The following is a 54,838-nucleotide window of genomic DNA, read 5'->3' as shown; positions in this document are numbered from 1 at the left end:
GCTACGTAAACAACATCAGCTTAACCGCATCGTCCGTCCCGTCTAGCGCCCCATCACCGCATCGCTGCGCCTCCGGTGAGGGGCGTTCTACGGTTTGTTACATATACCCGCAACCCCTTTTTTCACTTTCTAAAGGTTTTTCTAAAAACAGTGAATTTTTTCTTAAAATCAGCACGTTGCTTGCGAAAAGATGCTCAGATGGTGGCCCTCGCGCAGCATTATTACTCTTACCATGGGTCAATCACGTGGGTCTGTTTTCAGCCCCGCAGGTTATCCACAGGAGGAAATCTAAATTGTGGATTAATCCGTCGGTATTGTACCGTTCATTTGGCCTTATTCGCCAGAATCGCGTTTGCGATCGGGCGCGCCTGACGTTTTTTTGGCAATCTCAGAATCAATAGCCCCAGAATTGCCGCCATATATAGAAGGGGTTCGATCTGAAGCCCTTTGACCAGCCAGATAAAATGCACGCCCCCAAGAATCACAGCGATATAGGTCAGCTTGTGAAGCTGCCGCCACTTTGGGCCCAGTTTACGTATCGAAAAGTTATTTGAGGTAGCCGCGAGCGGTATCAAACAAACGAACCCCGCCATACCGATGGTAATATAGGGACGCTTTAGTATGTCCGCCCATATCTGGCTAAGAATCCCGACATCGAGCACCAGCCAGACCAGCAAATGCAGGCACACATAGGTAAATGCCAGCAACCCCAAAGCCCTGCGGAATTTCAGGAGGTTGATCCGAAGGTAGCGTCGCGCCGGCGTGATCGCCAAACCGATGACGAGAAGTTGCAGCGCGATCAGGCCCAATTCCTGCTCGAGAGCCTTGATAGGCTCTGCCCCCAGCCCGCCGGTCTGCCCCTCATACAAAAGCCACGGCACCGGAAACATGTAAGATATATAGAGAACCCAAGTGGGCACCCGCCGGGCAAAGGCATTAAACGCGTCGATGACAGCGGACATATCTGGTTTCAATCCAAGCAACCGTTAAGTGTCTTTGCTCAGATCCATGCCAGCATAAAGTCCTGCGACCTCTTTTTCGTACCCATTGAACATCAACGTGGGTACCCGCCGCGAGAACAGCCCCCCACCGATGGGCCGTTCGCTGGCTTGCGACCAGCGGGGGTGATCCACCTGCGGGTTCACGTTGCTATAGAAACCATATTCACGAGCGTTGGCTTTATTCCAGCTGGTCGGGGGTTTTTTATTGGTCAAAGTGATCTTCACGATGGATTTGATCGATTTGTAACCATATTTCCACGGCACCACCAAACGCAGCGGTGCACCGTTTTGCTTGGGTATATCCTTACCATAGATACCTGTCGCCATAATCGTAAGGGGGTGCATCGCCTCGTCGAGGCGCAATCCTTCGACATAAGGCCACTCAAGCACCGGAAGCGAGACACCGGGCATCTCGGCTGGTCGCAATGCCGTTTCAAAGGCAACGTATTTCGCGCCAGACTGCACCCCTGCCATGGTAAGAAGGTCTGCCAGTTCAAAGCCGTTCCAAGGGACCACCATCGACCATGCTTCGACACAGCGGAATTTGTACAAACGCTCTTCGATAGTCATGGCTTTGAGAATGTCTTCGAAGGCGTACGCGCCGGGCTTGTCGACCATCCCGTCAATCTGCACTGTCCAGGGTTTGATCGTCAAAGCCTGGGCATACCGGGCGGGATCATCCTTGCCAGTGCCGAATTCATAATAATTGTTGTAACTGGCGATGTCTTCGTAACTGTTCGGTTCCAGCCCCTTCAGTGCTGCCGAGGCCCCGGTCGCCATGCCAGCCAAGCCGATCCCGGCCAAGGCACCACCGATAATCTGGCGGCGGTTCATGAACAGGTCTTCAGGAGTGACGTCGCTGTCCTTTAATGTATTGATCCATCTGTGGGCCATTTCGCGAGATCCTTACTCGTTATCATCATTTGTAACATGCATGTACGCTACAATATCTACTGCGCATCGGCTAAGCGACCAAATGCTAAGCCGCTTCGTTACAGCCATTACACCTCAATGTTAGAGCATTATGTTTAAAAAAAGGCCGAGGTAGCTTTTACCTCGGCCTCTGTTGCACGGACCCTTCAGTTAGTGGACGGTCGCGTCATCGGGTTTGGGGCGATTGCTGGCTGCAATCCGATCACCGATGATCAGGCCTTCGGCTCCGGCGGAAACAGGTATCAGATCCCCATCCAGCACGTCACCCGCCAAGATCATTTCAGCCAACGGATCCTGCAACGCCCGCTGTATCACCCGTTTGAGAGGTCGGGCCCCAAATACCGGGTCGTAGCCTTCATCAGCGAGCCACTTTTTGGCCCCCTCATCCAGTTCCAGGCCAATCTTGCGGCCTGCAAGGCGCTTGAGCAAGCGACCAACCTGGATATCCACGATCCCGGTCATGTCCTCACGCGCAAGGCGATCGAAAATGATAGTCTCGTCCAAACGGTTCAGGAACTCGGGGCGGAAATGGCCGCGCACCGCATCCATCACATCCCGTTTGGCCTGGACCATGTTACCACCCTCCGGAAGCTGGCTCAGCGCTTGGGCCCCAAGGTTGCTGGTCAGAACGATCAGCGTCTGCTTGAAGTCGACCTTGCGACCCTGACCGTCCGTCAGCACACCATCGTCCAACACCTGAAGCAGCACGTTGAATACGTCTGGATGTGCCTTTTCAACCTCGTCGAACAACACAACCTGATAGGGCCTGCGCCGAACGGCCTCGGTCAAGACACCGCCCTCGTCATACCCGACATAACCGGGAGGTGCCCCGATCAACCGCGCCACGGCGTGTTTCTCCATGAACTCGGACATGTCGATACGTACCATCGCGTGCTCGTCGTCGAACAGGAATTCGGCCACGGCTTTGGTAAGCTCGGTTTTACCGACACCGGTTGGCCCAAGGAACAAGAAGCTGCCCAACGGGCGTGCTTCGTCGTTCAGACCAGCCCGTGCACGACGCACAGCATTGGCGACTGCAATCACTGCCTGATTCTGACCAATCACACGGTTGTGCAACTGCTCTTCCATCCGCAGCAGCTTGTCGCGTTCGCCTTCCAGCATGCGACCAGCGGGAATACCGGTCCAACGCTCAACCACGCTGGCAATCTGGTCGGGACGCACGGCCTCTTCGACCATTACGTCAGCTTCGCTGTCTTCGGCCTCGCCCAGCTTACGCTCGAGCTGTGGGATCACACCGTAAGAGAGCTCACCCGCCTTGGCCAGGTTGCCTTCGCGTTTGGCAATATCCAGCTCGGCGCGCGCACGATCCAACTGCTCCTTCAACTCTCGCGAGTTTTCAAGCCGGTCACGCTCGCCCTGCCACTGCGCCGTCATCGCGTCAGCTTTCTCAAGAAGATCGCCCAGCTCTTTCTCCAACTTCTCGAGTCGGTCCTTGCTGGCGGCGTCGTCTTCTTTTTTCAAAGCTTCGGCTTCGATCTGTAACTGCATGATCTGGCGATCCAGTGCATCCAACTCTTCCGGCTTGCTGTCCACTTGCATCCGCAGACGGCTGGCCGCTTCGTCCATCAAGTCGATCGCCTTGTCAGGCAAAAACCGATCAGTGATATAGCGGTGCGACAGCGTCGCAGCAGCGACGAGAGCCGAATCGCTGATCCTAACGCCGTGATGCAGCTCATACTTCTCCTTGATGCCGCGAAGGATACTGATGGTATCTTCGACCGTTGGTTCATTGACCATCACAGGCTGGAAACGCCGCGCGAGTGCTGCGTCCTTTTCCACGTACTTGCGATATTCGTCCAGCGTGGTCGCACCGACGCAATGCAATTCACCTCGTGCCAATGCCGGTTTGATCAGGTTGGCCGCATCCATCGCGCCATCCGCCTTGCCCGCACCAACCAGTGTATGCATTTCGTCAATGAACAAAATCACCTCACCTGCGGCTTCGGTCACTTCGGTCAACACTGCCTTCAGACGTTCTTCAAATTCGCCACGATACTTTGCGCCGGCAATCAAGGCACCCATGTCCAACGCGAGCAACCGCTTGTTGCGCAGCGACTCGGGGACATCCCCGTCAACGATGCGCAATGCCAGGCCTTCGGCGATCGCGGTCTTACCCACGCCCGGTTCCCCGATTAGAACGGGGTTATTCTTTGTCCGGCGGCTTAACACCTGCATCGCGCGGCGAATTTCTTCGTCCCGGCCAATAATCGGGTCAATCTTGCCCGCGCGTGCACGATCGGTCAGATCAAGGCTGTACTTCTTGAGCGCGTCATATCCGTCTTCGGCGCTCGCCGTATCGGCAGTACGGCCCTTGCGAACGTCGTTTATCGCCGAATTCAGGCCCTGCGCGGTGACTTTCCCAGCATCCAACGCGTCTTTCGCTGCTGATTTGACCATGCTGAGCGCCATCAAAACCCGTTCGACCGGCACAAAACTGTCACCGGCTTTTTTGGCCAGACCTTCCGCTTCGGCCAAAACCTTGGCAGTGGTATTATCCAAATAAATCTGCGCGGCATCGCCCGACACCTGAGGCAACTTTCCCAAGGACAGGTTCAGGGCTTCTGTGACGCGCGCAGCATTGCCCCCGGCGGCGGCGATCAAATTGCTCGCCAAGCCTTGGTCATCATCCATCAATGCTTTCAGCAGATGCTCCGGCGTCAGCCTTTGATGGCTCTCTCGCGCGGCTATCGTTTGCGCAGCCTGAATGAAACCGCGCGATCTTTCCGTGAACTTGCTCAAGTCCATGGCACTCTCCTTTTATCATTAAGCGATCACTTTGGCGATGCCTGCCTCGCAGCACATCCCGTTGTGAACCTCGACTGAAATTTGGGGGCGAACTGGCTAGATTCAAGGGAAGCTCAACAAAAACACGTCAACCTGAAATTACGACTTCCACCGCATTTATCACAGATTGGTGAAATCCAGCCACAGCCAGAACCCCCTGAAAACATTGGAATAAATATCTGTTTCGCAAATATTCGCTTATGGCAAGTAAAATCAGAATCTGACACAATTGACTGTTTTTAAATAACAAAAGATAATTATCCACAGACACACGGTGTTAATATGGAACTTTTTAGTCACATCTGAGTTTTAACGATAGAACAACACGACAATCAGGCCGACACGCAACGCTAGGTACAACAATTACTGAGGTACAAAAAAAATGCAGACACGCCAAATCCAGATGAACGACGTTATGTACAATGCCGCCGAACAGTGCTTCGAGGCTTTGGTGACAATTCATGATGGCGATTGCTCTCGCAAATATGCCTGTTCGATCAATGCCCCCATGACGATGCCGTTTGCACAGGCTGCGCTGGGGCTGTCAAAGCAGGCCGAACGCCGACACCTTGGCCGTGGTGGTATGTATTCCGAGTTGCGCGTTCAGCAACCGGCGCCCCGAAACGGACGCCCCCGGTTTGATCCGAAAGCTTGGCTAGAGCATGTCGTAAAGCTTCCCGGCCTTCGCGCCGCCTGAGATTCTTATTTGGTGGAACTGCCTCTGTACCTGTCCCGGTATAGATTTCTGCCAATGCCAGAGACATTTGCCTGCCTGCACGTCTCTGATGACTGCCCGGATAGCCTAGCACTATCCGGGCTTTTTTTGTTTTATGGACAGCAGCACCTGGACCCCGTAAAGCAGGTCCGTTTGACCAACCCTGCCAACGGAGCCACCCCATGTCTGATGATCGCCTGATAGTTGCCCTAGATGTCCCTCACGCCGTTGCGGGTTTAGAGCTTGCGAATAAGCTGGGCGACCAGGTTGGATTCTACAAGATCGGGCTGGGAATGCTGACCGGTGGTGGCCTGGCCCTGGCGAATGAACTGGTGCAAGAGCATGGGAAACGCATTTTTCTCGACATGAAGCTGTTCGACATTAGCGCCACGGTTGAAGCCGCGGTGCGGGGACTTGCGCAATTCGATCTGGATTTTTTGACCGTACACGGCGACCCGCACGTCGTACGCGCCGCGATGGAGGGCGCATCAGGGTCAAAAATGAAGATTCTAGCAGTGACAATCCTGACTTCGCTTGACCGATCCGATCTGGACGCGGCAATGATCCAGCCTGGCGATATTCCCGATCTGGTCGCGATCCGCGCAGCCCGCGCCCTGGATGCAGGGGCCGACGGAGTTATCGCATCCCCTCAGGAAGCGGCGCTTATCCGCGCGCTGCCAGAAGCGGTTGGCAAACTGATTGTCACCCCCGGCGTTCGCCCGATCGGGGCCGCTTCGGGCGATCAAAAACGCATTGCAACGCCAGCCCAGGCGATCATCGATGGTGCGGACCATATCGTTGTGGGGCGTCCGATCTGGCAAGCACATGACCCGCTGGCCGCAGCCAGAGATGTGCTCGCCGAGCTTCCCTAGGCCTGCCGCAACAGCAGATTTAGTGTGCTTATTGGGTAACAGCACAAGTTTTGCTGAACTTCAGCGGGAATTTCATCTATGTGATTTCGCATTACTATGGCAACCTTACTTTGGTGATACTCCCCGACGAACTGGTTCTTCCTGAAGTTCGTCACCTCCCCCCCGCTAACACGCGGGGGGCCTTTCTCTCCATCTTTTGCTTGCACAGGCGCAACGGCTTTGCTTCTTGCGTCAGGTACCGTGACAATCACGGATGGCGGCCCAACCGCAGCTTTGACAGATACCCACGCCATCCGACCGTCCTGGATCTTTGCGCGGCTAAAGGCATCCGACCGATACGATCCGTCAAATGCCCATGTTCAACGGGTACGGCGTAGGTTAAACTCGGGTTAATCCAATCCATTATACCCACGGTACTCATGCCCGCGCTTTGCCGAGACTGCTTGACCCAGATTGCGCCTTCCCGCCGATGTCCGGTTTGCGGAAGCCCGCGGGTCGTGTCGCATGCCGAACTGTACGATCTTTCCATCGCGCATATGGATTGCGACGCGTTCTATGCCTCTGTCGAGAAGCGCGACAACCCCGCCTTGAACGGCAAACCTGTTATTATCGGCGGAGGCCACCGCGGCGTGGTCTCCACGGCATGCTATATTGCAAGAATAAAGGGCGTGAGATCTGCCATGCCGATGTTTCAGGCGCTCAAGCTCTGCCCCGAGGCCATTGTGATTAAACCGCGTATGGATGCCTATGTGGAAGCCTCTCGCGCGATCAGAGCCATGATGGAAGAATTGACGCCCGCCATCCAGCCTTTGTCACTGGACGAAGCGTTTCTCGATATGACTGGCACGACCAAGCTGCACGGTGTACCTCCTGCGGTCATGCTCGCAAAATTGGTGCGGCGTATGAAAACCGAACTGGGGCTGACCGGGTCGATCGGCCTTTCGCATAACAAGTTTTTGGCAAAACTTGCTTCGGACCTGGATAAGCCACACGGGTTTTCGGTCATCGGGGCGGCCGAGACCCAGACGTTTCTAAGCAATAAACCGGTCAGTATGATCTGGGGGGTGGGTGCCGCTACCCTTGGTGCGTTGAATCAAGCGGGAATTCAGACGTTCTCTGATTTACTTCGATGGGAACGCACGGACTTGATAGCCAGATTCGGCAGCTTGGGTGACCGGCTGTGGCACCTTGCGCGCGGGCAGGACAAACGCCAGGTGTCAGCGCACGAGCCGATGAAGTCGATCAGCAATGAAACGACTTTCAACGAGGACACGTCAGACCCACAACTCCTGGATGGTCACCTGTGGCGGATGGCTCAGAAGGTCGCAGACCGTGCCAAAGCCAAAGACTTGGCAGGTCGTGTCGTGGTACTAAAGCTGAAACGGTCCGATTTTTCGCTCATTACCAGACGGGTGTCCCTCTATGATCCCACTCAACTGGCCGATCGCATCTATCGCACCGCCCGGGGGCTGCTTGACCAATTGGGTGAATCGGGCCCCTTTCGGCTATTGGGATGCGGCATTGCCGAACTTAGCGCGGCTGACGGAGCCGACAGCGCCGGAGATCTGCTTGATCCAGACGCGCAGCGACGCACCAAGGCCGAACGCGCCACCGACAAGATACGCCAGCGCTTCGGTGACAAAGCCATCGTAAAGGGGCGTGCCCTGCGTTGATTATTCAGCCGCCAGCGGTATGCGGTTCTGTCCAATACTGGCGATCTCGGCCACGACGCCCTGCAACGCTTTTTGAACAGCTTCGAAATTTCCGTTGGGCCGTATCAGGGCTTCGTTCATATAAAGCGATCGGTCCAATTCGATCTGAACCGCGTGTTGATTGCGCGTAGGCCGTCCGTAAGCCTGCGTGATATAAGCCCCTGCAAAGGGCGTGTTACGGGTTACGGTGAACCCCGCCGTTGTAAAGGCCGCTTCGATCCGATCAACGATTTCCCCGCTTGCGGCCACGCCGAACCGGTCGCCCAGAACGACATCCGGGCGTTTTACACCGAATTTCGCGACGCCATCCATCGCTTCGTGGGGCATGGAATGGCAATCCACCAAGATGGCTTGCCCATATCGCTGGTGCGCCGCATCCAATAACCCCTGAAGCATTTTGTGATAAGGATGCCAATGTGTGTCAATCCTGCGCTTCGCTTCCTCGAGCGTGAGCTTACCCCGATAGATTGACCGGCCGCTGGCGACGACCCGGGGAATCACCCCAAGCCCCGACGCCACACGTGGGTTATGCCCCTGCACACGGATCCCATCTATCACGGCCGGATCCAGTTCGTCGCAGGCGCGATTCAGGTCAAGGTATGCGCGCGGTGCCCCGGCCATAAGAAACGGTGCCCCAAACCGAGGAGCCACGTTGAATAAAAGATCAACGAACGCGTCTTCGGAAGACCTAATCGTGTGGTCATCCAATACGGTGGATCGAAGAAACGAAAAATGGTAATTGCGCCCGGAATGCGGGGACGCGAACACAACACAGGACCGATACCGGTCTGGGTGTAGTACTTCATAAGCGGTGTGTGGCATTGGTGCACCTTTCAAAAATGAACATAGCGCAAGTTTTTACAAAGCCAAAACCCCTTGATCATGTCTTCGACTCTATTTATAGACCCCGCTACCGGCGCGGAAATTTCGCGCCCCGTTTTTGTTAGGGGCCGTGGTTTTCGTGTTAATAGGGGGTGATTAGCTCAGCGGTAGAGCACTTCGTTGACATCGAAGGGGTCACTGGTTCGATCCCAGTATCGCCCACCACCTAATTCATTGGTCCAGCAGCCGCTGGACTGCCCGTAACCCGGCGCTGGCCCGCGCCACGACAAAGGAGAACGACCATGAAGGTTCGCAATTCGCTCCGCTCGCTCAAGAACCGGCACCGTGACTGCCGCGTTGTGCGTCGCAAAGGCCGCGTTTACGTGATCAACAAGACGCAACGCCGGTTCAAAGCCCGTCAGGGTTAAGTTCTGCGCAAGCTGAAAACGAAAAGCTGTCCTTTGGGACAGCTTTTTTCGTTTACGATGTTCTTATTTCTACGCTCGGCCCGGCATTCGTTGGAGTACTGCGTTTCAGCGCCTAGCATTAGCCCATAAACTCGATCTGGTTCGTACTGGCGACTTGCATCCGCTTGCGCAACGCTCCGCCCGAGACGGACACAACCAAAGGAATATTTTATGACCGATCTGCCCGAATACACCCCGCCCGCCGTTTGGGAGTGGGAACAAGGGAATGGTGGCAAGTTTGCCAACATCAACCGTCCGGTTGCCGGTGCCATCGAAGAAAAGGAACTGCCGGTCGGCAAGCACCCCTATCAGCTATATTCACTTGCGACGCCGAATGGCGTGAAGGTTACCGTACTGCTGGAAGAGCTGCTGGCCGCGGGTCACAACGGTGCCGAATACGATGCTTGGCTCATCAACATTGGCGAAGGTGATCAATTCGGCTCGGGGTTTGTCGACATAAATCCGAATTCAAAGATTCCCGCCATGACGGACAACAGCGGGAAAACACCGCAGCGCATGTTCGAATCGGGTGCCATCATGTTGAATCTGGCCGAGAAATTCGGCGCATTCATCCCGAACGACCCAAGCCAGCGTACCGAATGTCTGTCATGGTTGTTCTGGCAGATGGGAAGCGCGCCCTATCTGGGCGGCGGTTTCGGTCATTTTTATGCCTATGCGCCGGTCAAGATCAAATATTGCATTGACCGTTTTGCCATGGAAACAAAACGTCAACTTGATGTGCTCGATCGCCACCTTTCAGACAACGAATACATGGCTGGCGAATACTCCATCGCCGATATGGCGATCTGGGCATGGTACGGTCAGCTTGTGCTGGGCCGGCTTTACGATGCGGCTGAATTCCTGGACGTCAAATCATACGAAAACGTGATGAAGTGGGCCAAGATGATTGACGCTCGCCCCGCTGTGGCCCGTGGCCGGATGGTGAACCGCGCATTTGGTGAACCTGCATTACAACTGCACGAACGTCATGATGCCAGCGATTTCGAGACCAAAACCCAAGACAAGTTAGAGAGCTGACACTCCTGCGTCCTGCCGTACCCAAAGCGGTGGGACGCTTACCTTATTGTTTTAGTCGTGAATTCCTTGCACTCCCCGGCAAAATCTGTTTCTTACAGTTTCAGTAAACTTTAACGATGCCCAGATGGAGCTCTAGAATGACTTTGACAAAATATGCTTTGACTGCTGCGCTCATGGCCACGGTCGCGATGCCAGCATTGGCCGAGGGTCAACTGAACATATACTCTTCGCGCCACTACGACACGGATGAGCGCCTTTATACCGATTTCACCGATCAAACCGGAATCACCATCAACCGGATCGAAGGCAAGGCTGACGAACTGCTGGCACGGATGCAGGCCGAGGGTGCCAATTCCCCTGCTGACGTCCTGATTACGGTCGATACAAGCCGCCTAAGCCGCGCAAAGAACATGGGGCTGTTGCAGCCCGTCGAAAGCGCTGTGCTGGAAGAACGTATCCCCGCCAACCTGCAAGACACCGACAACGACTGGTTCGGCTTTTCGCAGCGCGCCCGGATCATCTTTTACAACAAGAACAGCGTGGACGTTCCTCCCGCCAACTACATGGACCTTGCAGACCCAGCCTATAAGGGCAAGGTCTGCATTCGATCCTCAACCAACGAATACAACCAGACTCTGCTGGCCGCTATTGTAACGCATTTCGGCGAAAACAAAGCGACCGAATGGGCCGAGGGCGTTGTCGACAACATGGCGCGCGCACCGCAAGGTGGGGATACTGACCAACTCCGCGGTCTGATCTCGGGTGAATGCGAGGTTTCCGTATCAAACAGCTATTACTTCGCGCGCGCGCTTCGTACCGACGTGAACGGCCTGTCCGATAATATCGATCAGATCGGTTGGGTCTTTCCCGATCAAGACGGCAACGGTGCCCATATGAACCTATCGGGGGCCGGCGTCGCCGCGAATGCGCCAAACCGTGACAACGCGGTGAAGTTTCTTGAATACTTGGCCTCAGACAGTGCCCAAGCCTATTTTTCTGCAGGAAATGACGAATTCCCGGCAGTAAAAGGTGTCGAACTTGCTGAATCGGTCGCCAAGCTTGGTGAATTCAAAGCTGACGAAATCAACTTGTCGGAAGTTGCCCAGAACATTCCAACCGCACAAAAGATTTTTAACGCAGTCGGCTGGAAATAAGCAGCCTTCGCAAAAATCACGACCGACAATGGGCCGTATCGACATTTCGTCGGTGCGGCCTTTGTGTTGGCAGTCGCTGGTGTGACAGTGACTTGCCTAGCGCTGACGTCCGACTTGTCGGCAAATCAGAATTACCGGCAGCAGCCCCATGGCAACGATCACCAAGCTGGGTACCGCCGCACCTTCCAGGCGTTCGTCGCTGGCCAAACGGTATGCCTGAACAGCCAAAGTATCATAGTTGAAGGGGCGCATGATCAGCGTCGCCGGCAATTCCTTCATTACATCGACAAAGACAATCAACAACGCCGTCAGAAGACTCGGCGACAAGATGGGCAGGTGCACGCGACGCAGGGTGCCTACGGGTGTTTCACCCAACGACCGGGCGGCAGAATCCATATTGGTATGCACCATCGCCTGCCCGCCCTCGTACGCACCCAAGGCCGCCGCAAGAAACCGCACCAGATACGCGGTAACCAACAACCAGATCGACCCGGTTACCAATAACCCGGTCGAAACATCGAAGGTGCTGCGCATCCACGCATCCAACTTGTTGTCAAACAGGGCAAATGGCACCAATAGCCCTACCGCGATCACGCCCCCCGGAACCGCATAACCCAGCCTGGCAATATAGGCCGCCGCATTCGATATCTTACCCGGTCGCAACCGCTGAAAGAAACCGACGCACACTGCTGCTGCCACCGTCAACACGGCTGCCGTGCCCGCAAGCGTCGCAGAGTTTTTGATGAACCCCATATACCGGGGGCTAAGCAGGTCCTGTTCTGAACCGATCCCCATTGAAAACAGGATGATCACCGGAAAAACCGCGCCAAGCAAGACCGGCACGCCACACGCCACGAAAGCCGAAACCGCTCGCCATCCTCGCAGTTGCACGGGTGGCATGGCCACCGCACGGCGAGAAGGGTCATGGTACTTGGCCTTGCCACGTTGCGCCCTCTCCAGCATCGCCAACAGGAGTGCAAAGCTCAGCAGACATAGGGCCAATTGTGCGGCACCGGCCCGGTCAAACAGGGAAAACCAACTTGTGTAGATACCGGTGGCAAAGGTCTGAACCCCAAAATATGCCACCGTGCCAAAATCGGCGATAGTCTCCATTACCGCCAATAACACCCCGCCCGCGATGGCTGGGCGCGCAAGGGGCAAGCTGACCTTGTAAAAGGCGACCCAAGCACTGCTGCCCAAAGCGCGCGCCGCCAGAAATGTAGTCGCTGACTGTTGAAGAAACGCAGCACGCGCCAGCAAATACACATATGGGTAAAGCACCAGCACAAGCATCAGCGCCGCGCCACCCAGCGAACGAATTTCGGGGAACCAGTAATCGCGTGGTCCCCATCCGGTCACATCGCGCAACGTTGATTGAACGATGCCGGGATGATCCAGTATGTGGGTATAGGCATAGGCCAGCACATAGGCGGGAAAGGCCAGCGGCAATACCAATGCAATCTCGAGGAACCTCACCCCGACAAACCGGGTCATCGTCACAAGCCATGCGGCACCCACCCCGACGAGAAAGGTGCCTGTGGCAACCATGACAACCAGCAACAGCGTCGTGCCGGCATAGCCCAGAAGTACGGTATTCAGCAAATGCCGAACCGTTTCAGTGCCACCCATGAACGCCGCCAAAAGCACCGCAATCATCGGTAGGGCCGATATACCTGCAACAGCGATAGCGGCCGTGGCAAGCAGGCGAAGCCCGTCGCGCGGCCCTTTCGATGTAACCTTGGTCGGAAGTGGTGTCTCAATCGTCATGTGCTTGGTTTCGACTATTTTAGTCGGGAATGCCAGCACGGAGAAACACATTTTCGTCGCAGGCTTGATGCTCGTGCGGGGGTTTTCGCGAAGACCCCAAGGCGCAGCTTTTGATGTCCCTCAATCGTAGGTACGCCGGTCCTCGATCACCAAGCCGTCATTGGGCAGGCTTCCCGGCGTCGCCATGACAATGTCACCCTTGAGTTTCAGTACATCCATTACCGATTGCACGTATCTGTCGGGGTCACTGTGTTGTGCTTCGATATAAACCGTCATCAGGTCTTTTTCTTCGGCCCGGCTGGCAACGACGCGAGCTCTGGTTATTTCGGGGTGGTGCGCAACCAAAGCCGCGACCTGTTCGGGGCGCACAAACATACCCTTGATCTTGGTGGTCTGGTCGGCCCGTCCCATCCAGCCCTTGATTCGCATATTGGTGCGACCGCAAGATGACATGCCGGGCAAGACGGCGCTCAAATCTCCTGTGGCAAAGCGGATCAACGGATAGTCGGGATTGAGCGTCGTGACGACGACTTCGCCCACATCGCCCGGCGCAACCGGGATGCCCGTGCCCGGCACCACGATCTCGACGATGACATGTTCGTCGACGATCATGCCATCGGCAGCGGCGCTTTCATAGGCGATATTGCCCAGATCAGCCGTTGCATAGCTTTGCAGACAACTGATGCCGCGTTGAGCATAGTAGTCCCGCAGTGACGGGAACAAAGCGCCTCCGCCAACCGCCGCTTTGCTTATGTTCAAGGTCACGCCCATGTCATCGGCTTTTTCAAGAATGATCTTCAGGTAATCCGGAGTGCCGGCATAAGCAGTGGTGCCAATATCGCGGGCAGCGATAACTTGCAGCTCTGTCTGTCCGGTCCCGGCCGGCAATACGGCGGCACCCACCGCCTGTGCGCCTGATTCAAAGATCATTCCCGCCGGCGTCAGGTGATAGCCAAAGCAGTTGTGTACAATATCACCGGGGCCGATACCCACCGCATGCAGGAACCGCCCCATCCGCCACCAATCGGGGGCGGTCGACGACGGTTCGTAAATCGGCCCGGGTGATTGAAAGATATGGGTGAACGCATGAGCAGGCCGCGTGGTAAATCCGCCGAATGGCGATGAAAGCGCCTGTTGCTTGCCGATTTCAGATTTACGCAACACCGGCAACTTGGCGAGATCCCCGGCACTGGTCACCGACGCGGGATCGACACCATCCAAACTTCCAGCGTAACCCGATAACGCTTGAGCACGGGCAATCTGCTGCGGCAGGGCTATCGCCATATCAGCGGCACGGGTGCTGGCGCTTCGTATCTCAAGATCGTCAAAATGGGGCATCTGGGCCATATTGCTTGCTCGTCATTCATATTGGTAATCGGGCTACACGAAGCGTTCAGTCCTCAGCTCAGCCAGCGCTTGCGGCGCCGATAGCTGCGCACATCTCGAAACGATTTGCGCCCCTCATCGGACATCCCAAGGTAGAACTCTTTCACATCCTGGTTTTCACGCAGATCAGCCGCAGGCCCATCCATGACCACGCGACCCGATTCCAGGATATAGCCGTAATGCGCAAAGCGCAGCGCGACGTTGGTATTCTGTTCAGCCAAAAGAAACGTCACGCCTTCTTTTTCATTGACCGACTTCACGATTTCAAAAATCTGTTCAACCAGCTGGGGTGCCAACCCCATGGAGGGCTCATCCAGCAGGATGGTTTCGGGGCGCGACATCAATGCACGACCAATCGCGCACATCTGCTGTTCTCCGCCCGACGTATACCCCGCCTGCGATTTGCGGCGTTCGTGCAGACGTGGAAAATAACTATAGACCATTTCAAGATCGCGGGCGATCGCGGCTTTGCCGTCGCTACGGGTATATGCCCCGGTCAACAGGTTTTCTTCGATGGTAAGGTGTTCGAAACAGTGCCGGCCCTCCATCACCTGCACCACGCCCCGCTTCACCATATCGGCGGGATCAGACTTATGTATGGGCACGTTGCGATACTTGATCGACCCTTTGGTAACCTCGCCCCGCTCTGAATGCAGCAGGTTCGAAATCGCTTTCAACGTGGTTGTCTTGCCCGCGCCATTGCCGCCCAGCAACGCCGTGATGCCGCCCTTGGGGACCTTCAGGCTCACGCCCTTAAGCACCAGAATGACCGAGTTATAGATCACTTCGATATTGTTGACCTCAAGAAGGGTCTCGACCTGCGCGTCGGGTGTCGGTGTGGCATCCAGCATGGGTGTCTCTTTCATAGATGGCAGTTGTCAGGATACGGCGGCGGTGCCGCCGCATCCCCATTCCCAGACTTGGCCTAGCAGCCCGGTGTAATACCGGACTCAGCTGCGAAGGCCGCTGCATCTTCTGCAATCAGGGGCTTCAGCACGTCCTGGTCAGACTGGACATACTCGGTGATCAAGTTCCAGCTGTCCGCGGCTGCGTCCCACTGGGATACCGCAACAAGACCATTACCGCCGTGGTTTTCACACGATACGGTAAACTCAGGGCCAAAGTTCGGCAGCCCCAGTTCGGACATCTTGGCTTCGGTGATCTCAAGCGCTTCCATACCGTCGCGCATCTGTGCCGGCGTCAGGGTTTTGGTGTTGTGGATCCCCTGAGCGGTTTTCGCAGCTTCAGCAGCCAGCATCGCTGCATACAGACCCCGGTTATACAAAGCCGTACCGATCTGGTCTCCCGCACCGGCAGCCTTGCCCGCATCCACAACAAACTTCTGGATGTCCGCAAACACCGGGAAATCGTCGCCGACATTGTGGAACGTCAAGGCTTTGTAGCCATTGGCCTTGTCGCCCGCAGGGCGCACGTCGTTTTCGGATCCCGACCACCAGATGCCGATGAACTGATCCATTGGATACCGGATGTTTGCCGCTTCCTGAATGGCGACCTGGTTCATCACGCCCCAGCCGTACATGATCACGTTGTCCGGCTTCTCGCGGCGGATCTGCAGCCACTGCGATTTCTGCTCCTGACCGGGATGGTCAACGGGCAGCAGGGACAATTCAAAACCGTGCTTCTTGCTCAGTTCTTCCAAGGTGCGGATCGGCTCTTTGCCATAGGCCGAATTGTGATAGACCAACGCGATTTTCTTGCCTTCAAGGCTGCCGCCATTGATGTCCAGCAGATGCTTGATCGCAACCGATGCACCGTCCCAGTAATTCGCGGGATAGTTAAAGATGTTCTTGAACACTGAACCGTCTTTCGCAGATGTACGGCCATACCCCATCGAATGAACAGGAATGCCGTCGGCGGTCGCCTTCGGGATCAACTGATAGGTAATGCCCGTCGACAGTGGCTGATACACCAGCGCACCTTCGCCCTTGGTGCTTTCATAGCACTCGACACCCTTTTCCGTGTTATAGCCGGTTTCGCATTCGATCATGCGGATCGGTTCGCCCCCGATACCGCCGTCACGTTCGTTCAACAGCGTGAAATAATCAGCATAGCCATCGGCAAACGGAATACCATTTGCCGCATAAGGCCCGGTACGATAGCTGAGCGATGGGAATACAAGCTCGGCCATGGCAGGCCCTGCGGCCAGTGCAGCGCCAAGCGCCAGTGTCGTAAGTTTCAGTTTCATCGGTGTTTCCTCCCTTAGGTATATCCGATCGTGCCGGGTTACTCCCGGTCGTCTTTTTCGGCCGTGGGTCACCCCTCCGACCTATGGTCTTTCCCTAATGCGGGAACGGCCACAATCTCAGTTTCTCCTTCGCCACCCGCCACAATTGCGCAAGGCCATGGGGTTCCGCGATCAGAAACACGATAATCAGCCCCCCAACGATAACAAGCTGCAAATGCGCGACGATATCGGTCGGCCAGCCCAACCAGTCAACGCCGACAATTTTCAAGGCAACCGGCAACAAGACCAGAAACGCGGCACCTGCGAAGCTACCGAAAATGGACCCCAAACCGCCGATGATGATCATGAACAGCACCAGGAATGACTTTTGGATGCCAAACACCTCGCCGACCTCCACCGCACCAAGGTAGATGGCGAAAAACAGCGCCCCCGAGATACCGATGAAAAAGGAGCTGACCGCAAACGCCGTCAACTTGGCACGCAGCGGGTTCACACCGATGATCTCCGCCGCAATATCCATATCCCGGATCGCCATCCATTTGCGCCCCATGGACCCTCGCGTCAAATTGCGCGCGACATAGGCGCTGGCAATCACGAACATCAGACAAAAAAGATACGTCGCCCACGCCTGCGTATTCGGCCCGGAGATCTCGATCCCGAAAAAGGTCCGCTCAGGTGCGCTGATCTGTCCAGACGCCGAATAGTTGTAGAACCACGGCACGCGGTTGAACAGCCACACCAGAAAAAACTGCGCCGCCAATGTCGCCACCGCAAGATAGAATCCCTTGATCCGCAACGACGGCAACCCAAAGATCACACCGACAAGGGCTGTGATCAGCCCAGATAACAGGACAAGGATTACCATGCTGACATCGGGAAAGCTGGTCATCAATTTATAGCAGGCGTAGGCACCCACCGCCATGAAACCGCCGGTACCCAAGCTGACCTGCCCGCAATACCCGACGAGAATATTCAATCCGATCGCAGCGATCGCATAGATCAAAAACGGCAGGAAAAGCGAATTTACCCAGTAGTCGTTGATAAAAAAGGGGATGATGACGATAGCAGTGAACAACACAAGATAATAACGGTACCGATCAAACTTGATCGGAAACGTTTGGCTGTCCTCAGGATATGAGGTGCTGAAATCCCCGGCTTCACGATAGAACATTCAAACTGCCCCCTGCTTCCAGATGGTAAAAAATCCCGGGGTCCGGGGCAGCGCCCCGGTCCGCCGATGGCAAAGATCACACCCGTTCAATGATCTTCTCCCCGAACAAGCCCTGCGGGCGGAACACCAGGAAAATAAGCGCCAGCATGTAAGCGAACCAATTTTCGGTGGCCCCGCCAAGAAAGGGTGCTCCGATCAAGAATTCGAACAGCTTCTCGCCCACCCCGATGATTAAACCGCCGACAATGGCCCCGGGAATAGATGTGAACCCGCCGAGCATCAGCACCGGCAACGCCTTGAGCGCGATCAACGACAAGGAAAACTGCACGCCAGATTTGGTCCCCCACATGATCCCCGCGACAAGGGCGACAAAACCCGCCAGCGACCATACCAATATCCAGATAAAATTCAGCGACACGCCCACCGATAGCGCAGCCTGATGATCATCGGCGACGGCCCGCATCGCGCGCCCCTGTTTGGTGTATTGCGCGAACATCACCAGAATGATCACCAGCAAAGCCGCGATGATACTGGCAACGATATCAAGGTTATCGATGAAGAAACCGTAGCCCAAAGAGTTGAACGTCGTGTCGTCGATCCATGTATTGATCCCTTGTGGCAACCCGACATCAATCGATTTGATGTCGGACCCCCACATCAGGTCCCCCACCCCCTCGAGAAAGTAGGCCAACCCGATTGTCGCCATGAACAAGATGATAGGTTCCTGCCCGACCAGATGCCTGAACACCAACCGCTGCACCGCATAGGCCAACCCGATCATCACCACCATCGTCAGCAAGATCGCCAGAAACGCCGGCGCATTCCATCCAAAATAATGTACATCGGTCCCGAACACCGCATTGATCAGATGGCTGAAGGGCACCTGGCCGTCGATGATCCCTGCCAACGTCAGCGCCGCGAAAAGCGCCATCACGCCTTGGGCATAATTGAAAATACCCGATGCCTTATAGATCAAAACAAAGCCCAGTGCGACCAGCGCATAAAGCACCCCGGCCATTAGACCATTCGCGGTCACTTCTAGCGCAAAGGCCAATTGCTCAGGCATATCAGACCCTCCCCATCCCAAATCCAGTGGCAAAATCAGTCATGTGCAACCCCCAGATAAGCGTCGATAACATCTTGGTTGTTGCGCACCTCATGGGGTGTGCCATCGCCGATCTTTTTGCCGTAATCCATCACGACCACCCGGTCGCTCAAATCCATGACGACGCCCATGTCATGTTCGATCAATGCGATGGTGGTGCCGAATTCATCGTTAACGTCCAGAATAAAGCGGCTCATGTCCTCTTTTTCCTCGACATTCATCCCCGCCATCGGCTCATCCAGCAACAAGATCGACGGCTCCGCCGCCAACGCGCGCGCCAGTTCCACCCGCTTCTTCAACCCGTATGACAGACGCGACACCGGCGTCTTGCGGATCGCCTGAATTTCAAGGAAGTCGATGATCTTTTCAGCGACCTCGCGGTTTTCGGTCTCTTCGCGCTCCGCCTTGCCCTTCCAGATCGACTGCCAGAACATGCCGGTTTTCATGTTGGTCAAACGTCCGGTCATGACATTGTCAAGCACGCTCATTCCTTCGAACAACGCGATGTTCTGAAATGTCCGGGCGATCCCCTGCTGCGCAACCTCATAGGGTTTCATCGGCGCGCGACGGCGTCCTTGATACCAGACCTCGCCATCCTGAGGCACGTAAAAACCGCTGATCACATTCAACATCGATGACTTGCCAGCCCCGTTCGGGCCAATAATTGCACGGATTTCGCCCTGGCGAATATCAAAGGAAATATCCTTGATCGCTTCGACACCACCAAACCGCAATGTGATATTCTTCATCTCCATCACGACCGGTCCAATCTGGCGACCATCCGCAGTGACGTAACCGTCGGCCAAATCGTTCATGCCACACCTTCTTTCCAAATGGTCTTAAAATCCACTGCGCTACAGCAGCGTGCGTTTGCGCCGATTATGGGGATCATCCTCATTCCGCCGCCATCTTCCGGGTATCCGCGAAAACCTTGGCGTCGCGTACCTCTAGCGTCGCCGCGATCGACCCTTTGCGTCCGTCTTCATAGGTCACTTCCGTCACGGTGCTTACCGACGTCGACCCGTCATACAGCGCGCTGATGATATCCGCGAATTTCTCGCCAATGATTTTGCGACGCACCTTGCGTGTACGGGTCAGTTCACCGTCGTCCGCGTCCAGCTCTTTGTGCAGCACGACGAACCGGTGCACCTGACATCCCGACAACATCTCGTCCTCGGCGATCGAGGCGTTGACGGCTTCCACATGACCTTGAATCGTGTCCATTACCTGCGGGTGCCGGGCCAGTTCCTGATAGGATGCATAGCCGATGTTATTGCGCTCGGCCCAGTTGCCCACCGCCGTCAGGTCGATGTTAATAAAGGCTGTGCACGCGTCCAATCCATTGCCGAACACGACAACTTCAAGGATATTTGGAAAGAATTTAAGCTTGTTTTCTACATACTTGGGTGCAAACAGGCTGCCGTCCGCCATGTGCCCGACATCCTTGGCCCGGTCGATAATCCGCAAGTGCCCGGTATCTTGCTCAACAAATCCTGCATCTCCGGTAGCCACCCAGCCTTCGGCGTCCTTGGTGTCTGCGGTGCTTTCGGGGTTCTTGTAATATTCAACGAACACGCCCGGCGAACGGTAAAAGACCTCTCCGCTGTCAGCAATCTTGAGCTCGACTCCGGGGCAAGCCACACCAACCGTGTCACTGCGCACCTCACCATCGGGCTGAGCGGTGATAAAGACAGTTGCCTCGGTCTGACCGTAGAGCTGCTTGAGGTTGATGCCAAGCGACCGATAGAAATCGAAAATCTCGGGGCCGATTGCCTCGCCAGCGGTATAACCGACCCTCACCCTGCTCAGGCCGAGAGTGTTTTTCAGCGGGCCATAGATCATCAGCTCGCCCAAGGCGTATTTGGCGCGGTTCATACTGCTGACCGGGCGGCCATCCAGAATATCCGGCCCGACCTTGCGGGCATGCGCCATGAACTTGTCGAACAACCACTTCTTGAAACGGCTCGCGTCTTCCATGCGGATCATGACGTTGGTCAGTTGCGTTTCAAAGACCCGTGGGGGCGCAAAGTAATACGTCGGCCCGATTTCGCGCAGATCCACGTGCATGGTATCTGCGGACTCGGGGCAATTGGTGCAAAACCCAACCCACAGGGCCTGCCCCACCGAAAAGATGAAATCACCGACCCAAGCCATCGGGAGATAGGCCAGGATGTTATCGGTATGGCGCAGATTATCGAAGGCAGAGGAAGATTTGGCGGTTTCGATGATGTTGCGGTTGCTCAGAACGACACCCTTGGGCTTGCCGGTCGTACCCGAGGTATACAGCATCACGCCGATGCTGTCGTAATTCAGCTTGGCCTGACGGGTCTCCAGTTCTTTGATATGCACGTCACGATTCTCGCGCCCGAGCTGCTGAACGGCACTGTACTGGTCCAAAGCGCTGTGGTCGTATTTCCGAAGGCCACGGGGATCAAGATAGATGATGCGCTCGAACTGGCTCAACTGGTCCTGTACTTCCAGTACCTTATCAACCTGTTCCTGATCGCCGGCAACAACGAAGCGGGCACCGCAGTGGTCCAGCACATAGGCCATCTCTTCCGCATTCGCATCCTGATAGAGCGGCACAGGTACCGCCCCGACCATCTCGGCGGCCATCATGGCCCAATACAGATAGGGGCGATTGCGTCCGGATATCGCGATGAAATCGCCTTCGTTTACGCCAAGCTCCAGAAAACCAAGCGCGAGGGCTTCGACCTCCTCTCGGGTTTGCGCCCAGGTCCAGCTTTGCCAGATGCCATATTCCTTTTCACGGTACGCTGGGGCGTTCGCGAATTGCTTTGCATTACGATGCAACAGCGCCGGAACGGACTGAGGTCCGTCGGCGCTCACAAGCGTGTAGGCCAAATGTCTTCCTCCCAATGCCTGCTCTTATTTGGCAGGTCGATCACTGATGCGATTCTAGTGTCACACCACGATGTTCATCAGATGCTCGACGTCAACTTTTACATAAACATGTCGGAATTCTAACGAATTGTAACAAGCGCCATTTCCACCTGACCCTTTGCGCCGATCTGCGGTTGGTGCTAGCCATTTAGCCGGGGGAGTATTGAATGAAATCCGACGACAAGTTGACCGATGTGATGACGGCCGCCGGGCTGAACCTGATCGCCCAGGCACTGACGATCTATGATGCGGATCTTCGGCTGGTTTTGTGCAATGCACCGTTCCAGCAAATGTTCGATCTTCCCAAGGCGCTTGTCACGCCGGGGGCCAGCTTTGAAGAAACCATCACCCATCTTGCCCGGTCCGGTGAATACGGCGATGTTGCCGATGTAAAGGCCTTCGTGGCTGAGCGAGTGCTACAGGCCCGCGCCTTTGAGCCACATTACATGGAACGGACCCGTGCCAACGGACGGACGATTTCCGTAGAGGGATCACCTCTTCCGCAAGGGGGGTGGGTAACAGTCTATACAGATATTTCCCGTACCAAACAGCAAGAAGCGTTGTTGCGCGCCCGTTCCGATGCCTTGTCCGGTCAGGTTCTGGCCCATGCCGAAGAACTATCCGCGACGAACCGCGAACTTGCGGCGATGAACACCGCGCTGGAAGAAGCCAAACGGCAGTTGATCCTCTCCGAGGCACGCACCCGACTGACAACCGAGATGATGCCGGCGCATATCGCCCATGTCGATGGCGATGCGCGCTATACCTATTCCAACCGCCGCCTTGCGTCGGTCATGCCGGGACGCCCCGAAGAACTGATCGGCAAACCGATTTCCGAGGTACTGGGACCACAGGCCTATAATTGTGTCGCACCGGCTCTTGAGCAGGCTTTTGCGGGAAAGTTGTCGGTTATCGAATTCACCGACGAGGCGAGTGCAAGACGTATACGCGGTGCATTCACACCCGACACGCGCGGGGGTGTCTATATTCTGTCGATGGACGTCACCGAAGAAACCCAAAATCGGGTTGCGCTACAGCAAACGCACCGCCGCGAAATGGCAGCCCAGGTCATTTCAGGGCTGGCGCATGATTTCTCGAACCTGTTGACGATCATACTTGGCTTGCAATCGCGGTTGGGGCGGCTTGACGACCTGCCCGCCACCGCTGTTCCGCTAATCGAAGGCACCTTGGCCGCCGCGCGGCGTGGTGGAGCGTTGCTCAGTACGATTGCCGATATGACAGGGGCGCGAACGCTGCGGCCCACGGCAACACATATCGGTCGGATGCTGGATGATCTGACCCTATTGGCCGGTCCGACCCTCCCCGCAGGCATGACACTGGATATCGCCAATCACATGCCCGATCAGGCGGTGTTATTGGACAGCGGACTTGTGCAGGACGGATTGTTGAACCTGATCCTCAACGCGCGGGATGCATGCGGAGGTACGGGCCGGATCACGCTTGAGGTGAAACCGGTGCACGAGACATGGATCGAATGCACTCTACGTGATACCGGGCCGGGGTTCTCCAAGTCGGCATTGGCACACGGTTTTGAACCCTTTTTCACCACGAAAGGTGCGGAAGGCTCGGGGTTGGGGCTTCCGATGGTGTACGACATGGTGAAATCTGCCGGCGGCGATCTTCGTTTAAGCAATGTCGATGACGGCGCGTTGGTCACGATGCGCCTGCCCTACCGGCCTGCCGTATCTGCGACGACGGGCTTGGTGCTGCTGGTCGAAGATGCCGATGATCTCCGCGCGTTGGTGCGCGATATGCTGATCGGGCTTGGGCATTCGGTGATCGAAGCTGCTTCGGCGGACGAAGCGATGGCGCTGTTGGCCGATCTACCCGACATCGCCCTGATCCTGTCTGACATCCAACTGATGGGCGAAGCCACCGGCCTTGATCTTGCCAAACGCCTGCCACCTGACGCACCGCCGCTTGTGCTGATGACATCGCTTCCCGTTGACGATACGCAATTCCTTGCGGCTCAGGCGATCGCACCGGTGCTACGCAAACCCTTTGATATCAAAGACCTCACTGCTTTGATCGCCCCTTCAGAATTGGCCGCTCAATGAAACGTCCTCTTGTTACCATCCTCGATGACGAACCCGAAATTCGCACCCTGTTGTCCGAAGTGCTGGAAGAGGCAGGCTTTGACACCCTTAGCTTTGGTCGGGCGCGGGCGTTCGAGGCCGCACTAGCCACCCACACGCCCGATGTATGTCTCGTTGATCTGTCGCTTCCCGATACCGATGGGCTGACGGTCGTGCACCGACTGGCGCTGGAACAAGGTGCAATCGTCATCATTATCTCGGGGCGCGCGCAGGTCCAGGATCGTGTGACGGGGCTGGAGCTTGGGGCCGACGACTATATTATCAAACCTTTCGACCCTACCGAGGTCGTTGCAAGGATACGCGCGCGCCTGCGCGGCACCAAATCTGTGTCCCAGGCCGGTACAGTGGCAAGTTTCAATGGTTGGAAAGCCAATTTCAATCGGTACGCCCTTGTGGACGATACCGGCGCGGAAACGCCGTTTTCCCATGCCGAAGGCGAAGTTTTACGGCTGTTCCTGGATGCGCCCAAACGCTTGCTTAGCCGGGCCCAGATGCAAACCAGCTTGGGCGGCGTCGCTTCAGAAAGCTTTGACCGGGCGATTGATGTACGGATATCGCGCCTGCGCACAAAGCTGCGCGAAGACCCCAAGAACCCGCAACTGATCAAGACGATATACGGGGCAGGCTATATCTTCCTGGGAGATGTCGCTTGGACCTGACACCTCATCAAATCCCTGAAGACAGTCCGATGATGGGCGATCTGCTGCGTCTGATGCGCGATTGCTTTGCGTATATGGAAGGGCGCATCGACCCGCCCAGTTCCTTGGGCAAGACCACCCTTGCCAGCTTGCGAACCACCGCAGCCGAGGCAGAGATCTGGGCGATCGGCATGCCGCCAGTTGCCTGTATGATCCTGTCCCCCAGAACCGGTACATTGTATCTAGGCAAGATCTGCGTTGCCCCGTCGCACCGGCAACTGGGGCTGTCGCGTCACCTGGTTGAACAGGCAGAAAGAACCGCCCGCCGCCTTAACCTACCCACGCTGGAGCTGCAAACCCGGGTCGAACTCGTCGATAATCGCGCGACATTCAAAGCCCTTGGCTTTTCCGAGCACGCCCGTACAGCGCACCCGGGTTATGATCGACCGACCAGTATCACCATGCGCAAACCAGTGGTTTAACCCCCAAGCATTGACCGCATGGCGGGTACTGTTTCATCGGTAAACCACCCGCCCTCAGGCGCATTCGCACCTGCTGCGATACCGCCTTCGATACGATCAATGACTGAACCCCTGATCTGGCGCTTTACCGACGCATATGTGTTGGGCGGAATTTTTCCCAAAGCTGCGGCCTCTGCCAAAGCCTCCTGCAACAGCGTTTCAGCAGGCACTACCTTATCCACGATACCGGAAATTTTCGCCTCGTCGGCGGTTATGGGCTGCCCTGTCATCATTAACCTGCGCAGATCATTGGGCGACAGCATAGCCCGCGCGATCTCAAGCGGGCCAAGCGGGAAATCGGCACCAACCCGCACTTCGGCCAGACCGAAGGATGCAGCGGGGGCCGCCACGCGTACGTCGCTGGAAAGTACATAGAACAACCCGCCAGCGATCGCGGCACCGTTCACTGCGACAACCGTAGGTTTGCTGCATTTGAATAGCGCCAGAAAACCCTGATTCAGTCCTTTGACAATCGCGTGTTGTTCCGCAACACCGAATGTCTGGGCCTGCTTCAGGTTCAGCCCTGCGGAAAACACCTTGCACGACGACGCAATCATAACCGCACGCACCGTGTCGTCAGTCTCGAGCCTTTCGATCAACGTTGCAAACGCCATCAGGTTTTCGGCGGTCAGCGCGTTGACGGGGGCCGCGTCAAGGGTGATGCAAGCGACCCCGCCGGGATGGTCGCTCAGAATAAGTGAAGTGTCATCGGTCATGGGTTTGCTCCGGTTTCTGCCACGCCCAGGGTTTCAGGCAAAACGGTCAAGGTCACCTGTTTTCTGACGATAGCTGCAATGTTTTTCGTTGCGCCCCCTGCCTACGGCCAGTTAGATTCAATCTATGATCGAATGCCTGCTTTACCGAACCAACACTGCCCAACGTCGGCTTTTCTATCGCGTCGAAATCGCAATGAACCTGTTCAACGAAGTTTCAGTCATGCGCGAATGGGGATTTGCGGGCAGTCAGCCGAAAGCCATCATTCAGTGCTTTGGCAACCTCCGCGAAGCCTCTCGGGTGGCAGACCGCTACCGTACCATGGCCGAGCGGCGTGGATATCTAAGGCATAGACCCCAGGCGATCCACGGCCTCGGCCAGCACCCGCACGCCGGCAACCAGATCACCTTCGGCGGTATCCTCTTCGAAGGTGTGGCTGACGCCGCCGATTGACGGTACAAACAACATCGCCACCGGCATAAGCCGCGACACATTCGTCGCGTCATGCAATGCGCCCGATGGCATGGTGCGCCAATTGTCCGGGGCCACGGTGTCGGCACCTGCCTCAAGAGCGCTGCGCAGCCTGCTGTCCATCGCAACAGGCTCCAACCCCAGCATGGTGCCAAAGCTTAGTTTCATCCCGTGATCGTCGGCAATTTCGGATGCTGTATTTCGGATGACCTGCTCTATACGGGCCAGGCGATCTGTATCGGCATCGCGCCACTGCATTGAAAACACGGCGCGCCCCGGCACGATGGACGACGCGTTGGGGTGCAGTGATACGTGTCCGATGGTCCACACGCTTTGCGGCGTGACGATATTGCGCAGTCGTTCGTTCAATGCGGCGTTAAAGGCGGATACAGCCTGAAATGCGTCGCGGCGCAGGTGCATCGGAGTGGTACCCGCATGGTTCTGCTGCCCATCAAAAGTAACTTTCATATCGCGTATTCCGACGATATCGGTAACGACCCCGATCTGTTCGCCGCTGGTATCCAGCGTCGGACCTTGCTCGATATGCAACTCGATGAAACCGGTAAATTGGTCTGCCGATACATCGCCCGTGACCATTTCCACTATGGCCTGTCGCGCCTCTGACAAAGCGACACCGCCGTGATCGGTCAACCGATCGGCCTCGGACAGCGTCAGATGCCCGCCCCAGACAGCGCTGCCCGTCGTCACGCCAAACCGGCCTTCTTCGTCCTGAAACGACACGACAGAAACAGCCGGCCCCCCAGCCTCGGCCGCGGCACGTGCGACTTCAAGAGCAGCAATCACCCCAAGCGCGCCGTCCAGCCAGCCGCCTTCGGGCTGACTGTCGGAATGGGACCCCATCAGCAACGACGGCCCCCCCGCTAACCCGAAAAGATTGCCCATGGCATCGACCTGCACGTGCAGGCCTGCATCGCGCATCCGCTGCGCCAGCCATTGCCGCGCAGCAACATCGGCGTCACTGTAGGCCGGTCGGACCACGCCCTTGCCCACCCCCGCAGCCCCGAAACTGCGAAGCGTATGGAGGTCCGCAAGAAAGCGCTCGGGGTTGATCTGCATGTTTACTCCGCTGCTACCGGCCCGTTGACCGCTTCTACCTTGACGGCCGAGAATTTAAACTCGGGGATTTTGCCGTAAGGGTCAACCGCCGGATTTGTCAGAATATTTGCCGCCGCTTCTACATAGGCAAACGGCAGGAACACCATATCGGGCGATACGGCGCGGTCTTCGCGTGCCATGATTTCGATTGTTCCCCGCTTGGTGGACAGACGAATATGATCGCCCGGAATGACCCCCAGCTTGCGCAGGGTAGACGGATGGAGCGAGCAGTTCGCCTCGGGTTCCAATTCGTCCAGAACCGCAGACCTGCGCGTCATCGACCCGGTATGCCAATGCTCCAGCTGACGACCGGTGGTCAGGATCATCGGATAATCCGCATCAGGCGCGTCATCCGGTGCGATGATACTGGCCGGCGTAAACCGCGCGCGTCCGTCCTGTCGGGGGAAGCCATCGGCAAAGACTATCGCCTGCCCTGGATCGGTGGGGCTGGTGGACGGGTAGGTCACCGCGCCCTCGGTCTCCAGCCTGTCCCATGTGATGTTATTGAGCGACGACATATTCAGCTTCATTTCGGCGAAAACCTCGCTCGGGTCGGTATAGGTCCAGCCCAGCCCCAGACGTTTGGCAAGCTCGACCTCGATCCACCAATCCTCTTTCGCGTCGCCGGGCGGCGGCACGGCGGGGCGCCCCATCTGCACCTGACGGTTGGTATTGGTCACCGTGCCGGATTTTTCCGCAAAGGCGCTGGCGGGCAGGATCACATCGGCAAAGTTCGCGGTTTCGGTCAGGAAGATATCCTGCACCACCAGATGATCGAGCTTGGCCAGCGCAGCACGGGCATGTTCCACATCGGGATCGGACATGGCTGGGTTTTCCCCCAGAACATACATGCTGCGGATATCACCATCATGGACCGCGTCCATGATCTCGGTCACGGTCAGGCCCTTCTTGTTGCTGAAATCGCTGCTTTGCCACACCTCGGTAAAAGCAGAGCGGACGCCATCATCGGACACGGGCTGGTAATCGGGCAGGAACATCGGGATCAGCCCCGCGTCGGATGCGCCCTGAACATTGTTCTGCCCCCGCAACGGGTGCAGCCCCGCGCCGGGCCGCCCGATTTGCCCCGTCATCAACGCGAGGGAGATCAGGCAGCGCGAATTATCGGTGCCGTGGATGTGCTGCGAAATGCCCATCCCCCAGAAAATCATCGCCGCATTCGCCCCCGCGAAGGTCCGCGCCACATCGCGCAGCACGTCCGCGTCGATGCCGCAGATCTTGGACATCTTTTCAGGGGTGAAGGTTTTGAGGTGAGCTTTCTCGATCTCCCAGTTTTCGGTGTAGGCCTCGATATACTGTTGATCGTACAGCTTTTCCTCGACGATCACATGCATGATCGCGTTCAGCATCGACACATCGGTACCGGGGCGGAATTGCAGCATGTGTGACGCGTGCCGTTTTAGCGCCTGACCGCGCGGGTCCATCACGATCAGCTTGCCGCCGCGTTTGGCGAATTGCTTGAAGAACGTCGCCGCGACGGGGTGGTTCTCGGTCGGGTTGGCACCGATCACAATCGCAACATCGGCGTTTTCGATCTGGTTGAAGGTCGCGGTGACGGCACCGGATCCGACATTCTCCATCAGCGCCGCCACCGACGAGGCATGGCACAGACGCGTGCAGTGATCGACGTTGTTGTGGCCAAATCCCTGCCGGATGATCTTTTGGAAAAGATAGGCTTCCTCGTTCGTGCATTTAGCCGACCCAAAGCCCGCAACACCAGTGCCGCCGATCTTTTTCATGCCCTGCGCAGCAAATTCCAGCGCCTCGTCCCAGGTGGCTTCGCGGAAGTGGGTTTGCCAATTTCCGGGATCGACATTCAACCCCTTGGCAGGGGCGTCGTCGCGGCGGATCAGCGGTTTGGTCAGACGATGGGGATGGTGGATATAGTCAAAGCCAAAGCGCCCTTTGACGCAAAGCCGCCCTTCGTTCGCGGGACCGTTGATGCCCTCGACATATTTGATTTTCCCGTCCTTGACCTTCAGCGACACCTGACAGCCCACGCCGCAGAACGGGCAGATGCTGTCGACTTCGCTATCGAAATCGGCTCTGTCCCCAACCTGCGCGTCATCGACCACCGTGGCGGGCATCAGCGCCCCCGTGGGGCAGGCCTGCACACATTCACCGCACGCCACACACGAAGACGCGCCCATCGGGTCGGCCATGTCAAACACCGGATAGCTGTCATGCCCGCGACCGGCCATCCCGATCACATCATTGACCTGCACCTCGCGGCAGGCGCGCACACACAGGTTGCACTGGATACAGGCATCAAGGTTCACCCGCATCGCCACATGGCTGTCGTCGAGCAACGGGATACGCCCGCTTTCCAGCTTGGGAAACCGGCTCGCCTCGACCCCCTCCTGTGCGGCCATGTCCCACAGGTGGCTGGATTTATCATGGGCGACTTCGGAGGCGGGCTGGTCCGCGATCAACAGCTCCATCACCATCTTTCGGGCGTTTTCCGACCGCGCGTTGTTTGTGACCACGACCATGCCTTCGGCGGGCTCGCGTAGACAGGATGCCGCCAGATTCCGTTCGCCTTCGATTTCAACCATACAGGCGCGACAGTTTCCGTCAGGTCGATACCCCGGCTTGGGTGTGAAGCACAGATGCGGAATTTTCAGTCCACGCCCGTTTGCGACTTCCCAAATCGTCATACCGGCCTCGGCCTCGACGGTTTCGCCATCCAGCGTAAATGTAACTGTTTCGGCCATCAGACTCTCCTGTAATGCGCCTCTACACTATAGGCGGGCGCATGGAGGCATAGCAGTCATAATCCCGACACCCTGCCCCGTTTTTACGCCACGCCTGTTTCCGATGCGCGCCCAATTGTCCCGTCAGCTAAAAAATGGCCGCGCAAAGGGATCCTGCCCTTCCAACCGGCGCGACCGTTGCCTATCAAAGACTCAGCAACAAAAGGCGCATTATGTCCCACATTACCCTTATCCGTCACGGTCAGGCCAATTCCGAGGCTAAGGACGAAATCAGCTATGATAAGCTAAGCCCGCTTGGCCACGAACAGGCCGCCTGGCTAGGCGATCACCTGCGCCATTCGGAAACCCACCACACCCGCTTATACACTGGCACCCTGCGCCGTCATATCGAAACCGCACAAGGCATGGATACCGGGCTGGAGCCGATCCGCGACGAACGTCTGAACGAATTGCAGTATTTCACGCTCGCGGCGCTGATGGAGCAGCAGCACGGGGTCCCGTTTCCCACCGAACAAGGCAGCTTTGCCAATCACTTGCCTTTGGTTTTCGAGACCTGGAAAAGCGACAAGCTCGAAAACCCGCCGGAGAGTTATTCCAGTTTTGAAGGGCGTATCAAATCCGTCCTCGAAGAAATTTCCGCAGGTGACGGCCCCGCGCTGGTGGTAACGTCTGGCGGATTGATCTCCATGGTGATGGCGCAGGCCATGGGTCTGGGCATTCCGGCAATGTCGCGCATCGCATTGGCGATCATGCACACATCGATGCACCGCCTGTTCCCGATAGGGGGCCACTGGTCACCCGTCCTGTTCAATGCTGTCCCGCATCTTGACACACCTGCACGCCGCGTCGCGCAGACCCACATCTGAAAGGCACTGCCATGCTCAAGCTCTATTACTGCCCCGGCACCATTTCGATTGCAGTCGCGATCACGCTGGAAGAAGCCGGTCTTCCGTATGACGCTATCAAGGTCGATTTCAAAGCAGCACAGCAAACCAAGCCTGAATACCTTGCGATCAACTCCAAAGGGCGCGTGCCCGCGCTGGTACTGGGCGATGGCACGGTTCTGACTGAAACCGGGGCGCTGCTTGAATATATCGCGGCGCTTGTTCCTGCCGCCAACCTGGTACCGCAGCGGCCCGAAGACGCCGCGCACATGCGCAGTGCGATGTACTATCTTGCATCGACCATGCACGTGGCACACGCACATAAAATGCGCGGATCTCGATGGGCGAGCAATCAGGCCAGCTTTGACGACATGACGGCTAAGGTGCCCGAAACCATGGCTGCCAGTGCCGCCCACGTTGCAGCAGAGGTTTTGCGCGGCCCCTATGTCATGAAAGACCAGTTCACCTTGGCTGACCCTTATCTGTTCGTGGTCTGTAACTGGCTGCAAGGTGACGGGGTCGACCCGGCCACATATCCAAAAATTGCTTCATTTCTTGACCACATGGAAGCCCGCGCAAGCGTCAGGACCATCCGCGAAAAGGGCATGCTATGACCCTACCACATCTGTGGGTCCGTGCCGAGCAACGCGACAACGAAACCCGCGTCGGCCTGACCCCGGACGGCGCGGCGGCACTGTTGAACAAGGGTTTCCGCATAACGGTCGAGCAATCTTCATCACGCGTGATCCCGGCCGAACCATATGCCGAGAAGGGCTGCGAGATCGCCGCCGAAAACAGCTGGCCCGAAGCCCCGCGCGACGCAATCGTGTTCGGGCTGAAGGAACTGCCCGACGACGGCACACCGCTGGTTCATAGACACATCATGTTTGGTCATGCCTACAAGGGCCAATCAGCGGGCAGAGTGCTGCTTGAACGTTTCAAGGCCGGCGGCGGCACGCTGTACGATCTGGAGTATCTCACCGACGACAAGGGCCGGCGTGTTGCGGCATTTGGCTATTGGGCGGGTTTTGCGGGGGCTGCGGTGGCGATCGAATGCTGGGTGGCGCAGTCGCGCGGGCGGCACCCTGACCCTATTGCTCCGTATCCTGATGCGAATGTCCTGACGGCAGCGCTGACCAGAAAAATACAGGCGCTCGACGTGGCGATGCCTGACGCGCTGGTCGTCGGCGCACTGGGTCGCGTCGGCAGTGGCGTATCGGACTTGTGCCAGCGATTGGGTATTCGGGTGACAGGGTGGGATATGGCCGAAACCATACACGGCGGGCCTTTTCCTGAAATTCTTGACCACACGTTGTTTTTCAATTGCATCCTCGCAGGCCCCAAAACGCCTGTTTTTGTCGCGCCAGATGCCCCAACAACGCCGCGAAAACTGCGGGTGATCGGCGACATTGCCTGCGATCCGGACAGTGATTTCAACCCTGTTAAGGTTTACGACCGGGCCACAACCTGGGACGAACCTGCGCTGCGTGTCTGCGACAATCCCCCTCTGGATGTGACCGCAATCGACAACCTGCCGTCGATCCTTCCGCTTGAAAGTTCAACAGATTACGCTGCCCAGTTGTTGCCCACCCTGGTCGAGCTGCAGAACACCGACGCAGCGGTTTGGGCCAGAGCCAAAGCCATATTTGACCAGCATATCTTGCGTGTCTGACCCGAAAGGACGGGGCGCACGCGCTGCCTCGTCCAGTGTCTAACGAAACAGGCGATAATAGATCGCATCCGGCAGGAACTGGGCAAGACGGAAAATCAGCGAGAACCAATAGGGAAAGCTTTTCTTGAACCGGTCGGTCCCCATGTGTTCGATCACTTGCTGCGCCGCCTCCTCTGGCTGCATCAAACCCGGCATCTCAAAATCATTTTTGTCCGTCAGTCGGGTTTTGACAAATCCCGGATTTATTACTTGAACCTTAACTCCGGTATTACGCAAATCTGCATACATGCACTCAGCCAGCGACATGGTGCCGGCTTTCGATGCGGTGTATCCGATGGAATTGGGCAGCCCCCGAAACCCCGTCAAGCTGGAGGTGATGACAATATGCCCGGCATCGCGTTCCACCATCGCAGGGACCACCTCGCCCAAGACGCGCACCAATCCGGTCAGGTTTACATCGATCATTTTGGTCGCGTGGTCCGCTTCCCATTTCGCAGCACCAAACGGCCAATAGACCCCGGCAAGGTAGACAAGACCGTCCACCGGGCCCACGGCACGCGCTGCTGAACGTATGCTGTCTGCGTCCTGCACATCCAGAACGCGATAAGACGCCTTGCCTGACAGCTCGGCCACGAGCGCCTTCAGCTTGCCTTCCGAGCGGGCCGAAACGATCACCTCCGCACCGCGCCGACTAATCTTGTGCGCCAGCGCTTTGCCCAAGCCATCACTGGCCCCGACCAGCCAGTACCGTTTGCCGCCCCAATCCGTCATTGTGGATCCTTCTGGCGAATGGTCGCCACAAGCTCTGCCACCTTGAAACCGAATTTACGGAATTGGCTGCGATTGATCAGCGTGCCATCGGCGGTCAAGTAAATCCAGTCGACTGTCTTGAGCAGGTGCCCGCCCACATCGTCCGGCAACCTAATCGGGTACTGCATCCGTATCGTGCCACCGGCCTGCCTGCCCTGCGCCTCGCCGGGCACATCAGGGGCAGTGGCTGTGAAATAGCCTTTTTCGCCTAGGACAATCGTCCAGATGCGATCTTGAGTGGTGTTGTCGTCATAAACGAAATGCTCTCTGACCTCGGCGGTATCGCCATCCCAGTCCACGTCAAAATCAGCAACGAAACTGCTGGTCACCCGCCCCGTCGGTCCGAAAATGACGCCTTCGCAGACCATCGCTCCGTTGAGGTGCTTTTTCATGTCTAACACCAGATAGTCGTCGGCATAGTCCTCGGGCTTTTGCGCGGGGAAATCGGCCATGTGACGTCTGGCCAAGACAATGCCGATCACAATCGCCGCACCCAGGAGTATCTGTAGTAATTCCATCATGACTCATCATCCTCATGCAGTGAGGTGCCTGCTAACACTGTCATCGCCACCCCCTTAAGAGCACATGGTAGACCGGCATACAGCCATACCAGCGTTGCAATGGCGTGGGGCGTGTTGACCAGCTCGCCGCTAACGAAGCCCGACATCTGCAAGATGGGAAGTAGCGTTACTGCGGCGAAGGCAAGGGTCAGCTTTGAGACAAACGCCCATAGGCCGAAGCCTTCGGCGGCGGATGGCGCAATCCTGCCGAGCCGCATGGCGAACATCGCCGGGAGCAAAGTCAGGTCAGCACCCAGAGCCGCGCCCGAGACAATACAAACCACTGCAAAAAGAGCGACATCCCCCGCACCAAGAAAAAAAGCACCGACAAACGCCGCAATCGCCAACGCCATTGCCGCCAACAATACGGGCTTTGCCCCAAACGCTTCGGCAAGGTATCCCCACAACGGCGCGGCAATCGCTGCGCTCAGAAAAAACACCAGCAACAGTGGTCCTGCCCATTCGGGCGATTGCAGGGTCGCTTCCACATAGAATAGGAACAAGGTCGAGGTTACCGCCACCGGTGCGGCATTCAGGAATGCGATCAGCAAAAGACGCCGCGCGACCCTGTCTTTCAAAATCGCACCAAAACCGGATCGTCTGTTGGTATCGGTCGTACGCCATTCGCCCTGCATCGCCACCGTAGCCCCAAGAGCCAACAACGCGAAGCCGATCGCAAATCCGGTAAACGGCTTGCCCATGATCGCGGCCAGAACCACCGGTGCGACCGAGGCGACACACACCCCCAAAAGCGCGCCTGTCTCACGCCACCTTGCCAACGCCAGATGGCCGCGCCCGGGAAGCCTCTCGGCCTTTGCGACCCCTTGGGCATAAAAACATATCGTCAAGAAGCTGAAAGAGGTGAACACGCCCGTCAACGTGAGCCCGAACCATACCAACGGCGGTAACGATGGTGTCATCGCAAACAGTGCAAACATGGATATCGCCATTACGGCAGACCCGGTTGCAACCGCCAGACTTCGATGATTGCGCAGGGCCTCTGCCAGCCGTCCCAGCAGCGGATCCTGAATTACATCAAGCGATCGCAGCCCGAACAGTACCATGCCCAAAGCCGACAACGACACTCCGTATTCATCGACAAAAAACTTCGGGGCGTGGATATAGATTGGCAGTCCTGCCGCTGCCAGCAATGCTGCGAACAGCGCATAGGCCGGAAGCTGTGCGGGTTGCGTATCCGATGCGACACTCGCCACTAAGAAACCTCATTTTCGGGCGGGGTCGGTGCAGGGCGATATCCCCCGCCTTTCCACCACAGTTTGACAGCCTGCCAGTGTATCAATGCCAGAACCCGGCGCGATCCAAACGGGCGACGGATCATCGATCGCAGCACCGCGGTATTTGTCAGCGGCTGCCGCCTTCCGGTAAGCGTCGCGATCAAACCGCCTGCGGTCTGGGTATAGTCGATCGAGATGCTAAGGCGGTCTTTCCGGATATCAAATCGAAATGCATACGTTCCCGCCACCGGCTGAAACGGCGATACGTGAAAAATCTTGCTGGCACCCAACTGGTCTTGGCGCGTAATCTCGCGAAGGTCGGGATGGTGGCACAAATAGCTGTGACGTTCGCCGAATGTGTTGGATACTTCCGCTATCACTACGATCAAGCCGTCATCATCGCGCCGGCACAGCCAAAAGCTGACGGGGTTGAAGACGTGACCGAACAACCGCGCTTGAGTCAAAAGTTCAATACGGACAACACCTGGAATCTGGTGCTGCGCCAGTACATCACGCACCCACGCAGCCCCTCTTCCTGCGCCTATCGGGCCACCGTGATCAATATCGTGAACTGATGTTACCCCGGCCCGGTTGCGCGCAAACAGGGCCAAAGGTTTGATGTCTGCCTCGGCGTCCAACAACACGTAATCAACCGAGTAGCGAAATGCATTTTCGACGGTGCCTTTGCGCCCATGATAGGTGGTGGCCCGAATATGATCGACAGAGGTGGTCATTCAGCGGCCATGGCGACCCTGGACTGATCGCGCATGCCCCGCACGACATCTATCGCGCTCGACAATCCGTCTTCGTGAAAACCGTGCTTCATCCACGCACCGCAGAACCATGTCTTATTGGTCCCGTTGAAACCACGCACCTGTTCCTGGGCCGCAATTGCGCCAAGATCATACACCGGGTGTCGCAATGTAACCTGATCATAGATCAGTTCTTCGCGGATCGTGCGCTTGGTATTGAGCGTCACGAAGTGCGGATCATCCATGGGGATCGGTTGCAGCGAGTTCATCCAATAAGTCAGGTCGATCCGATCCGACACGTGTTCCTTGTCCTCGGAATATATCCACGACGCCCAAGTCTTGCGACGCTTTGGCATCATGGAAGTATCGGCATGCAGCACGATATCGTTCGGCTGGTATTTCATCGCACCCAATGCAGCAGTCTCTTGGGCGCTTGGGTCAGACAGCAGGGCCAACGCGTCGTCGGAATGCGTAGCGAAAACCACCTCGTCAAAGCTTTCCCAACTTGCCCCGTCGGTTTTTATCTCGACCCCGAGGGCGGTACGACGTACCGACTGAACCGCGGCGTTGAGGCGAATATCCACACCTTTTGCCGTCAGCGAAGCGCCAAGCCGGCTCACATATTCCTGTGAGCCACCTTTGACCGTGTACCATTGGTGCTGGCCGCTGTGACTAAGCAGGGCGTGGTTTTCAAAGAAATCAATCATGGAATATGCCGGGAAATCCATAATCTTGCCCACGGGCGTGGACCAGATCGCCCCAGACAGCGGCGCAAGGTAGTAGTTGCGAAAATATTCGCCTGCACCCAGCTTTTGCAGAAAACCCCCAATGGTCAGTGACCGGTCTTGAGCGATTTTCGTGGCATTTTTGTTAAATCTCACGATGTCGCTTAGCATCCTCAGAAACTTGGGGTTAGCCAAATTGCTACGCTGGGCGAATATCGAATCCAATGTGGTAAGCGCATATTCCAGCCGCCCCCCATCAATGGACGCCCCAAAGCTCATGTTGGATTCAACGACCGGAACATCCAATTCTTTGAACAATGCGGCAAGATGAGGGTAATTCGCGTAGTTGAAGACAATGAAACCGGTGTCCACCGGTTGGTCGCCGTTCTTGCCTGCAATCCTGGTTCGGGCGTGCCCCCCCAGCCGGGCGCATGTTTCAAACAAGGTCACGTGATGGTCTTCACCCAACAGGTGGGCAGCCCCCATTCCCGAGATACCTGCGCCGATTACCGCAATTCTACGAGGTGCCGCCGACACGTGATGACGAGGCGGGTCAATAGCTTCAAAAGGCATATGGCGTGGGTATCCTGTCGGTCGCAGATGGGTTTTTATAATTATGATATACGGGTGTACATCTAGCGGAGTTGCACACAATTACAATTATCTGCAATTTTTCGAACTTTTAAGCGACGGACCGCCCCGGAATCTCAGTTCTTCTTGTCGGATCCGGTCAATGGTATGATGGGGGTCTCTTGCGGGGAGAGTTCTTCAAAATCAAAGTTGTCCAGTCGTGCCGCCCGTTTTCCCGCCCTTTCGGCAGCGGTCCCCAACCCTTCAAGATCGGCACGCGCCTGACCAAAATGCGTGTTCAGCTTGCCAACGCGCTCCACGACAAGTTCGACGTCCCGGTGCAGCATCTTCAAGGTTTTCCGGATGGCACCCGCCTGTTCGCGCATCCGAGCGTCCTTCAGGATGGCGCGCATGGTATTCAGTGTCGCCATGCAGGTTGTCGGCGACACGATCCAGACCCGCGCAGCAAAGCCCTCGCGCACCAGTTCGGGAAAATTCCCGTGCAGCTCTGCATATACGGCCTCGGACGGTAGAAACATCAATGCACCATCCGCGGTCTCCCCTTCGATGATATATTTGCTGCTGATCGCCGAGATGTGCGCCTTGACCGCCACACGCATGGCGCGCGCCGCCTCTTTGACCTCATAATCGGTTTTGGCCCGGCGCAAGGCTTCATATGCCTCCAGAGGGAACTTGCTGTCTATCACGATGGGTCCGGGCGGATGCGGCAGGTGGATCAGGCAATCGGCGCGTTTTCCGGACGATAGCGACGCCTGCATGGTATAGCTGTCACTGGGCAGTGCTTTTGACACGATATCGTGCAACTGAATTTCGCCAAATGCGCCTCGGGTCTGCTTGTTGCTCAGGATGTCTTGCAACGACAAGACGTCGCCGGACAGTTTCGTGATGTTGTCTTGCGCACGGTCAATAGCGGCCAGCCGTTCCTGAAGCTGCGTCAGACTGGTTGTCGTCTGCTTACTGGATCCATGCAGGGTCTCGCTCATCCTTTCCTGCATCTCCGTCAGGCTTCGGGCCGAGCGCGCAGCATTATCGGCGAGACGGTCTTGCATCTGTTGCTGAACGTGGGCCATGCGGGCCTCGATGCTCTGGATCATCTGGGCCTGGGCATTGGCTTGCGTATCCGAGACCGTCTGCAAGCCGCCGCGCAACTGTTCCTGCCCCATCCCAAGCTGCTGTACATGCCCGCCCAGAACCTGCATCTGCCGTGCCAGCGGTTCAGTCATCCGCGCCGAGCGTCCTGCGGCACGCACCGCCAGCACAAGCAGGATCAACACTAAAAAAATGGCCCCTGCGGTCGCCAGGATCAGAAGAACGACCGGGTCGTCCAAGGAATAGGTTTGTCCGCCGATTCCGATCATGTGCGACCGAACAATCGTTCAATGTCACTGAGCTTCAGTTCGACATAGGTCGGGCGTCCGTGATTGCACTGACCAGAATGAGGCGTCGCTTCCATCTCGCGCAGCAAGGCGTTCATTTCCTCGGCCCGCATCCGGCGACCAGACCGGATAGAGCCATGGCACGCGACCCGGCTCAGGATCGCTTCGAGGCGCGCTTGGAGTGAATTGCTTTCGTTCTGATCGGCAAGCTCATCCAGAATATCAAGGATCATCGCCTTGGCATCGACAACCCCGAGAATGGCCGGGGTTTCCCTTACGGCGATGGCGTTTCCACCAAACGGTTCGATGCCCAAACCGAAGCCTGCCATCTGGTCTGCCATCTCCAGCAGTCGCGCACAGTCCGAGGCCGAAAGATCCACGATCTCTGGGATCAGCAACGCCTGGGCTGCAACGCCGTTTTCCGACATCTGCTGTTTGAGCTTTTCATAGACCAAGCGTTCGTGCGCGGCATGTTGGTCGACGATCACCATGCCCGTCGCGGTCTGGGCGACAATATAGTTTTCGTGAACCTGGCCGCGCGCGGTTCCCAAGGGATAATCAGGGGCGTCCTGCTCGGTTGCGGTCTCGTTTTCAGTCTGTGCTTCGACCCGCGCCCACATCCCGGCGGTTTCCGCAAACCCGGGTTCCGGGGCTTGCGCCTGATAGGCCGTGCCGCGGGCCACGACGGAGGGGCGGTCCATTTGATAGACCCGCGCTGTCAATTGTTCGGGGCGCATGGCACCCAGCGTGGCATTGGCGACGGTGGTCGAAGCCCGATGCCCCGCATCGGCCAATGCGTGACGCAGGCCCGATACAATCAGGCCGCGTGCGATACCGGGATCGCGAAATCGCACTTCTGACTTCGCGGGATGTACGTTCACGTCAACAAGTGTCGGGTCGCAATCGATGAACAACGCCGCAGCCGGGTGGCGGTCGCGGCTGAGCAGGTCAAAATAGGCACCCCGCAGCGCCCCGACCAGCAACTTGTCCCGCACGGGCCGACCATTTACAAAAAGATACTGCATCACCGCCGAACCGCGCGAATAGGTGGGCAGCGCCGCAAAGCCGGTCAGGTGTAGCCCGTCGCGTTCAGCATCAACAGCCAGCGCGTTTTCCGCGAACTCGCGTCCGAGCACCTGTGCCAGCCGCCCTTGCAGGGCAGCAAACATATCGCCTTGCTCTGCATCCGCGCGAAATACCTCGCGGCCCGGGCCGTCGCCAGACACATCGCGCAGAATGAAACGGACGAAGGGCTCCGCCATCGCCAGTCGTTTGATGATATCGGCGATCGCCTGCGCCTCGGCGCGATCGGTTCGCAAAAACTTCAGTCGGGCCGGGGTGGCAAAAAACAGGTTGCGAAGCGTGACGACGGTGCCACCGTTCAAAGCCGCAGGGCGCACCGGCCCGGCCTGCCCGCCATTGATCGAAACCTCGGCCCCGTCCTGACCCGCGACACGACTGGAGATCGTCAATCGGCCGACGGCACCTAGTGAAGGCAATGCCTCACCGCGGAACCCGAAAGTATGAATGTTCAACAAGTCAGATCCGTCGATTTTTGACGTGGCATGACGTGACAGAGCTAACATCAGGTCGCTGGACGCAATGCCGCACCCATCATCCGTTACCCGGATCAGTGTTTTCCCGCCATCCGCATATTCGATGGTGACCTGTCGTGCGCCCGCATCAATGGCGTTTTCGACCAGTTCCTTGACGGCAGACGCCGGACGTTCGACCACTTCTCCGGCGGCGATACGATTGATCGCGGCTTCATCAAGCTGGCGGATGACCGGGAGTGCTTCGCTTATGTTGGGGTTTTGATATGCCATGCCGCTATACCTAGCATAGCGGCTGACGATTCTAAAAGACGGGATTATACCTATCCAGCCGCATCTTCCCGCGTGTTATTTGTTGGCAGCATTGAACCAAGCGACAATTTCAGCACGCTCTGTCGGCTCCATATGGCTAAGATTCGCCGGCGGCATCGCATTGGTGATACCTGCCTGCAGATAGATCTGCTTTGCAGCGCTGGCGATCTGATATTCGGTTTCCAACCGTATCCCCTTGGGTGCCCACAGCAACCCCTCCCACCCCGGATCTGCGGCGTGACACATGCTGCACCGTCCCGTGACGATATCCTGCACCCGCCCAAAACCGTCGGCTTGGGCGAAACGCAAAGCTGCGCCCGACGCCTGCTGAGGTTCATCGGCGCGAAACATCGGCGCGGTAGATAACCAGATAATTGCAATGAACAGCAGTGCCGTTGCCAGCCATGTCCACGTCGGATTCCCCTGACGGGCATGCACGCTGTTGAAATAGTGCCGGATCGTCACCCCCATCAGGAACACCAGTGCGGCAATCAGCCAGTTCATCTCTGACGCGAAGGCCAGTGGATAGTGGTTGCTGAGCATCAGAAAAATCACCGGCAGCGTAAGATAGTTGTTATGCGTGCTGCGCTGCTTCGCGATCTTGCCATATTTCGCGTCCGGAGTACGCCCTGCCTTGAGGTCGGCCACAACAATACGCTGGTTCGGCATGATGATGAAAAACACGTTGGCCGACATGATGCTGGCGGTGAAGGCCCCCAGGTGAAGCAACGCGGCCCGACCCGAAAAGACCGATGTATAGAAATACGCCATCCCCACCAGGATCACGTATAGAACGATCATCAGGCGCGTGTTGTCATTGCCGAACTTGCTTTTGCATATCTGGTCATAGGCTATCCACCCAAAAACCAGCGACGCCAGCGAAATCCCTATTGCCTGCCACGTCGCCAGATCCGCTATGCGCGGATCCACGAGGTAGAATTCAGCCCCCAGATAGTAAACCAAGATCAGCAGGGCGAAGCCGGATAGCCAGGTCGAATAGCTTTCCCATTTGAACCAGATCAGGTCATCAGGCATCTGCGAAGGGGCGACGAGGTACTTTTGCACGTGGTAGAACCCCCCGCCGTGCACCTGCCATTCCTCGCCGTCGGCACCCGATTGCAGATTGCGGTCACGGTGCAGCCCGAGATCAAGCGCTATGAAGTAGAATGACGACCCGATCCACGCAATCGCCGTGATGACATGCACCCACCGGACAGCGAATTCAATCCAGGTAGTAATAGCGGCCATATCATACATGAAAGGAGTTCCTTGGATCTTGCTTTGTCGTCAGTGCGGCCAAGCGAGCGCGAAAGCTGTTGAGGTCACGGTGACCGCTTGTTGCATGTGGTGTGCATCTTTTGGGTCTAACCTTTGATCACATAAGGCGGATCAAGCGGGTATTCGTCAAGGTTTGTGGTCGCGCCGATACGATCGACAACGGCGAAAAGCCCCGGTTCGGCCAAAGGCGTCAGCACGCCGTGCCATGTGCCGCGCCGGAAGTTCACCCCCTGAAAAGGGTGTGTGATAAACGCGAGCGGCGTGCCCGGCGCGCCGTTGTGATCGGGGGCGACGATGACGAGAAACGGATGACCTGTCAGCGGAAGAAACGCCTGCGATCCTTCGGGGTGACGCTCAAGCAGATCCAGCGTATAGGGAAAACTGCGGGGGCGGGCATCAAAGATGCTGATCCCGGCCTGTCCATCCTGCCCGAAATCCAGCGCGGCCAAATCATGATGGCGCCCGCACATTCCAGCGTTGATCATCCGATCCGGTTGGCCCGAGGCGTCAAGTATTTCGCCGAATGGCGCAAAGCTTTCCCTGGTCAGTGGCTGGCTATGTATGGCGCGGGTCATAGGGTCAGGGGCATGTGGCGGTTCACATCCTTGTACAGCAGATACCGAAAAGGTTCTTCGCCGGTCGCTACGCAGGCCTGTGGACAGAATGCCCGAAGCCACATGAAATCACCGGCCTCGACCGGAACCCAGTCGCGGTTAAGAAGGTAATTCGCCGTGCCCTGCAAGACATACAGGCCATGTTCCATCACATGGGTTTCGGCAAAGGGGATAAGCCCGCCGGGCTGAAAAGTGACGATATTCACGTGCATGTCGTGTCGCAGGTCGGTCGGTTCAACAAACCGCTGTGTCGCCCATGCCCCGTCAGTGTGAGGCATGGCGAGCTGCGGCACATCCTTCTCGTGAGTAACCAGTGCTGGCGGCATGTCTAGCCCCGACACCGGCGTATACCGCTTGCGTATCCAGTGGAGTTTGCAAGGCGTATCCCCTGTGGTGAAAAGCGACCAATCCGACGCGGGCGGCAAATAGGCATAGGACCCCGGCCTGAGGTCGTGTTCAGCCTCGCCAATGGTAAGCCGCGCCGTCCCGACAGCAACAAACAAAACGCCTTGGGCCGCTTCGTCGGGTTCGGGGTGCGCACTACCTCCTCCGGGTGCGATCTCTAGCGCATACTGCGAAAAGGTCTCGGCGAAGCCGGTCAAGGGCCGGGCCAGTACCCAGGCGCGGCTGTCACGCCATTCGGGTAGGAAACTTGTCACAATATCGCGCTGTACCGATGCGGGAATTACCGCATAGGCTGGCGTAAAGACTGCGGTACTTTCCGGCGAGGTCGACTGGTCCGGCAGCCCCCCGGGCGGGAAAGCGTAGCTTGTCATATCATCTCCTCCAGGCGCAGCCGGGCAATACGTTCGACCTGTTTACAGGCGGTATCGAATTCCGAAGCAGTGGCATTTGCCAGGCGTGCCTGGAAATGTTTCAAGATACCCGCTTTGTCGTGGTCTTTGACCGCGATGATGAAGGGGAACCCGTGCTTGGTGACGTAAGCGGTGTTGAGCTCCTCAAACCTGCTACGCTCGGCATCGGTCAATGCATCCAGACCCGCACTGGCTTGCTCGCTCGTGCTTTCCGCGGTGAGCCGCTTGGCGACCGCCAGCTTGCCGGCAAGGTCGGGATGCGCCCGCAACACGCCAAGGCGTTCGGCTGGGCTGGCAGACCGAAACACCCGCGATAACGCGCTATGGATACCGGCGGCACAATTATGGGCAGGCCCCAATTCCAGATCAAACGCACGTTCTGCGACCCATGCCGAATGTTCGTACACGCCACCGAAGCGGGCGACGAAATCCTCGCGGGTCATCAAGTCTGCGCGAAAGATGGATTTCGGGGGATGGGTTTCGCGCCAATGATTGGCTATTTCGATGCGTCGCGGGGTCCAGACGCCCTCGACCCGGCCGATGTATTCTATAAATCGTTTCAACGCCTGAACACGCCCCGGACGCCCGATCAGGCGGCAGTGCAGACCGACCGACATCATCTTGGCATTACCCGCCGCACCTTCCGCATAGAGAGCGTCGAAAGTATCGCACAGGTAGGTATAGAATTGGTCTCCCGAATTGAACCCTTGCGGGGTGGCAAACCGCATGTCGTTGCAATCCAACATATAGGGGATGATCAACTGGTCGCGCCCCGCGATCTGGGTCCAGTAGGGCAAATCATCGTCGTAGGTGTCGGAGATATAGTCGAACCCCCCGATTTCGGATGCCAGCGCCACCGTGTTGATTGAACTGCGCCCGGTGTACCACCCCCGGGGCGCTTCGCCTACGACTTCTCGGTGCAAACGAATGGCTTCGGTTATGTCGGCGCTCTCGGCAGCGGCGGTGTGATCTTTGTAATCAATCCATTTCAGCCCGTGACTGGCGATTTCCCAGTTGGCGGCTTTCATTGCCTCGACCTGTTCGGGCGCACGCGCCAAAGCGCTGGCAACACCATAGACGGTTACCGGAATACCCGCGCCCGTAAACAAACGGTGTAGCCGCCAAAAGCCGGCCCGTGCCCCGTAGTCATAGATCGATTCCATATTCCAGTGACGCTGGCCAGGCCAAGGGACAGCGCCTACGATTTCGGACAGAAACGCCTCGGATGCGGCGTCCCCGTGCAATATGTTATTTTCCCCGCCCTCTTCGTAGTTCAGTACGAACTGCACCGCGATCCGCGCCCCACCCGGCCATTTTGCGTCAGGCGGGGTCGGGCCATAGCCGCGAAAATCTCGGGGGTATCGTGTCATCGGGCGTCCTTTGGTTGGCACCCGGCCAGGATGTCGGCAGGGCGCAGTAGATTTCAACCATTGATGATCTGAAATGTACAGCAGGTCCGACGCGCGCAACGTTGCGCGAGTGGCCGGCAGCAAACGCAAAACATTTTTCAATCTACCGAACGACAAACCAAGGGCCGGCTTGTCCGAAACACCCGTGTCATGGCGAAAGGGAAGCAGAGCCCCAACCAGAAAGAGGTGGAAGGGACCGCTGTTCCTATGCGAACAGTCCTGTCGGCCCCTGCCCAAAGATCGCCGCACCTAATGCAGCTTGCCCGATCTTAAAGAATTCGTTCCCAGGTCCATACCCCAGATTTATGTGCGTCGCTGGCAGGCCTCGCATCTGTTGGTATGTGTCACCTATATAAGCCCATGATGATTCGCGGGTCAAAGCAAAAACGAATCGCTGGCGAAAAAAATATTTCCGATGCGATTCTCACGCAGGCAGACAAGTGATTGACGCGCCGGATGCCAGCCGTATCCTGTGCGCCTAACCCCTTTTTGGAAGGATCTGTATATGGCAGACGGTTATCTTACGACACATGTTCTTGATACCGGTCGCGGGGCACCTGCCGGAGGAATGGATATCACTTTGTATCGGATCGAAGGCACCAACCGGCTGAAACTGGCGCAGATGACCACCAACGCAGATGGCCGCACCGATGCGCCTATCCTGCCCAAAGGCCAGTTTGCCCCCGGTGTCTATGAGCTGCTGTTTGATGCAGGAGCCTACCTGGAGGCCAGTGCCGCGCCCCGCGACACACCTGGATTTCTGGATCAGATTCCGCTGCGCTTCGGGATCTCCGATCCGGATGCACATTACCATGTCCCGCTCTTGCTGTCCCCCTATGGGTACACCACCTATCGCGGCAGCTGAATTTGCTTTCGCCACGTATAATCGCGCTTAACCACGGTGCGGACGGCAAGGCAAGCTGCCCCATCACCAGTCAGGAATACCGATGTCCACGCCTTTAACCGACGCCCCCGCGCTGGCTCCGAACCATCTTCCTCAAGCGGGTGAACCGCGCAACACCGGGATGCCGCTGGATCTGGATTGGGTACGGGCGGTCCACGCCAACACCTCGGCGATCGAACGACGAGCGGCAACTCTGCCCGCGCGCCGGTCGGTCAAGAAAGACCACCAGGCGGCATGGTTGTTGCGCGCGATCAGTTGCATCGACCTGACCACGCTTTCCGGGGATGACACCGCCCGGCGCGTCGAAAGGTTATGCGCAAAGGCCCGGCAACCCCTGGCACCCGATCTGTTGAAAGCGCTTGGCATGACGCCCATCACGGTCGGAGCGGTATGCGTCTATCACGAGATGATCAGCCCCGCCAAAGCTGCACTGAACGGGACATCGATTCCCATCGCGGCAGTATCGACTGGATTTCCCGCCGGTTTGTCTCCGTTCGAACTTCGCGTGCGCGAGATCGAAATGAGCGTCGAGGCCGGCGCGCAAGAGATCGATATCGTCATATCGCGACGCCATGTTCTGTCGGGCGACTGGCAGGCCCTGTATGACGAGGTCAAAGCGTTTCGCGCGGCCTGTGGAGATGCGCACATCAAAACCATTCTTGCCACCGGAGAGTTGGGGACGCTGCGCAATGTCGCGCGTGCATCGCTGGTGTGCATGATGGCTGGAGCGGATTTTATAAAGACATCGACAGGCAAGGAAAACGTAAACGCGACACTACCCGTTTCGTTGGTCATGATCCGCGCGATCCGTGATTATCACGATCGTACCGGCATGCGCGTGGGATACAAGCCGGCGGGCGGGATATCGAAAGCCAAGGATGCGCTGACCTATCTGGCCATGATCAAGGAAGAGCTTGGGGACAGGTGGTTGCGGCCTGATCTGTTCAGGTTTGGCGCATCGTCGCTGTTGGGTGATATCGAACGGCAGATCGAGCATCACGTGACGGGAAGCTATTCCGCAAGCTATCGTCACCCCATCAGCTGATCCGCATGATATCCGAGCCATAATTGAGTATTTTAAAAAGGGTGAAGCCATGAGCGTTTCCGAAATTTACGAAACCATGGACTATGGTGCGGCACCTGAGTCGTCCGCGGAGGCATTGGCGTGGCTGGTAGATCAAGGGAGCCGGTTCGGACAGTTCATCAACGGGTCCTTTACCGCGCCGCGTGACGATTTCGAGAGCCGTGACCCTGCGAATGGCAACATACTGGCGACCTTGAGCCAAGCCAGTGCGCAAGAGGTCAAAACGGCTGTGGCAGCTGCACGGTCTGCTCAACCGAAGTGGGAAAAGTTGGGCGGGCACGAACGAGCCAAGTATTTATATGCGATTGCACGCTTGCTGCAAAAGCACAGCCGGTTGTTCGCCGTCCTTGAAACCCTTGATAATGGGAAGCCTATCCGCGAAGCGCGGGACGTAGATGTGCCGTTGGCGCAGCGACATTTCTATTATCACGCCGGTATGGCCCAGTTGATGGAGAGCACATTACACGACCGCGAGGCGCTGGGCGTGTGCGGACAGATCATTCCATGGAATTTTCCGCTGCTGATGCTGGCCTGGAAAATCGCGCCGGCATTGGCGATGGGTAATACCGTTGTGTTGAAGCCTGCGGAATACACGTCGCTGACCGCACTGCTGTTCGCAGACATTTGTCGGCAGGCCGGGTTACCCGAGGGCGTCGTCAACATCGTTACCGGTGATGGCACTGTCGGCGAGATGATCGTACAGGCCGATGTGGATAAGATTGCCTTTACCGGCTCTACTCCTGTGGGTCGGCGCATCCGCGAACAGACCGCCGGAAGCGGTAAAGAGCTGACGTTGGAGCTGGGTGGCAAGTCTGCGTTCATCGTGTTCGACGACGCCGATATCGATTCCGCAATCGAAGGCTTGGTCGACACGATCTGGTTCAATCAGGGCCAGGTCTGTTGCGCGGGTTCGCGCCTGCTGGTGCACGAACCCGTGGCGGATCGGTTCTATGCCAAGTTACGCATACGGATGGCCAAGCTGCGGGTCGGCAATCCGTTGGACAAGTCGATTGACGTCGGCGCGCTGGTTGACCCCGTTCAGGTCCAGCGGGTCAAGGAGATGGTCGCGACCAATACTGCCGGGACCTTGTTTCGCGCCGGTGATGTTCCCGAAGCCGGCTGTTTTTACCCCCCCACCCTGATCACCGGCATGAACCCTGCGGATCGGCTGATGCAAGAGGAAATCTTTGGTCCTGTTCTGGTATCGACGACATTCCGCACCCCGTCTGAGGCCGTCGAGCTTGCCAACAACACCCGCTTTGGTTTGGCCGCGACCATTTGGTCTGAGAATATCAACCTCGCGCTTGATATAGCGCCCAAACTGGTTGCCGGCGTTGTCTGGATCAACGGTACCAACATGATGGATGCCGCCGCCGGATTTGGCGGCATGCGCGAAAGCGGCTTTGGTCGCGAGGGCGGTTGGGAGGGGCTGACCGCCTATACCCGCCCGAAGACTATCCGCAGGCCCTTGAAGGAAATCGCGCCCTCTGTCAGCGGCGAATTACGTCCTCCTCCCGGGGGAATCGACCGCACGGCGAAGCTTTACATCGGCGGCAAGCAGGTACGCCCCGATGGCGGCTATTCGGGATCGGTTCAGGGGAAGTCAGGCATGCTGCTGGGCCACGTGTCGCTGGCCGGGCGCAAGGACGTACGCAACGCCGTCGAAGCGGCGCAGGGCGCAAAAACTTGGGGGAAAACCACCGGGCATCTTCGGGCGCAAATTCTGTATTATATCGCCGAAAACCTGTCGGCCCGCAGGGATGAGTTTGCGCAGAGGTTGAATGCTATGCTCGGCGGAAAAACCGGTGAAAAAGAGGTGGACGCGTCGGTTTATCGCCTGTTCACTTATGCTGCATGGGCGGACAAATACGATGGCCAGATCCATGGCGTTCCGCTTCGGGGCGCGGCTTTGGCGATGAAAGAACCCGTGGGTATCATCGGAGCGCTGTGCCCCGACGAGGCCCCGCTGTTGGGTTTGATTTCATGCATGGCCCCGGCCATAGCCATGGGGAATCGTGTGATCCTCGCCGCCAGCCCCACCTTCCCGTTGGCAGCAACCGATTTCATACAGGTACTGGAAACCTCGGACGTACCCGGTGGGGTGGTGAATATTCTAACCGGACCGCACCCGGCCATCGCCGAGACAATGGCGCGTCATATGGACATCGATGCGGTCTGGAGCTTTGGCGGCAAAGACCTGTGCAAGGTCATTGAATTTGGCAGCGCGCAGAATCTTAAGCGGACCTGGGTGAACAACGGGATGTCGCGGGACTGGATGAAAGCAGACGCAGAAGGGATCGAGTTTTTACAGGCGTCCACAGAAGTTAAAAACGTCTGGATACCCTATGGTGAATGAATTCCCGGAGGATAACCCGAACCGCGTGGGACAATCCAAAATTCACGCCGGACAACCCTGGCCCGGCGTGTCAGATTCTACAGCGCGTGCAGTGCGGTAAAGCATCTGCTATTCGGCGGGCCTGGTAGCGAGACCTTCGGGTTGGCCTACTACCACGAATGATAATTGGTCGGGCGACAACAGCTCTGCTGCGACACGTTTAACATCCTCCAACGTCACGGCTTCGACTTTGTCGTTGCGGGTGGCGATGTAGTCGATCGGCAGATCCAGCATTTGCATACCCACAAGAATGCCTGCGATCGTCTGGTTGCCGTCGAAACGCAGCGGATATGAACCGGTGATATAGGTCTTGGCATCATCGAGCTCTTGCTGCGTCACCCCTTCTGTAGCCATTTTAGACCATTCGTCTTGAATGACGCTTAGTGCTTCGCCAATACGGTCGTTCGCGGAACTGACCGACCCCTGGTAGGTTTCAGCCAGGTCCATCGGTACCAGATAGGAATAGACGCCATAGGTCAGACCGCGTTTTTCGCGCACCTCGTCCATAAGCCGACTTTCAAACGATCCACCTCCAAGGACCTGGTTCATAACCGTTGCCGCAAAGAAATCGTCGTCTTTTTGCGCGATGCCTTTTTGTGCAAATAAAGCCACCGATTGCGGAGTCGGAAAATCAACAATCGTCATGTCCCCCGACAGGGTGACGTTGGCACGAGGCGGCATCTGGGCCCCGGTGGCAGGGAGATCGCCGAGCAGATTGTCCATCAGTTTGCCCAACGCTTCGGGGGTAATGTCGCCCACGGCACCGATATAAATCCGGTCGCGCGCCATTACCGCGTCATGCGCCGCGATCAAATCATCGCGGGTCAGCGCGGTCACGCTTTCGACCGTGCCATCCAGCGATGACCCATAGGGGTGGTCGCCGTACAACATTTCATCCATTTTCTTGCGTGCAATATCGTTAGGGTCTTTTTCACTCGATCGAATGCCCGACAGCACCTGACCGCGAACACGGTCAATCGCATCCTGATCAAAGCGCGGGTTTTGCAAGGCCTGCTTAAGCAAAGCCACCGACGCGTCTTGGTTTTCAGTTAGAAAACGCGCGGATACGGACAAGCTGTCGTCATCTACGCCGAACCGGAAACTGGATGCCAGCCCTTCGGCCTCGCGGGCAAAACCACGCGCATCCAGCTCACCGGCACCTTCTTCCAGCAATCCGGTCATCAGATTGATGGCGCCCCGCTTACCCGGAGCATCCAGCGAAGCCCCGCCTCTGAATCTGACGTCCAGGGCGACAAAGGGGATGGAGTGTTCCTCCACCAGCCATGCTTTCAACCCACCGGGGGACGTAACTTCTTGGATCTTGACTTCGGCCTGTGCCGGAAAGGCGGCCAGCAGCGTCAGCGCGACAACGTAGATCAGTCTCATTCTGGTACCTCTTCGCGCATCAGCCAGCCGGTCACCGATGCCTCACGGTTAAATACATCCTTGGCCGCTTGCATGATCTCATCGGCTGTTACCGCCTCGAGAACATCGGGCCAATCCTGCACGTCCTGCACCGTCAACCCGATGGCCAGTGCACTGCCATAGCGGTTGGCAACGCTATCGGCGTCATCGCGTGCATATATCTGTTCTGCTCTGACCTGCTGTTTGATCCTATCGAGCTGCTCAGGATCAACACCCTTCTTCATGAAACTGGCAATCGCCGCATCCATTGCATCTTCGGCCTCTTGCAAGGTGACCCCGGGCTGCGGAACCACAACAACGTTAAATGTCGTGTCGTCCAAAGCCAGGCCATTATAGAAAGCCGCCGAATAGGTCGCTATGGGGGCATCGAATTGCAGCTTCTCTGCAAAGTAAGACGTGGTTCCTCCGCCCAGTATTTCGGCCAGCATGGTTAGCGCGGCGGCGGTTTTCTGGTCGCCTGGGTCGCGTTCCTGGGCAAGATAGGACCGGCTTACATATTCCTGCGCGACCCGATCATCCCGAAACGTCATACGCCGCTCTGCCGTTTGTGGTGGTTCTTGGGTCCGCACACGGTCGGGCAGGTCGGGATTGGCCGGTATCACACCATAATATTGCTTAGCCAGCCGGAGCACTTCTTCAGGCTGCACATCACCTGACACGACCAGGATCGCATTGTTGGGCGAATAATACAGGTCGTAGAAGTCAATCGCGTCCTTGAGATCAAGTTCGCGCATCTCGTGCATCCATCCGATCACCGGCGTTCCGTACCTGTGGTTGAGATATTGCGCCGCGTTCATCTGCTCGCGGAATAGCGCACCGGGATCATTTTCGGTGCGTTGATTACGTTCTTCGATGATCACATTGCGTTCAGTTTCGATGTTTTCGGGTGTCAGACGAATATTTTTCATCCGATCCGACTCCATCTGCATCATCAATTCCAAACGGTCCGATGCAACGCGCTGAAAATACGCCGTGTAATCGTAACTGGTAAACGCATTGTCCCGACCGCCATTTTTCGCAACTGTGGCAGAAAATTCGCCGGCTTCCATTTTGTCGGTCGCCTTGAACAACAGGTGCTCAAGGAAGTGGGCGACACCAGATGATCCTTTTGGTTCATCCGCAGACCCTGCCCGATACCAAACCATCTGTTGAACCGACGGGGCGCGGTGATCTTCGACGACGACGACCTCCATCCCGTTATCAAGCGTGTAGTGGGTGACGGCTTCGTTATCTCGTGCCAGCACCGCAGAGGCAGGCATCACAAGCGCAAAAATGACCCCGAGGGCCGGAAATATCTTCATGGTCGGGTCCTTTGAACAGGGTCCTATACCGCCTACTTACGCCACTGGGCGTGACGTTCAAGGGACCTAACAGATTTGTAATTCTGGCTGCGTCAGTTTGACGGTGGCGCGGACGGCGTACGTGCGCCTGCCTGGCGCCATCGGTTAGCTTCGTCGCGGGCATCAAGCGACTGGCGCTTGTACACCTGATTGTAGCGATCTGTCGGCACGACCTTCAGGCTGGTAAACCGGCCCCTGCGCTTGCGAAAGCTTTCGTCTGCCTCGCTGAGATCCTGGCGTATTCCCGGCACCACCCCCAGACGGCCCGCTTGCTGCACCAATGCAGCATCCCGGGCCGGAACCGCACCACCTGCCGCTTCCGGTTTCCCACCGAAGGCGATGATGCCCTCGGCCACGGCATCGCGGTCGGTCAAATTCGACTGTCCTGGGGTCGGAACAGGCAAAGCACTGTAGTCAGAAGGCTGCGACAAAGGTTTGACCGGCAGTATCATGAATTCGTCAGGCCCCAAGGCAGGGGTTTGAATGTCGCGCAGGCCCGTGTTGGCGCATGCACCAAGAACAAGCGGAAACAAAAATAAAGCGGCGACAAAGCGCATGACGGTTCTCCTTAAGGAGTTGTTAAGGTGTTTACATCACTATCGCAGTCAGGCGGTAAATGTCACTGACCTTTTTTGCGCGGCTTTTGGGCTGTCGGCTTCGCATTCGGAATGAAAAAGACCAATCCTAGCGCACCTGCAAAGATAAAAATGTCTGCGGTGTTGAAAACGAAAGGGTTATTGATGCCGCAGCAGGTAGTGTTCAGAAAATCGAGCACATAGCCATAGATCAGGCGATCGACCACATTGGCAAGGGCCCCACCGATCAGGACACCGGCACTGACCTTGGCCCAGAGGCCAAGAGGCTGACGCCCCGCCCAGATCAACAGACCGACACAGATTGCAATCGCGACCCCGATGAGTATCCAACGGCTTGATTCAGCCCCGTCGCCGAACAGGCCAAAGTTGATGCCCCGGTTTTCGCCGTAGCGAAAATTCAACAGCGGCGGAAAAACATCGATCGACCGTACCCGGCTCAGTTCCATCGCGTGAACGACGATATATTTAGTGAGTTGGTCGGTGATGAAAGCCGCGAACCCGGCCCAAAAAATAATACGCATTACGAGGGTCCCGATCCTTAGTGCCGGAAATGGCGCATGTTGGTGAACATCATGGCAAGCCCGGCTTCGTCAGCCGCCGCTATGACTTCATCATCACGCATCGACCCACCGGGCTGGATCAACGCCGTAGCCCCAGCTTCTGCTGCGGTGATCAAACCGTCCGCAAAGGGAAAGAACGCGTCCGAAGCCACGACAGAACCTTGGGTCAACGGGGCAGGCAAGCCCATTGCTTCGGCCATGTCTATTGCTTTGCGCGCAGCTATGCGCGTGCTGTCTACCCGGCTCATCTGGCCGGCACCGACTCCGACGGTGGCCCCGTCCTTGACGTAGATAATGGCGTTGGATTTGACGTGTTTGGCGACGGTCCAGGCAAACATCAGATCGGATAGTTCCTGATCGGTGGGCTGACGCTTCGTGACAACCTTCAGGTCGTCTGCGGTGATGCGCCCCACATCCTTGTCCTGAACAAGGTATCCGCCCGACACCTGCCGATACGTGAGCGATGCAGCCGACGGATCGGCCAGCCCATTGGTGGTCAACAAACGCAGGTTCTTCTTCTTGCTGAAGATCTCCATTGCCTCGGCGGTTGCACCCGGTGCGATGACAACTTCGGTAAAGATCGCGCTGATCGCGTCGGCTGTTTCCGCATCCAAGGTCTGGTTCAAGGCAATGATGCCCCCAAACGCGCTGGTCCGGTCGCAATCGAAGGCCCGGGTGTATGCCTCAACCATTGATGTGCCCCGCGCGACCCCACACGGGTTGGCGTGCTTGATAATCGCACAGGCCGGGCCTTGGGCCGGGTCAAACTCGCTGACCAGTTCAAAGGCGGCATCGGTATCGTTAATGTTGTTATAAGACAGTTCCTTGCCCTGATGCTGGGTCGCCGTGGCGACGCCCGGACGATCGGAACCATCGGTGTAGAACGCGGCCTGTTGGTGCGGGTTTTCACCATAGCGAAGGGTCTGCGCAAGAGTGCCACCAAAGGTCCGGCGGCGAGGGGTTTGGCCAACCTGCTCTGCCATCCAGGTACTGACGGCCGCGTCATATGCCGCAGTGCGGGCATAAGCGGTCTGCGCCAACCGTTGCCGCAGCGCATATCGAGTCTGGCCATTGTTTTCAGCGAGTTCGGTGATTACAGCGGCATAATCATCCACATCGACGATCACATTGACAAAGCCGTGGTTCTTGGCGGCAGAGCGGATCATCGCCGGTCCGCCAATATCGATATTCTCGATCACTTCGGCATAGCCTGCCCCCTTGGCGACGGTTTCCTCGAACGGGTAAAGGTTAACGACAACCAGATCGATTGCGCTGATATCGTGCTGATCCATCGCTGCGACATGATCATCATTGTCACGCAGCGCCAACAGACCACCGTGTACCACCGGGTGCAGCGTCTTGACCCGACCGTCCATCATTTCGGGAAAGCCGGTCACGTCGGCGACATCCCTGACCTCAAGCCCGGCCTCGCGCAGCGCCTTTGCTGTCCCTCCGGTGCTCAGCAACTCCACTCCGTGAGCGGCGAGCGCTTGTCCCAGCTCGACCAGACCGGTCTTGTCAGACACCGAAAGAAGCGCACGGGAAACGGGATACAGGTCGGGCATTGGAAGGTTCCTTTAG

General features: G+C 57.2%; 47 protein-coding genes and 1 tRNA gene. 17 read left to right on the top strand and 31 right to left on the bottom strand.

All coding sequences use genetic code 11. The annotated features are described in order from the left end of the window. Positions 1-323: 323 nt before the first annotated feature. The 3 genes from msrQ to clpB all read right to left on the bottom strand — a co-directional run bounded on the left by msrQ (position 324) and on the right by clpB (position 4,700). A complete protein-coding gene (gene msrQ, locus AC13DE_RS09495; RefSeq protein ID WP_483047663.1) occupies positions 324-962 on the bottom strand; it encodes a protein-methionine-sulfoxide reductase heme-binding subunit MsrQ in 639 nt (212 codons plus the stop codon). Positions 963-986: 24 nt separating this feature from the next. After that, a complete protein-coding gene (gene msrP, locus AC13DE_RS09490) occupies positions 987-1,895 on the bottom strand; it encodes a protein-methionine-sulfoxide reductase catalytic subunit MsrP (protein ID WP_483047662.1) in 909 nt (302 codons plus the stop codon). 189 nt (positions 1,896-2,084) lie between these two features. Next, complete coding sequence (gene clpB / locus AC13DE_RS09485; protein ID WP_446313813.1) at positions 2,085-4,700, bottom strand: ATP-dependent chaperone ClpB; 2,616 nt, start codon at positions 4,698-4,700, stop codon at positions 2,085-2,087. A gap of 421 nt (positions 4,701-5,121) precedes the next feature. On the opposite strand from clpB, the gene AC13DE_RS09480 reads away from it, so the two are divergent. From AC13DE_RS09480 to AC13DE_RS09470, 3 genes are all read left to right on the top strand, one after another. Beyond that, a complete protein-coding gene (locus tag AC13DE_RS09480) occupies positions 5,122-5,436 on the top strand; it encodes an orotidine 5-phosphate decarboxylase (RefSeq protein ID WP_446295708.1) in 315 nt (104 codons plus the stop codon). Positions 5,437-5,636: 200 nt separating this feature from the next. Next, positions 5,637-6,326, top strand: coding sequence for an orotidine-5'-phosphate decarboxylase (gene pyrF / locus AC13DE_RS09475; protein ID WP_483047661.1), 690 nt, complete (start codon positions 5,637-5,639; stop codon positions 6,324-6,326). Positions 6,327-6,745: 419 nt separating this feature from the next. Further along, a complete protein-coding gene (locus AC13DE_RS09470; RefSeq protein ID WP_483047660.1) occupies positions 6,746-7,999 on the top strand; it encodes a DNA polymerase IV in 1,254 nt (417 codons plus the stop codon). Here AC13DE_RS09470 and AC13DE_RS09465 read toward each other — a convergent pair whose 3' ends face one another. Then, complete coding sequence (locus AC13DE_RS09465) at positions 8,000-8,860, bottom strand: N-formylglutamate amidohydrolase (protein ID WP_446295712.1); 861 nt, start codon at positions 8,858-8,860, stop codon at positions 8,000-8,002. Positions 8,861-9,010: 150 nt separating this feature from the next. Here AC13DE_RS09465 and AC13DE_RS09460 point away from each other — a divergent pair. From AC13DE_RS09460 to AC13DE_RS09445, 4 genes are all read left to right on the top strand, one after another. Further along, positions 9,011-9,085 (top strand) — tRNA-Val (locus AC13DE_RS09460). Between the two features lie 77 nt (positions 9,086-9,162). Beyond that, the gene (gene ykgO, locus AC13DE_RS09455) at positions 9,163-9,288 is read left to right on the top strand and encodes a type B 50S ribosomal protein L36 (protein ID WP_005850168.1); all 126 of its coding nucleotides are present in this window, start codon (positions 9,163-9,165) and stop codon (positions 9,286-9,288) included. 210 nt (positions 9,289-9,498) lie between these two features. Then, a complete protein-coding gene (yghU, locus tag AC13DE_RS09450; RefSeq protein ID WP_446295714.1) occupies positions 9,499-10,365 on the top strand; it encodes a glutathione-dependent disulfide-bond oxidoreductase in 867 nt (288 codons plus the stop codon). Positions 10,366-10,502: 137 nt separating this feature from the next. Beyond that, positions 10,503-11,519 (top strand): Fe(3+) ABC transporter substrate-binding protein, encoded by a 1,017-nt coding sequence (locus AC13DE_RS09445; protein ID WP_483047659.1) that lies wholly within the window; start codon positions 10,503-10,505, stop codon positions 11,517-11,519. Between the two features lie 96 nt (positions 11,520-11,615). Here AC13DE_RS09445 and AC13DE_RS09440 read toward each other — a convergent pair whose 3' ends face one another. The 8 genes from AC13DE_RS09440 to AC13DE_RS09405 form a co-directional block, all read right to left on the bottom strand. After that, positions 11,616-13,286: an ABC transporter permease gene (locus AC13DE_RS09440; protein WP_483047658.1), complete on the bottom strand. Its 1,671-nt coding sequence runs from the start codon at positions 13,284-13,286 to the stop codon at positions 11,616-11,618. Between the two features lie 120 nt (positions 13,287-13,406). Continuing rightward, the gene (locus AC13DE_RS09435) at positions 13,407-14,633 is read right to left on the bottom strand and encodes a phenylacetate--CoA ligase family protein (RefSeq protein WP_446295717.1); all 1,227 of its coding nucleotides are present in this window, start codon (positions 14,631-14,633) and stop codon (positions 13,407-13,409) included. Positions 14,634-14,686: 53 nt separating this feature from the next. After that, positions 14,687-15,523 (bottom strand): ABC transporter ATP-binding protein, encoded by an 837-nt coding sequence (locus AC13DE_RS09430; RefSeq protein WP_446295719.1) that lies wholly within the window; start codon positions 15,521-15,523, stop codon positions 14,687-14,689. Positions 15,524-15,597: 74 nt separating this feature from the next. Beyond that, complete coding sequence (locus AC13DE_RS09425; protein WP_446295721.1) at positions 15,598-16,878, bottom strand: ABC transporter substrate-binding protein; 1,281 nt, start codon at positions 16,876-16,878, stop codon at positions 15,598-15,600. Positions 16,879-16,972: 94 nt separating this feature from the next. Then, a complete protein-coding gene (locus tag AC13DE_RS09420) occupies positions 16,973-18,049 on the bottom strand; it encodes a branched-chain amino acid ABC transporter permease (protein WP_446295722.1) in 1,077 nt (358 codons plus the stop codon). Between the two features lie 76 nt (positions 18,050-18,125). Continuing rightward, positions 18,126-19,115 carry a branched-chain amino acid ABC transporter permease gene (locus AC13DE_RS09415; protein WP_446295723.1) on the bottom strand — a complete coding sequence of 330 codons (990 nt, stop codon included), beginning with the start codon at positions 19,113-19,115 and terminating at the stop codon, positions 18,126-18,128. A gap of 35 nt (positions 19,116-19,150) precedes the next feature. Next, positions 19,151-19,969, bottom strand: a complete 819-nt coding sequence (locus AC13DE_RS09410; protein ID WP_446295724.1) for an ABC transporter ATP-binding protein — start codon at positions 19,967-19,969, stop codon at positions 19,151-19,153. 79 nt (positions 19,970-20,048) lie between these two features. Further along, positions 20,049-22,019: an AMP-binding protein gene (locus AC13DE_RS09405; protein ID WP_483047657.1), complete on the bottom strand. Its 1,971-nt coding sequence runs from the start codon at positions 22,017-22,019 to the stop codon at positions 20,049-20,051. A gap of 206 nt (positions 22,020-22,225) precedes the next feature. Between AC13DE_RS09405 and AC13DE_RS09400 the strand changes: the two genes are divergently transcribed. From AC13DE_RS09400 to AC13DE_RS09390, 3 genes are read left to right on the top strand one after another with little or no spacing between them, the layout of a single operon-like run. Continuing rightward, complete coding sequence (locus tag AC13DE_RS09400; RefSeq protein WP_483047656.1) at positions 22,226-24,136, top strand: hybrid sensor histidine kinase/response regulator; 1,911 nt, start codon at positions 22,226-22,228, stop codon at positions 24,134-24,136. Next, positions 24,133-24,834: a response regulator transcription factor gene (locus AC13DE_RS09395; protein ID WP_446295727.1), complete on the top strand. Its 702-nt coding sequence runs from the start codon at positions 24,133-24,135 to the stop codon at positions 24,832-24,834. The genes AC13DE_RS09400 and AC13DE_RS09395 overlap by 4 nt, the downstream gene beginning before the upstream one ends. After that, complete coding sequence (locus AC13DE_RS09390) at positions 24,825-25,295, top strand: GNAT family N-acetyltransferase (protein WP_483047655.1); 471 nt, start codon at positions 24,825-24,827, stop codon at positions 25,293-25,295. The genes AC13DE_RS09395 and AC13DE_RS09390 overlap by 10 nt, the downstream gene beginning before the upstream one ends. On the opposite strand, the gene AC13DE_RS09385 is transcribed toward AC13DE_RS09390, so the two are convergent. Further along, entirely contained in the window at positions 25,292-26,050 is a 759-nt protein-coding gene (locus AC13DE_RS09385; protein ID WP_483047654.1) for an enoyl-CoA hydratase/isomerase family protein, read from the bottom strand. The two genes, AC13DE_RS09390 and AC13DE_RS09385, sit on opposite strands and share 4 nt — an antisense overlap. A 124-nt stretch (positions 26,051-26,174) precedes the next feature. Between AC13DE_RS09385 and AC13DE_RS09380 the strand changes: the two genes are divergently transcribed. Continuing rightward, positions 26,175-26,501: a WGR domain-containing protein gene (locus AC13DE_RS09380; RefSeq protein ID WP_483047653.1), complete on the top strand. Its 327-nt coding sequence runs from the start codon at positions 26,175-26,177 to the stop codon at positions 26,499-26,501. On the opposite strand, the gene AC13DE_RS09375 is transcribed toward AC13DE_RS09380, so the two are convergent. Next, positions 26,391-27,596 (bottom strand): Zn-dependent hydrolase, encoded by a 1,206-nt coding sequence (locus AC13DE_RS09375; protein WP_483047652.1) that lies wholly within the window; start codon positions 27,594-27,596, stop codon positions 26,391-26,393. The two genes, AC13DE_RS09380 and AC13DE_RS09375, sit on opposite strands and share 111 nt — an antisense overlap. 2 nt (positions 27,597-27,598) lie before the next feature. Further along, the gene (fdhF, locus tag AC13DE_RS09370; RefSeq protein ID WP_483047651.1) at positions 27,599-30,367 is read right to left on the bottom strand and encodes a formate dehydrogenase subunit alpha; all 2,769 of its coding nucleotides are present in this window, start codon (positions 30,365-30,367) and stop codon (positions 27,599-27,601) included. A gap of 212 nt (positions 30,368-30,579) precedes the next feature. Between fdhF and AC13DE_RS09365 the strand changes: the two genes are divergently transcribed. Genes AC13DE_RS09365 through AC13DE_RS09355 form a run of 3 tightly spaced genes read left to right on the top strand, consistent with a single transcriptional unit; the run spans position 30,580 to position 32,923 of the window. Further along, a complete protein-coding gene (locus AC13DE_RS09365; protein ID WP_446295732.1) occupies positions 30,580-31,233 on the top strand; it encodes a histidine phosphatase family protein in 654 nt (217 codons plus the stop codon). Between the two features lie 11 nt (positions 31,234-31,244). Further along, complete coding sequence (locus tag AC13DE_RS09360) at positions 31,245-31,865, top strand: glutathione S-transferase family protein (RefSeq protein ID WP_446313280.1); 621 nt, start codon at positions 31,245-31,247, stop codon at positions 31,863-31,865. Beyond that, positions 31,862-32,923 carry a saccharopine dehydrogenase gene (locus AC13DE_RS09355; RefSeq protein ID WP_483047650.1) on the top strand — a complete coding sequence of 354 codons (1,062 nt, stop codon included), beginning with the start codon at positions 31,862-31,864 and terminating at the stop codon, positions 32,921-32,923. Before AC13DE_RS09360 ends, AC13DE_RS09355 begins: the two co-directional genes overlap by 4 nt. Before the next feature lie 39 nt (positions 32,924-32,962). Here the strand turns inward: AC13DE_RS09355 and AC13DE_RS09350 are convergent, their stop codons facing one another. The 11 genes from AC13DE_RS09350 to puuE all read right to left on the bottom strand — a co-directional run bounded on the left by AC13DE_RS09350 (position 32,963) and on the right by puuE (position 44,914). Further along, positions 32,963-33,694: an SDR family NAD(P)-dependent oxidoreductase gene (locus AC13DE_RS09350; RefSeq protein ID WP_483047649.1), complete on the bottom strand. Its 732-nt coding sequence runs from the start codon at positions 33,692-33,694 to the stop codon at positions 32,963-32,965. Next, a complete protein-coding gene (locus AC13DE_RS09345) occupies positions 33,691-34,254 on the bottom strand; it encodes a DUF3833 family protein (RefSeq protein WP_483047648.1) in 564 nt (187 codons plus the stop codon). Before AC13DE_RS09345 ends, AC13DE_RS09350 begins: the two co-directional genes overlap by 4 nt. Continuing rightward, positions 34,251-35,507 carry an MFS transporter gene (locus tag AC13DE_RS09340; RefSeq protein ID WP_483047647.1) on the bottom strand — a complete coding sequence of 419 codons (1,257 nt, stop codon included), beginning with the start codon at positions 35,505-35,507 and terminating at the stop codon, positions 34,251-34,253. Before AC13DE_RS09340 ends, AC13DE_RS09345 begins: the two co-directional genes overlap by 4 nt. After that, entirely contained in the window at positions 35,507-36,262 is a 756-nt protein-coding gene (locus AC13DE_RS09335; RefSeq protein WP_483047646.1) for a DUF1365 domain-containing protein, read from the bottom strand. The genes AC13DE_RS09340 and AC13DE_RS09335 overlap by 1 nt, the downstream gene beginning before the upstream one ends. After that, a complete protein-coding gene (locus AC13DE_RS09330; RefSeq protein ID WP_446295740.1) occupies positions 36,259-37,578 on the bottom strand; it encodes an NAD(P)/FAD-dependent oxidoreductase in 1,320 nt (439 codons plus the stop codon). Before AC13DE_RS09330 ends, AC13DE_RS09335 begins: the two co-directional genes overlap by 4 nt. A gap of 134 nt (positions 37,579-37,712) precedes the next feature. Further along, positions 37,713-38,954, bottom strand: a complete 1,242-nt coding sequence (locus tag AC13DE_RS09325; protein ID WP_446295741.1) for a DNA recombination protein RmuC — start codon at positions 38,952-38,954, stop codon at positions 37,713-37,715. Further along, on the bottom strand, positions 38,951-40,798 hold the full coding sequence (gene mutL, locus AC13DE_RS09320) for a DNA mismatch repair endonuclease MutL (RefSeq protein ID WP_483047645.1): 1,848 nt from the start codon (positions 40,796-40,798) through the stop codon (positions 38,951-38,953). Before mutL ends, AC13DE_RS09325 begins: the two co-directional genes overlap by 4 nt. 75 nt (positions 40,799-40,873) lie before the next feature. Further along, positions 40,874-42,094, bottom strand: coding sequence for a urate hydroxylase PuuD (locus AC13DE_RS09315; protein WP_446314227.1), 1,221 nt, complete (start codon positions 42,092-42,094; stop codon positions 40,874-40,876). Positions 42,095-42,201: 107 nt separating this feature from the next. After that, positions 42,202-42,690 carry an ureidoglycolate lyase gene (locus AC13DE_RS09310; protein WP_446314228.1) on the bottom strand — a complete coding sequence of 163 codons (489 nt, stop codon included), beginning with the start codon at positions 42,688-42,690 and terminating at the stop codon, positions 42,202-42,204. Beyond that, positions 42,687-43,505: a bifunctional allantoicase/(S)-ureidoglycine aminohydrolase gene (locus AC13DE_RS09305; RefSeq protein ID WP_483047644.1), complete on the bottom strand. Its 819-nt coding sequence runs from the start codon at positions 43,503-43,505 to the stop codon at positions 42,687-42,689. Before AC13DE_RS09305 ends, AC13DE_RS09310 begins: the two co-directional genes overlap by 4 nt. After that, a complete protein-coding gene (gene puuE / locus AC13DE_RS09300) occupies positions 43,502-44,914 on the bottom strand; it encodes an allantoinase PuuE (protein ID WP_483047643.1) in 1,413 nt (470 codons plus the stop codon). Before puuE ends, AC13DE_RS09305 begins: the two co-directional genes overlap by 4 nt. 544 nt (positions 44,915-45,458) lie before the next feature. On the opposite strand from puuE, the gene uraH reads away from it, so the two are divergent. The 3 genes from uraH (at position 45,459) to AC13DE_RS09285 (ending at position 49,297) form a co-directional block, all read left to right on the top strand. Continuing rightward, entirely contained in the window at positions 45,459-45,818 is a 360-nt protein-coding gene (uraH, locus tag AC13DE_RS09295; RefSeq protein WP_446295747.1) for a hydroxyisourate hydrolase, read from the top strand. A gap of 82 nt (positions 45,819-45,900) precedes the next feature. Continuing rightward, positions 45,901-46,902, top strand: a complete 1,002-nt coding sequence (gene deoC / locus AC13DE_RS09290) for a deoxyribose-phosphate aldolase (RefSeq protein ID WP_483047642.1) — start codon at positions 45,901-45,903, stop codon at positions 46,900-46,902. Positions 46,903-46,951: 49 nt separating this feature from the next. Next, positions 46,952-49,297, top strand: coding sequence for an aldehyde dehydrogenase family protein (locus tag AC13DE_RS09285; RefSeq protein WP_483047641.1), 2,346 nt, complete (start codon positions 46,952-46,954; stop codon positions 49,295-49,297). A gap of 108 nt (positions 49,298-49,405) precedes the next feature. Here the strand turns inward: AC13DE_RS09285 and AC13DE_RS09280 are convergent, their stop codons facing one another. From AC13DE_RS09280 to purH, 5 genes are all read right to left on the bottom strand, one after another. Further along, positions 49,406-50,722 carry a M16 family metallopeptidase gene (locus AC13DE_RS09280; RefSeq protein WP_446295218.1) on the bottom strand — a complete coding sequence of 439 codons (1,317 nt, stop codon included), beginning with the start codon at positions 50,720-50,722 and terminating at the stop codon, positions 49,406-49,408. Continuing rightward, positions 50,719-52,062: a M16 family metallopeptidase gene (locus AC13DE_RS09275; RefSeq protein ID WP_483047640.1), complete on the bottom strand. Its 1,344-nt coding sequence runs from the start codon at positions 52,060-52,062 to the stop codon at positions 50,719-50,721. Before AC13DE_RS09275 ends, AC13DE_RS09280 begins: the two co-directional genes overlap by 4 nt. Positions 52,063-52,154: 92 nt before the next feature. Further along, the gene (locus AC13DE_RS09270; RefSeq protein WP_446295216.1) at positions 52,155-52,658 is read right to left on the bottom strand and encodes a DUF3035 domain-containing protein; all 504 of its coding nucleotides are present in this window, start codon (positions 52,656-52,658) and stop codon (positions 52,155-52,157) included. 62 nt (positions 52,659-52,720) lie between these two features. Further along, a complete protein-coding gene (gene lspA, locus AC13DE_RS09265) occupies positions 52,721-53,218 on the bottom strand; it encodes a signal peptidase II (RefSeq protein WP_446295215.1) in 498 nt (165 codons plus the stop codon). 17 nt (positions 53,219-53,235) lie between these two features. After that, complete coding sequence (purH, locus tag AC13DE_RS09260) at positions 53,236-54,822, bottom strand: bifunctional phosphoribosylaminoimidazolecarboxamide formyltransferase/IMP cyclohydrolase (protein WP_483047639.1); 1,587 nt, start codon at positions 54,820-54,822, stop codon at positions 53,236-53,238. Positions 54,823-54,838: the final 16 nt, after the last annotated feature.

The organism is Sulfitobacter sp. L-8 (assembly GCF_056859255.1).
The sequence above is the reverse complement of the archived record's forward strand: the minus strand, read 5'-3'. Positions and strand labels throughout refer to the sequence as shown.

Excerpts from the sequence above, each read along its gene's own strand:
- AC13DE_RS09465 (WP_446295712.1), bottom strand. The coding sequence starts at position 8,860 with ATGCCACACACCGCTTATGAAGTACTACACCCAGACCGGTATCGGTCC.
- deoC (WP_483047642.1), top strand. The coding sequence starts at position 45,901 with ATGTCCACGCCTTTAACCGACGCCCCCGCGCTGGCTCCGAACCATCTT.
- AC13DE_RS09400 (WP_483047656.1), top strand. The coding sequence starts at position 22,226 with ATGAAATCCGACGACAAGTTGACCGATGTGATGACGGCCGCCGGGCTG.
- AC13DE_RS09280 (WP_446295218.1), bottom strand. The coding sequence starts at position 50,722 with ATGAGACTGATCTACGTTGTCGCGCTGACGCTGCTGGCCGCCTTTCCG.
- AC13DE_RS09335 (WP_483047646.1), bottom strand. The coding sequence starts at position 36,262 with ATGACCACCTCTGTCGATCATATTCGGGCCACCACCTATCATGGGCGC.
- AC13DE_RS09430 (WP_446295719.1), bottom strand. The coding sequence starts at position 15,523 with ATGCTGGATGCCACACCGACACCCGACGCGCAGGTCGAGACCCTTCTT.
- AC13DE_RS09310 (WP_446314228.1), bottom strand. The coding sequence starts at position 42,690 with ATGACCCGCGCCATACATAGCCAGCCACTGACCAGGGAAAGCTTTGCG.
- AC13DE_RS09480 (WP_446295708.1), top strand. The coding sequence starts at position 5,122 with ATGCAGACACGCCAAATCCAGATGAACGACGTTATGTACAATGCCGCC.
- AC13DE_RS09415 (WP_446295723.1), bottom strand. The coding sequence starts at position 19,115 with ATGCCTGAGCAATTGGCCTTTGCGCTAGAAGTGACCGCGAATGGTCTA.
- AC13DE_RS09410 (WP_446295724.1), bottom strand. The coding sequence starts at position 19,969 with ATGAACGATTTGGCCGACGGTTACGTCACTGCGGATGGTCGCCAGATT.
- clpB (WP_446313813.1), bottom strand. The coding sequence starts at position 4,700 with ATGGACTTGAGCAAGTTCACGGAAAGATCGCGCGGTTTCATTCAGGCT.
- AC13DE_RS09385 (WP_483047654.1), bottom strand. The coding sequence starts at position 26,050 with ATGACCGATGACACTTCACTTATTCTGAGCGACCATCCCGGCGGGGTC.
- msrP (WP_483047662.1), bottom strand. The coding sequence starts at position 1,895 with ATGGCCCACAGATGGATCAATACATTAAAGGACAGCGACGTCACTCCT.
- AC13DE_RS09435 (WP_446295717.1), bottom strand. The coding sequence starts at position 14,633 with ATGGCCCAGATGCCCCATTTTGACGATCTTGAGATACGAAGCGCCAGC.
- yghU (WP_446295714.1), top strand. The coding sequence starts at position 9,499 with ATGACCGATCTGCCCGAATACACCCCGCCCGCCGTTTGGGAGTGGGAA.
- AC13DE_RS09315 (WP_446314227.1), bottom strand. The coding sequence starts at position 42,094 with ATGTATGATATGGCCGCTATTACTACCTGGATTGAATTCGCTGTCCGG.
- pyrF (WP_483047661.1), top strand. The coding sequence starts at position 5,637 with ATGTCTGATGATCGCCTGATAGTTGCCCTAGATGTCCCTCACGCCGTT.
- AC13DE_RS09355 (WP_483047650.1), top strand. The coding sequence starts at position 31,862 with ATGACCCTACCACATCTGTGGGTCCGTGCCGAGCAACGCGACAACGAA.
- AC13DE_RS09425 (WP_446295721.1), bottom strand. The coding sequence starts at position 16,878 with ATGAAACTGAAACTTACGACACTGGCGCTTGGCGCTGCACTGGCCGCA.
- ykgO (WP_005850168.1), top strand. The coding sequence starts at position 9,163 with ATGAAGGTTCGCAATTCGCTCCGCTCGCTCAAGAACCGGCACCGTGAC.
- AC13DE_RS09330 (WP_446295740.1), bottom strand. The coding sequence starts at position 37,578 with ATGCCTTTTGAAGCTATTGACCCGCCTCGTCATCACGTGTCGGCGGCA.
- AC13DE_RS09270 (WP_446295216.1), bottom strand. The coding sequence starts at position 52,658 with ATGCGCTTTGTCGCCGCTTTATTTTTGTTTCCGCTTGTTCTTGGTGCA.
- AC13DE_RS09420 (WP_446295722.1), bottom strand. The coding sequence starts at position 18,049 with ATGTTCTATCGTGAAGCCGGGGATTTCAGCACCTCATATCCTGAGGAC.
- puuE (WP_483047643.1), bottom strand. The coding sequence starts at position 44,914 with ATGACACGATACCCCCGAGATTTTCGCGGCTATGGCCCGACCCCGCCT.
- AC13DE_RS09305 (WP_483047644.1), bottom strand. The coding sequence starts at position 43,505 with ATGACAAGCTACGCTTTCCCGCCCGGGGGGCTGCCGGACCAGTCGACC.
- msrQ (WP_483047663.1), bottom strand. The coding sequence starts at position 962 with ATGTCCGCTGTCATCGACGCGTTTAATGCCTTTGCCCGGCGGGTGCCC.
- AC13DE_RS09365 (WP_446295732.1), top strand. The coding sequence starts at position 30,580 with ATGTCCCACATTACCCTTATCCGTCACGGTCAGGCCAATTCCGAGGCT.
- AC13DE_RS09440 (WP_483047658.1), bottom strand. The coding sequence starts at position 13,286 with ATGACGATTGAGACACCACTTCCGACCAAGGTTACATCGAAAGGGCCG.
- AC13DE_RS09325 (WP_446295741.1), bottom strand. The coding sequence starts at position 38,954 with ATGATCGGAATCGGCGGACAAACCTATTCCTTGGACGACCCGGTCGTT.
- AC13DE_RS09285 (WP_483047641.1), top strand. The coding sequence starts at position 46,952 with ATGAGCGTTTCCGAAATTTACGAAACCATGGACTATGGTGCGGCACCT.
- AC13DE_RS09350 (WP_483047649.1), bottom strand. The coding sequence starts at position 33,694 with ATGACGGATTGGGGCGGCAAACGGTACTGGCTGGTCGGGGCCAGTGAT.
- AC13DE_RS09275 (WP_483047640.1), bottom strand. The coding sequence starts at position 52,062 with ATGAAGATATTTCCGGCCCTCGGGGTCATTTTTGCGCTTGTGATGCCT.
- uraH (WP_446295747.1), top strand. The coding sequence starts at position 45,459 with ATGGCAGACGGTTATCTTACGACACATGTTCTTGATACCGGTCGCGGG.
- AC13DE_RS09445 (WP_483047659.1), top strand. The coding sequence starts at position 10,503 with ATGACTTTGACAAAATATGCTTTGACTGCTGCGCTCATGGCCACGGTC.
- AC13DE_RS09380 (WP_483047653.1), top strand. The coding sequence starts at position 26,175 with ATGATCGAATGCCTGCTTTACCGAACCAACACTGCCCAACGTCGGCTT.
- AC13DE_RS09375 (WP_483047652.1), bottom strand. The coding sequence starts at position 27,596 with ATGCAGATCAACCCCGAGCGCTTTCTTGCGGACCTCCATACGCTTCGC.
- AC13DE_RS09470 (WP_483047660.1), top strand. The coding sequence starts at position 6,746 with ATGCCCGCGCTTTGCCGAGACTGCTTGACCCAGATTGCGCCTTCCCGC.
- purH (WP_483047639.1), bottom strand. The coding sequence starts at position 54,822 with ATGCCCGACCTGTATCCCGTTTCCCGTGCGCTTCTTTCGGTGTCTGAC.
- lspA (WP_446295215.1), bottom strand. The coding sequence starts at position 53,218 with ATGCGTATTATTTTTTGGGCCGGGTTCGCGGCTTTCATCACCGACCAA.
- mutL (WP_483047645.1), bottom strand. The coding sequence starts at position 40,798 with ATGGCATATCAAAACCCCAACATAAGCGAAGCACTCCCGGTCATCCGC.
- AC13DE_RS09345 (WP_483047648.1), bottom strand. The coding sequence starts at position 34,254 with ATGATGGAATTACTACAGATACTCCTGGGTGCGGCGATTGTGATCGGC.
- AC13DE_RS09395 (WP_446295727.1), top strand. The coding sequence starts at position 24,133 with ATGAAACGTCCTCTTGTTACCATCCTCGATGACGAACCCGAAATTCGC.
- AC13DE_RS09360 (WP_446313280.1), top strand. The coding sequence starts at position 31,245 with ATGCTCAAGCTCTATTACTGCCCCGGCACCATTTCGATTGCAGTCGCG.
- fdhF (WP_483047651.1), bottom strand. The coding sequence starts at position 30,367 with ATGGCCGAAACAGTTACATTTACGCTGGATGGCGAAACCGTCGAGGCC.